General features: G+C 72.9%; 36 protein-coding genes, 1 tRNA gene and 1 riboswitch. Of the genes, 21 read left to right on the plus strand and 16 right to left on the minus strand.

What is annotated here, in order from left to right:
• Positions 1-173: 173 nt before the first annotated feature.
• The 3 genes from B7P34_RS19465 to B7P34_RS19475 all read left to right on the plus strand — a co-directional run bounded on the left by B7P34_RS19465 (position 174) and on the right by B7P34_RS19475 (position 3,591).
• Complete coding sequence (locus tag B7P34_RS19465; RefSeq protein ID WP_106678187.1) at positions 174-1,721, plus strand: serine/threonine-protein kinase; 1,548 nt, start codon at positions 174-176, stop codon at positions 1,719-1,721.
• Positions 1,722-1,876: 155 nt separating this feature from the next.
• On the plus strand, positions 1,877-2,497 hold the full coding sequence (locus B7P34_RS19470; protein ID WP_106678138.1) for a SurA N-terminal domain-containing protein: 621 nt from the start codon (positions 1,877-1,879) through the stop codon (positions 2,495-2,497).
• Positions 2,498-2,619: 122 nt separating this feature from the next.
• Entirely contained in the window at positions 2,620-3,591 is a 972-nt protein-coding gene (locus B7P34_RS19475) for a nucleoside triphosphate pyrophosphohydrolase (protein ID WP_106678140.1), read from the plus strand.
• Between the two features lie 99 nt (positions 3,592-3,690).
• Here B7P34_RS19475 and B7P34_RS19480 read toward each other — a convergent pair whose 3' ends face one another.
• Entirely contained in the window at positions 3,691-4,452 is a 762-nt protein-coding gene (locus B7P34_RS19480; protein ID WP_106678142.1) for a hypothetical protein, read from the minus strand.
• Between the two features lie 162 nt (positions 4,453-4,614).
• On the opposite strand from B7P34_RS19480, the gene B7P34_RS19485 reads away from it, so the two are divergent.
• The 10 genes from B7P34_RS19485 (at position 4,615) to B7P34_RS19530 (ending at position 16,046) form a co-directional block, all read left to right on the plus strand.
• Positions 4,615-5,058 (plus strand): DUF6479 family protein, encoded by a 444-nt coding sequence (locus B7P34_RS19485; RefSeq protein WP_106678144.1) that lies wholly within the window; start codon positions 4,615-4,617, stop codon positions 5,056-5,058.
• A 98-nt stretch (positions 5,059-5,156) separates the two neighbouring features.
• Positions 5,157-6,533, plus strand: a complete 1,377-nt coding sequence (locus B7P34_RS39420; RefSeq protein ID WP_286157492.1) for a cytochrome P450 family protein — start codon at positions 5,157-5,159, stop codon at positions 6,531-6,533.
• Between the two features lie 191 nt (positions 6,534-6,724).
• Positions 6,725-7,882: a transglycosylase family protein gene (locus B7P34_RS39425; RefSeq protein WP_106678146.1), complete on the plus strand. Its 1,158-nt coding sequence runs from the start codon at positions 6,725-6,727 to the stop codon at positions 7,880-7,882.
• Positions 7,883-8,142: 260 nt separating this feature from the next.
• A riboswitch (cyclic di-AMP (ydaO/yuaA leader) is annotated at positions 8,143-8,337 on the plus strand.
• A 3-nt stretch (positions 8,338-8,340) separates the two neighbouring features.
• The gene (locus B7P34_RS19500; protein ID WP_106678148.1) at positions 8,341-9,087 is read left to right on the plus strand and encodes a transglycosylase family protein; all 747 of its coding nucleotides are present in this window, start codon (positions 8,341-8,343) and stop codon (positions 9,085-9,087) included.
• A 220-nt stretch (positions 9,088-9,307) separates the two neighbouring features.
• On the plus strand, positions 9,308-10,588 hold the full coding sequence (gene eno / locus B7P34_RS19505; protein ID WP_106678150.1) for a phosphopyruvate hydratase: 1,281 nt from the start codon (positions 9,308-9,310) through the stop codon (positions 10,586-10,588).
• 156 nt (positions 10,589-10,744) lie between these two features.
• Positions 10,745-11,209: an FtsB family cell division protein gene (locus tag B7P34_RS19510; RefSeq protein WP_030365176.1), complete on the plus strand. Its 465-nt coding sequence runs from the start codon at positions 10,745-10,747 to the stop codon at positions 11,207-11,209.
• Between the two features lie 73 nt (positions 11,210-11,282).
• Entirely contained in the window at positions 11,283-11,825 is a 543-nt protein-coding gene (locus B7P34_RS19515) for a DUF501 domain-containing protein (protein WP_106678152.1), read from the plus strand.
• Entirely contained in the window at positions 11,822-12,763 is a 942-nt protein-coding gene (locus tag B7P34_RS19520) for a Ppx/GppA phosphatase family protein (RefSeq protein WP_106678154.1), read from the plus strand. The genes B7P34_RS19515 and B7P34_RS19520 overlap by 4 nt, the downstream gene beginning before the upstream one ends.
• Positions 12,764-13,143: 380 nt before the next feature.
• Positions 13,144-14,535, plus strand: coding sequence for an NAD(P)/FAD-dependent oxidoreductase (locus B7P34_RS19525; protein ID WP_106678156.1), 1,392 nt, complete (start codon positions 13,144-13,146; stop codon positions 14,533-14,535).
• 194 nt (positions 14,536-14,729) lie between these two features.
• On the plus strand, positions 14,730-16,046 hold the full coding sequence (locus B7P34_RS19530; protein ID WP_106678158.1) for an SAM-dependent methyltransferase: 1,317 nt from the start codon (positions 14,730-14,732) through the stop codon (positions 16,044-16,046).
• 61 nt (positions 16,047-16,107) lie between these two features.
• Here B7P34_RS19530 and B7P34_RS19535 read toward each other — a convergent pair whose 3' ends face one another.
• Complete coding sequence (locus tag B7P34_RS19535; protein WP_106678160.1) at positions 16,108-18,627, minus strand: ABC transporter permease; 2,520 nt, start codon at positions 18,625-18,627, stop codon at positions 16,108-16,110.
• Between the two features lie 71 nt (positions 18,628-18,698).
• Entirely contained in the window at positions 18,699-19,481 is a 783-nt protein-coding gene (locus B7P34_RS19540) for an ABC transporter ATP-binding protein (RefSeq protein WP_106678162.1), read from the minus strand.
• Between the two features lie 459 nt (positions 19,482-19,940).
• Between B7P34_RS19540 and B7P34_RS19545 the strand changes: the two genes are divergently transcribed.
• Positions 19,941-20,023: transfer RNA gene (locus tag B7P34_RS19545), tRNA-Leu, on the plus strand.
• Positions 20,024-20,201: 178 nt separating this feature from the next.
• Positions 20,202-21,071: a Bax inhibitor-1/YccA family protein gene (locus B7P34_RS19550; protein ID WP_106678164.1), complete on the plus strand. Its 870-nt coding sequence runs from the start codon at positions 20,202-20,204 to the stop codon at positions 21,069-21,071.
• Positions 21,072-21,189: 118 nt separating this feature from the next.
• Here the strand turns inward: B7P34_RS19550 and B7P34_RS19555 are convergent, their stop codons facing one another.
• Positions 21,190-21,456, minus strand: coding sequence for a DUF4287 domain-containing protein (locus B7P34_RS19555; RefSeq protein ID WP_223268009.1), 267 nt, complete (start codon positions 21,454-21,456; stop codon positions 21,190-21,192).
• 62 nt (positions 21,457-21,518) lie between these two features.
• On the opposite strand from B7P34_RS19555, the gene B7P34_RS19560 reads away from it, so the two are divergent.
• Positions 21,519-21,839: a hypothetical protein gene (locus B7P34_RS19560; protein WP_106678165.1), complete on the plus strand. Its 321-nt coding sequence runs from the start codon at positions 21,519-21,521 to the stop codon at positions 21,837-21,839.
• A gap of 264 nt (positions 21,840-22,103) precedes the next feature.
• Here the strand turns inward: B7P34_RS19560 and B7P34_RS19565 are convergent, their stop codons facing one another.
• The 3 genes from B7P34_RS19565 to B7P34_RS19575 form a co-directional block, all read right to left on the minus strand.
• The gene (locus B7P34_RS19565; RefSeq protein ID WP_435693973.1) at positions 22,104-23,012 is read right to left on the minus strand and encodes a hypothetical protein; all 909 of its coding nucleotides are present in this window, start codon (positions 23,010-23,012) and stop codon (positions 22,104-22,106) included.
• A gap of 264 nt (positions 23,013-23,276) precedes the next feature.
• The gene (locus B7P34_RS19570; RefSeq protein WP_106678168.1) at positions 23,277-24,497 is read right to left on the minus strand and encodes an acetyl-CoA C-acetyltransferase; all 1,221 of its coding nucleotides are present in this window, start codon (positions 24,495-24,497) and stop codon (positions 23,277-23,279) included.
• 130 nt (positions 24,498-24,627) lie between these two features.
• Complete coding sequence (locus B7P34_RS19575; protein WP_189382902.1) at positions 24,628-25,668, minus strand: SGNH/GDSL hydrolase family protein; 1,041 nt, start codon at positions 25,666-25,668, stop codon at positions 24,628-24,630.
• 232 nt (positions 25,669-25,900) lie between these two features.
• On the opposite strand from B7P34_RS19575, the gene B7P34_RS19580 reads away from it, so the two are divergent.
• On the plus strand, positions 25,901-27,307 hold the full coding sequence (locus B7P34_RS19580; protein ID WP_106678190.1) for a cystathionine beta-synthase: 1,407 nt from the start codon (positions 25,901-25,903) through the stop codon (positions 27,305-27,307).
• Positions 27,308-27,620: 313 nt separating this feature from the next.
• On the opposite strand, the gene B7P34_RS19585 is transcribed toward B7P34_RS19580, so the two are convergent.
• Positions 27,621-28,052: a hypothetical protein gene (locus tag B7P34_RS19585; protein WP_106678169.1), complete on the minus strand. Its 432-nt coding sequence runs from the start codon at positions 28,050-28,052 to the stop codon at positions 27,621-27,623.
• Positions 28,053-28,161: 109 nt separating this feature from the next.
• On the opposite strand from B7P34_RS19585, the gene B7P34_RS19590 reads away from it, so the two are divergent.
• Positions 28,162-29,532, plus strand: a complete 1,371-nt coding sequence (locus tag B7P34_RS19590) for an acyl-CoA synthetase (RefSeq protein ID WP_223268010.1) — start codon at positions 28,162-28,164, stop codon at positions 29,530-29,532.
• A 124-nt stretch (positions 29,533-29,656) separates the two neighbouring features.
• Positions 29,657-30,514, plus strand: coding sequence for a MurR/RpiR family transcriptional regulator (locus B7P34_RS19595; RefSeq protein WP_106678172.1), 858 nt, complete (start codon positions 29,657-29,659; stop codon positions 30,512-30,514).
• A 16-nt stretch (positions 30,515-30,530) separates the two neighbouring features.
• On the opposite strand, the gene B7P34_RS19600 is transcribed toward B7P34_RS19595, so the two are convergent.
• Positions 30,531-31,880 (minus strand): alpha/beta hydrolase family protein, encoded by a 1,350-nt coding sequence (locus B7P34_RS19600; protein WP_106678174.1) that lies wholly within the window; start codon positions 31,878-31,880, stop codon positions 30,531-30,533.
• 220 nt (positions 31,881-32,100) lie between these two features.
• Between B7P34_RS19600 and B7P34_RS19605 the strand changes: the two genes are divergently transcribed.
• Positions 32,101-32,703: a hypothetical protein gene (locus B7P34_RS19605; protein WP_106678175.1), complete on the plus strand. Its 603-nt coding sequence runs from the start codon at positions 32,101-32,103 to the stop codon at positions 32,701-32,703.
• 78 nt (positions 32,704-32,781) lie between these two features.
• Here B7P34_RS19605 and B7P34_RS19610 read toward each other — a convergent pair whose 3' ends face one another.
• Both B7P34_RS19610 and B7P34_RS19615 read right to left on the minus strand, forming a co-directional pair.
• The gene (locus B7P34_RS19610; RefSeq protein ID WP_106678177.1) at positions 32,782-34,128 is read right to left on the minus strand and encodes a diaminopimelate decarboxylase; all 1,347 of its coding nucleotides are present in this window, start codon (positions 34,126-34,128) and stop codon (positions 32,782-32,784) included.
• A gap of 231 nt (positions 34,129-34,359) precedes the next feature.
• Positions 34,360-34,734, minus strand: coding sequence for a MerR family transcriptional regulator (locus B7P34_RS19615; RefSeq protein WP_106678179.1), 375 nt, complete (start codon positions 34,732-34,734; stop codon positions 34,360-34,362).
• Between the two features lie 170 nt (positions 34,735-34,904).
• On the opposite strand from B7P34_RS19615, the gene B7P34_RS19620 reads away from it, so the two are divergent.
• Positions 34,905-35,720, plus strand: a complete 816-nt coding sequence (locus B7P34_RS19620) for an aldo/keto reductase (RefSeq protein WP_223268013.1) — start codon at positions 34,905-34,907, stop codon at positions 35,718-35,720.
• Between the two features lie 28 nt (positions 35,721-35,748).
• Here B7P34_RS19620 and hutI read toward each other — a convergent pair whose 3' ends face one another.
• From hutI to B7P34_RS19645, 5 genes are all read right to left on the minus strand, one after another.
• Complete coding sequence (gene hutI / locus B7P34_RS19625; RefSeq protein ID WP_106678183.1) at positions 35,749-36,918, minus strand: imidazolonepropionase; 1,170 nt, start codon at positions 36,916-36,918, stop codon at positions 35,749-35,751.
• Positions 36,919-36,980: 62 nt separating this feature from the next.
• Positions 36,981-38,327, minus strand: a complete 1,347-nt coding sequence (locus tag B7P34_RS19630) for a formimidoylglutamate deiminase (protein WP_435693974.1) — start codon at positions 38,325-38,327, stop codon at positions 36,981-36,983.
• Complete coding sequence (locus tag B7P34_RS19635; protein ID WP_106678184.1) at positions 38,318-39,517, minus strand: allantoate amidohydrolase; 1,200 nt, start codon at positions 39,515-39,517, stop codon at positions 38,318-38,320. Before B7P34_RS19635 ends, B7P34_RS19630 begins: the two co-directional genes overlap by 10 nt.
• 65 nt (positions 39,518-39,582) lie before the next feature.
• Positions 39,583-41,241 (minus strand): urocanate hydratase, encoded by a 1,659-nt coding sequence (hutU, locus tag B7P34_RS19640; protein ID WP_106678185.1) that lies wholly within the window; start codon positions 41,239-41,241, stop codon positions 39,583-39,585.
• 88 nt (positions 41,242-41,329) lie between these two features.
• Positions 41,330-41,724, minus strand: a 395-nt coding sequence (locus B7P34_RS19645) for a (2Fe-2S)-binding protein (protein ID WP_146166861.1), incomplete at its 5' end; no start/stop codon positions are given.

Raw genomic sequence — 41,724 nt, forward strand, 5'->3', positions numbered from 1 at the left:
TAGCGGGGCGGCCGGCACCGCCGGCCCGCGGAGCACGCGGCGCAGGGCGCGCCCACGCCCCCGCCCCGCCCCCGGCGCATCCACGAAGTCCGCGCCGAGCTCGACGAACTCAGTGATCTGCTCCGCAAGGAGCCCAAGGAGGGGCCGCAGGGCGGCCGTAAGGAGCAGGAGTGGTGAACGGCCGCATCATCGCCGGGCGCTACGAGCTCGCCACCGTCATCGGCCAGGGCGGCATGGGGCAGGTCTGGACCGCCTACGACCGGCGCCTCGACCGGCGCGTGGCCGTGAAGCTGCTGCGCCCCGACCGCATGGCCGGCACCGACAGCGCCGCGGACGAGATGCGCCGCCGCTTCGTGCGCGAGTGCCGGGTGACCGCCCAGGTCGACCACCGCGGCCTCGTCACCGTCCACGACGCCGGCAGCGACGGCGACGACCTCTACCTCGTCATGCAGTACGTCGAGGGCGCCGACCTCGCCGACCACCTCGCCGAGCACGAGCCCTACCCCTGGCCCTGGGCCGTCTCCGTCGCCGCGCAGCTGTGCTCGGTGCTCTCCGCCGTGCACGCCGTGCCGATCGTCCACCGCGACCTCAAGCCGCGGAACGTGATGGTCCGCCCCGACGGCTCCGTCATCGTCCTCGACCTCGGCGTCGCCTCCGTCATGGACGCCGACACCACTCGCCTCACCCGCACCGGTTCCCCCATCGGCAGCCCCGCCTACATGGCCCCCGAGCAGGCCATGGGCGGCGCCGTCGGCCCGTACACCGACCTCTACGCCCTTGGCGTGCTCCTGCACGAACTGCTCAGCGGCAACGTCCCCTTCGCCGGGTCCACCGCGCTCGGCGTCCTGCACCGCCATCTCTACGAGCCCCCCGTGCCGCTGCGGCAGCTGCGCCCCGAGCTGCCCCAGCCCCTCGAAGACCTCGTGCTGCGCCTGCTCGCGAAGGACCCGCTGCACCGGCTCGCCGACGCCCAGGAGGCGTACGAGGCCCTCGCGCCCCTCCTGCCCGCACCGGGCTCCGCCACGGCGAGACCCCTCGGGCCCATGAACCCCACGCGCCCCTTCCTGCTGCCGCACGCCCCCTGGCCCGAGCGGTCCGCCACCGTCCCCGGCGCCCGGCAGCAGGCCGAGGCCTTCGTCCCCGCACCGCCCGCGCCCAGCGGGCCCGATGTCGCCGAAGCCGTCGAGGAGGTCAAGCGCCTGCTCGACCAGGGCGGCATCACCCAGGCCGTCGACCTGCTCGGCTCGATCCTGCCCGCCGCCGCGGCCGAGCACGGCGAGCACTCCACCGTCGTCCGGACCCTGCGCAAGCAGTACGCGGCCACCCTCATGGACGACGGCCAGTACCGGCGCGCACTGCCCGAGCTGCGCCGGCTCGCCGACGACTACGCCGCCGAGAGCACTCCGCGCGCGGCCCGCCAGCGGCTGCGCTGCCAGTACGACGCCGCGCAGTGCCTGGAGCAGCTCGGCGAGGCGGTGGCGGCGCTCGACGAATACCGCGCGCTCCTCCCGCACTTCGAGAGCCACCCCGACGACCCGGCCACCCCGCTCGACATCCGCCGCCGCATAGGCCACCTGCTGCTCTCCCTCGGAGACCGGCAGGCGGCCCACGACACGCTCGTCAGCCTCCTGCACGACGCCGAGCGGCTGCACGGCCCGCACCACCCGCTCCCCGCGGAGATCCGTCACACGCTGCAGTGGCTGGGACAGGTCAGGGCCTGAGCTTCCGCGGCCCGGGCCCGGGCTTCCACGGCGTCACCCGCACATCCCGGCGCCCCGCGAATCGTTGGTCGAATCGGTGGCCCGGGCCACCCGGACTCCCTACCATCGATCAACGCAGGTCGATCACCGTCGCACGACCGCCGCCGGGAGGCTTCATGATCCGCCGAAGGACCGCGCTCTCCGTCACCGCCGCCGCGCTGCTCGCCGCGGCCCCGCTCCTCACCGCCTGCGGGCAGACCGCCCATCCGGGGGCCGCGGCCGTCGTGGGCGACGACCGGATCACCGTCTCCCAGCTGCAGCAGCAGGTCGCGGACGTCCGCGACGCGCAGCGCTCCTCCCCGCAGGGGGAGCAGCTCACGGCGAACAGCGCCCGCCTCGGCCAGGACACCCTGGTCCGCCTCATCCAGTACCGGATCGTGGAACAGGCCGGAAAGGACAACGGCGTCAAGGTCACGCGGCGCGAGCTGCAGCGCCAGCGGGCCGACGTCGAGGCGGCCAACGGAGGGGCCGCCGCGGTGCGCGCCCGGTTCCTCGCCCTCGGCATCGCGCCCGACCAGATCGACCGGGCCCTCTCCGTGGACCTCGTCCGCGCCAAGCTGGACGGCAAGTTCGGTACCGCTCGCACCAACGAGATCCTGATGCATACCTCCGACTCCCTCCACGTCGACGTGAACCCGCGCTACGGCGTGTGGGACGGCAAGCGCGGCACCGCCCAGACCGCGCTGGAGCCGTGGCTGCGGTCCGCGGCGACCGCTGCGGCCGATCGCCCGGCATAAACGGTGCGCCCGGCATGAGCAGATGCCTCGGCATGAGCAGTGCCCTCGGTGTAAGAGGTGGCCGGCCGTGAGCCCTGCGCCCGGCGCGGCCCTCCGCGGCCCGGTCGCCTAGGCTCGGCGGTGTGAACGACTCCGCCGACTCCGCACCTGGCCGCATCGTCCTGCTCACCACCAGCCACCGGGTCGCCCCGGGGCTGCTGTCCTGGCCCGCGTGGCAGGCGCTCCGCGCCGCCGACCGCGTGCTGTGCGCCGACGCCGGCCACCCGCAGCTGCCGTATCTGCGGGAGGCCGGCATCGAGGTCGAGCACGGCTCGGCCACGGCCCGCGAGCTCGTCGACTTCTGCGCGAGCGGGCGGCGCAGCGCCGTCGTCATCACCTCCGCCGAGGGCGAGTCCGGCCTCACCGACGGGCTCGCCCGGCTCGCCGGCTCCGGCCGCGAGACGATGCCGGCGCTGGAGCTGCTGCCCGGTTCGTACGACCTGCCCGGTGCCCGGCTGCTGGACCTGGTGCAGGTCATGGACCGGATCCGCGTCGCCTGCCCGTGGAGCGGGATCCGTACGCACGAGGACCTCGCGAAGTACGCGCTGGAGGAGACGTACGAGCTCCTGGAGGCGATCGAGACGGGGGACCGGGAGGCGCTGCGGGAGGAGCTGGGCGACGTCCTGCTGCAGGTCGTCTTCCACGCGCGGATCGCACAGGACGACCCGGACGAGGCGTTCTCCGTCGACGACGTCGCCGGCGCGATCGTCGACAAGCTCATCCACCGGCACCCGCACGTCTTCGGCGAGGAGTCCGCGGAGACCCCGGAGGACGTCCGGGCCCACTGGATGCGGACGAAGGCGGAGGAGAAGGGGCGCGAGTCGGTGACCGAGGGCGTCCCGCTCGGCCAGCCGGCGCTCGCCCTCACGGCGAAGCTGGCCTCCCGGGTGCGGTCGCAGGGCCTCGACGTCCCCGTCCCCGCGGGCGACGGCATCGGCTACGAACTGCTCGCCCTGGCCGTACGGGCCGAGGCGTCGGGCGTGGAGCCGGAGACGGCGCTGCGGGCGGCCGCGCGCACGTACCGCGACGCGATCCGCTCCGCGGAGGGCTTTTAGGGGGTACGTACGGCTACGGCGGTTCGGCACCGCCGGGCGCCCCCGTTGTGGCCGGGCGCCGCCGCGGCGGGGATTCTTGCGGGGCGCCCGGGGGTGTTGCTACGCCGTCTTCGCTGCCGCCGCCGTCAGCTTTTCCGCCGCCTTGGTCAGGGCCTTGGCGAACGCGGCCTTGCCGCGGTCCCCGTGGGCGGGGTAGTTGTTCAGGACCGTCGTGATCGCGCCATGGCTGCGGACCGTGGCGAGGTCGAAGTCCATCTGCATGTCGCCGGTGACGACGGTGACGTCGTACGAGACCGACTCGTCACCGTACTTCTGCTGCTGCCCGGCGGGCTTCTTCACCTTCACCGTGGACTTCTTGCCGCTCGCCTTGGCGTCGAAGGACGCGCACTTCTCGACCGCCGTCCGCAGCCCGGCCATGGCCTTCTCGGCCACCGCGCGCTCGTAGCCGCTGACGTCCTGGGCGACGGTCGTCTGGTCGCCCTTCTTGGTGAAGACCACCTGGGCGTTCGCCTTGTGGTCCTCCTCCAGCCGGCCCGTGTTGAGGACGGCCGTGATCGGGGCGCACTCCGGTCTGGAGCCGTTGAGGATCTCGTCCTCCCCGCCCTGCGACTTGTCCAGGCCCGTGTTCGGCTCCAGCTTCCAGCCGGCCGGCAGGTCCGTCAGGGCGACGAGCGCCTGCTGGGCCTGGTCGGCGGTGATGGTGGCGGGGGCGGAGGGCGCGCCCTTGTCCTTCTTGTTTCCGGAGTCCGCCGCCTTGCCCGGGCCGGAAGCGGAATCAGAGCCGCCGTCGCAGGCGGCGAGCAGCAGCGACGAGGCGGCGATCAGAGCCGCGAGAGCGACCCGGCGGGGGCGAGCGTCCACAGGAGCTTCCTTTGCGTAGAAATATTTGCGTAGAAATAAGGGAGTGATCAAAAAGACCGAATCGAACGCAAGTATGCACAGGCCGGAGTCGCCCTCCCGCTCGGGCACCCGTTCGGCCTACGGACCGTCTTGTCCGGGCGGCGGGCGGGTACCCGGAATGTCATGCGCACCCAGTACGTACACCTCGCCGACCTCGCCGCCCCGCACTGGGCCGGCGGGATCATCCAGTTCGTCGTCGGCCTCTTCGTCGTCGCCCTGCTGATCATGGCCGTGGTCAAGGGCTTCAAGAAGCGCGACGAGGAACCGCCCCCGCCCTCCCAGCCCCAGCGCCGGCAGGGCGCCTGGCAGACCCGGCAGGAGCACGACACCGGGCCCACCTCGCCCGACCACGGGCCGGGGCACAACGACGACGAGGAGAACAAGGTCGGGTACGTCACCGAGCACCGCGAGGCGGACGAGCTGCATCCCGAGGCGAACGGCGAGCGCGTCCTGCCCCACGAGATCCACAACCCCGGGAGCCACCCCGAGGAGCTCTCCGAGGAGAGGAAGAAGTGGAACCCGGGCGGCAGCGGCGGCTTCGGCAGCGGCGGCCCCGGTCACCACTAGTCCCCGTCCCCAGCCCTGCTAGCCCCCGTCCCCAGCCCTCCGCGCCCTGTCCCCGTCGCCACTGAGCCGACCCACCTCACCCCTAGTAGCGTCAAGGGGTGCACGACGCGAACGACACGAACACCCCGCCCGCCCCCGCCCCCTCCCTCTTCACCTGGGAGTTCGCCTCCGACCCCTACCCCGCGTACGCCTGGCTGCGCGAGCACGCCCCCGTGCACCGCACCGCCCTGCCCAGCGGCGTGGAGGCCTGGCTGGTCACCCGGTACGCCGACGCCCGCCAGGCGCTCGCCGACCAGCGCCTGTCGAAGAACCCCGTGCACCACTCCGAGTCGGCCCACGGCAAGGGCAAGGTCGGCATCCCGGGCGAGCGCAGCGCCAACCTGATGACGCACCTGCTCAATATCGACCCGCCGGACCACACCCGGCTGCGCCGCCTCGTCTCCAAGGCGTTCACTCCGCGCCGCGTCGCCGAGTTCGCGCCCCGGGTGCAGGAGCTGACCGACCGGCTCATCGACGGGTTCGCGGACAGAGGGGAAGCGGACCTCATCCACGAGTTCGCGTTCCCGCTCCCCATCTACGCCATCTGCGACATGCTCGGCGTCCCGCCCGAGGACCAGGACGACTTCCGGGACTGGGCCGGGATGATGATCCGCCACGGCGGCGGCCCCCGCGGCGGAGTGGCCCGCTCCGTGAAGAAGATGCGGACGTACCTCGCGGAACTGATCCACCGGAAGCGGGGGGCCCTGCGGGACAGAGGGGACGAAGACCTGATCTCCGGACTCATCAGGGCAAGCGACCACGGCGAGCACCTCACCGAGAACGAGGCCGCGGCGATGGCCTTCATCCTCCTCTTCGCCGGTTTCGAAACAACTGTGAACCTGATCGGTAACGGAACCTACGCGCTCCTGCGCCATCCCGAGCAGCGTGAGCGCCTCCAGCGGGCGCTCGCCGAGGGCGACGAGACCCTGCTCGCCACCGGCGTCGAGGAACTGCTGCGCTACGACGGCCCGGTGGAGCTCGCGACCTGGCGGTTCGCCACGCGGGACCTGACGATCGGCGGGCAGCGCATCGCCGAGGGCGACCCCGTCCTGGTCGTCCTCGCGGCCGCCGACCGCGACCCCGAGCGGTTCGCCGACCCCGACACGCTCGACCTCTCCCGGCGCGACAACCAGCACCTCGGCTACGGCCACGGCATCCACTACTGCCTCGGCGCGCCCCTCGCGCGCCTGGAGGGCCAGGCCGCCCTCGCGACGCTCCTGCGGCGCCTTCCCGACCTGCGGCTGAACGCCGAACCGGAGGACCTGCGGTGGCGTGGCGGGCTCATCATGCGCGGCCTGCGCACCCTCCCCGTGGCCTTCACCCCGGAGAGCCGTCCAGAAGGCCCTGCCGAGAGCCGTTCCGAGAGCTCTCCGGGGGCCCGTTCCGAGGGCCGTTCCGAGAGCTCTCCCGGGAGCCGCCCCGACCCCCGTCCCTAGGCCCCGCCCAGGGCATTCCGGGCACAAGCCCCGGCCCGTACCACCCCGCAAACCACCCGAAATCCGGGTCCGCCTGACCTCTCGTCATCCCGCGTGACCTCGGCGTGACCTCCGCTACACCGGCTTGTGACTGCGGTGGGGCGTCGCTATCTTCAACGACCATTCCGACGCCACACGAGAGGCAACCGCCCATGAGACCCGGAACCGGCCGACATCGCCGCCCCCGTCAGATACCCGCCATCGTGGTCGCCGCGGGGGTGACCGCCTCTGGAATCGCCATGCCGCTGCTCGCGGCGACCGGCGCGACCGCCGCCGACGCCGGCACCTGGGACCGGGTGGCCCAGTGCGAGAGCGGAGGCCTGTGGAGTGCCGACACCGGCAACGGGACCTACGGGGGACTGCAGCTGACCCAGGACCTCTGGGAGCGCTACGGCGGCCGGGAGTACGCCCCCCGGCCCGACCTCGCCAGCCGTGCGCAGCAGATCGCCGTCGCCGATCAGATCCTCGAAAGCCGTGGCCACAGCACCTGGTCGAGCTGCGCCGCGAGCTCGGGCCTCACCTCGGGCGGGGCCAAGGCCGACGTCAACCCGGGCGGCACGCACGCCCCCGCGAGCGACTCGACGCCATCACGCGCCCCGGAGCGCACCACTTCGCACTCCACGCCGTCGGAGCCGGACCGGTCCGCCGGGTCCGAGAAGCCGTCCGCGTCCCCCTCGGGCTCCGGGAAGCCCTCGACGGAGCCTTCCGCTCAGCCGTCGTCCGGCAAGCCCTCGCCGGACCAGTCGTCCGGCACTCCCTCCGGCACTCCCTCGGGCAAGCCGTCCGGCAGCCCGTCCCCCGACGCCTCGTCGCCCAAGCCGGGAGAGACGAAGCCGGGAGACGGCAAGGACGGTGACGGCAAGGACGGCGACGGCAAGCAGGGTGACGGCAAGTCCGGCGACGCCGGAGAGGGCCGCCACCGCAAGCCCTCCTCGTCCCCCACGGAATCCCCCACCGACGACCCGACCTCGATCCCCACGTCCCCCGTGACGCCGTCCCCGGGCGCCTCGGACGGTTCCGGTTCCGCGGCGGGCCAGGCGTCCGACGGCGTCGAAGCCGGTACGGGCAAGCACCGTGCCGACCCGTCACGTTCGGACGACACTCGTTCATCGCGCGGCGGCAGCGGTGGCCGTACCGGCAGTCCCACGGCCACCGACTACACCGTGCGCCCCGGTGACAACCTGTCAGTCATTGCCGAACAGCATGCGGTCAACGGTGGTTGGCAGTCGCTCTACCACCGCAATGAGAAAGTGGTCGGAACCGATCCCGACCTGATCCGTCCTGGTCAGAAGCTCGAGGTCGGTAAATAGACCGGCAGTTCGCGGCGAATGTCCGTTCCAGTCGAAAGTGAGACATGGGTCTCTTTGCCAGTTGGCGGAATGTCACCTTCCCCAACTTGGCAAACCCCCTCCTACCTGCGGAAACGCAATGTTCCCGTGGGTAACCAGGGGTGGCTGTGGCTGGAAAGAGGGGTTTGAACCCGTGCCGCGACTGTGTTTACCGTCGTGACCGCTCGCCACCGCGAGCACCACGGCCGTCACGCCGAATCCTGCCGACGGCCGCTGGAGTCGTCGCGCAAGCGCCGTAGGCAGGAGCGGGGGAACCAAGGTAGGCGCCGGAAACGGCTCCACGGCCGCACGAAGGCCGCGGGACCGGGACCGGCTAGGGGTGAAGCCGAGTGTGCTCGCAGAACTCGCACACGAGGCCGGGCGAACTCACAGCCCGAACCCGACAGCTCACCTCGTAGGCGTCGGTGAGGAAACGACTCATGTCCAAGGGCAAGCACCGTCGTCCGTCCAAGGCCGTCCGTATCGTCACGCTCGCCGGTGTCGCCGGCGCCGCAGTGGCCGCCCCGCTGATGGTCGCCACCTCCGCCAACGCCGCCTCCGTTCAGACGTGGGACAAGGTCGCCGAGTGCGAGTCCACCGGCAACTGGGCGGCCAACACCGGCAACGGCTACTTCGGCGGTCTGCAGTTCTCGCAGTCCTCCTGGAACGCCGCCGGCGGCCAGAAGTACGCCGACCGTGCCGACCACGCCTCCAAGAGCGCGCAGATCGCCGTGGCCGAGAAGCTGCTCGCCATGCAGGGCCCGGGCGCCTGGACCTGCGCGGTGCCGGGTATGACCGTCGGCGGCTCCAAGGCCGGCGCCGACGCCTCCGACTCCGGCACGACCTCCAAGTCCTCCCGTGCCGGCGGCTCCGTCTCGGGCAAGTCCCACGCGGACCGCAGCGAGCGCCAGGCCACGCCGAAGAAGTCCACGCCGAAGCACACCGCTCCGCAGACCGCCGAGCGGGACGAGGCCCCGGCCGCGAAGCACACCGCGCCGAGCCACACCGCTCCGCAGTCCTACAAGGTCGGTGACGGCGAGTACGAGGTCAAGGAGGGCGACACCCTCTCCAAGATCGCTGACGCCAAGAACGTCAAGGGCGGCTGGCAGAAGCTGTACGACCGCAACAAGGACATCGTCCAGGACGCGGACGTGATCTACGTCGGCCAGAAGCTGCACCTCAGCTGAGCGAGCTGACAGGGGCGGCCCACGCGAGTGGGCCGCCCCTCTTTGCTGTTTTACGGGAAATTCCTCAAGTGTGCGGCAAACTCGGCATTTGAGCTGTTGTGCTGATTTTGCGGTTTTTTCGGGTTTCCCGGCCCGGAAACACGGTCCAACGGCGAGGTGAGCCTCCGGCGCCCGTTAGGCTCGTGCTGCAGAACCTCAGACACACACGAAGGAGACCCTCGTGCCGTCCATCGACGTCGTCGTAGCTCGCGAGATCCTCGACTCGCGAGGCAACCCCACGGTCGAGGTCGAGGTCGGCCTCGACGACGGCTCCACGGGCCGTGCCGCCGTGCCGTCCGGCGCCTCCACCGGCGCCTTCGAGGCCATCGAGCTCCGCGACGGTGACAAGAACCGTTACCTCGGCAAGGGTGTCGAGAAGGCCGTCCTGGCCGTCATCGAGCAGATCGGCCCGGAGCTCGTCGGCTACGACGCCACCGAGCAGCGCCTGATCGACCAGGCCATGTTCGACCTGGACGCCACCGACAACAAGGGCTCGCTCGGCGCCAACGCCATCCTGGGCGTCTCCCTCGCCGTCGCGCACGCCGCCTCCGAGGCCTCCGACCTGCCGCTCTTCCGCTACCTGGGCGGCCCGAACGCGCACCTGCTGCCCGTTCCGATGATGAACATCCTGAACGGCGGCTCGCACGCCGACTCCAACGTGGACATCCAGGAGTTCATGATCGCGCCGATCGGCGCGGAGTCCTTCTCCGAGGCCCTGCGCTGGGGCACCGAGGTCTACCACACCCTCAAGTCGGTCCTGAAGGCCAAGGGCCTGTCCACCGGCCTGGGCGACGAGGGCGGCTTCGCCCCGAACCTCGGCTCCAACCGCGAGGCCCTCGACCTCATCCTCGAGGCCATCAAGCAGGCCGGCTACACCCCCGGCCAGGACATCGCGCTCGCGCTCGACGTCGCCGCCTCCGAGTTCTACAAGGACGGCGCCTACACCTTCGAGGGCAAGTCCCGCACCGCCGCCGAGATGACCGAGTACTACGCCGAGCTCGTCGACGCGTACCCGCTGGTCTCCATCGAGGACCCGCTGTTCGAGGACGACTGGGACGGCTGGAAGACCATCACCGAGAAGCTCGGCGACAAGGTCCAGCTCGTCGGTGACGACCTGTTCGTCACCAACCCGGAGCGCCTCGGCCGCGGCATCGAGGAGGGCGCCGCCAACGCCCTGCTGGTCAAGGTCAACCAGATCGGCTCGCTGACCGAGACCCTCGACGCCGTCGAGCTGGCCCAGCGCAACGGCTTCAAGTGCATGATGTCGCACCGCTCCGGCGAGACCGAGGACGTCACCATCGCCGACCTGGCCGTCGCCACAAACTGCGGCCAGATCAAGACCGGTGCCCCGGCCCGCTCCGAGCGCGTCGCCAAGTACAACCAGCTCCTGCGCATCGAGGAGATCCTGGACGACGCCGCGGTCTACGCCGGCCGCAGCGCCTTCCCGCGCTTCAAGGGCTGACACCCGGGGGCCGGGAACCCCGGGGGCCGCGGCTCCCGGGGCTGACACGGCCTCAGAACCGCAGCCTCACCACGTCCCCGGCCACGGTCCCGTACCGTGGCCGGGGACGTACGTTCGTAGCGGGGCTGCGGGCGACCAGGACTTCGGGGAGGCGAAGTGGCGGCGGACCGTTCCACCGCGACCAGGCTCAGGGCGCTCGGCTCGGTGCTCGTCCAGGGCCCCACGGCCCGCGTCTACCGCGCCCGGGGCCCCCGCCGCAGCCGGCTGACCGGCCGCGCGGCGCTGCTGGCGCTCGTCGTGTGCTCGCTGGTCGTCGCCCTCGCCTACCCGATGCGCCAGTGGGTCACCCAGCGCTCCGACATCGCCGACCAGCGCCGCCAGTCCGAGCGCGCCCGCGAGCAGGTGCAGCGGCTGGAGGACGAGAAGGCGCGGCTGGAGGACCCGGCGTACGTCGAGCAGCAGGCGCGCGAGCACCTGCACTACCTGCGCCCCGGGGAGACGGGCTACAGCGTGGTCGACGGCAGCGGCACCGCCCGGCGGCCGCGCGACCAGGGCGCCGCCGACCGTCCCTGGTACAGCAATCTGTGGGACGGTGTGGACGCCGCGGACACCCCGCGCTGAACGCCACGCGCCCCCTTCACGAACTTCCGCCAACACTGGCCGACAACCGAGCGAAGACGACACGAGCGAGCACATGGACACCCCTCCGCCCCAGACCGAGCCCACCGAGCCCACCGCCGCCGACATCGAGGCGTTCAAGGAGCAGCTGGGCCGCCCGCCGCGCGGGCTGCGCGCCATCGCCCACCGCTGCCCCTGCGGCCAGCCCGACGTGGTCGAGACCGCCCCCCGGCTGCCGGACGGCACGCCGTTCCCGACGACGTACTACCTGACCTGCCCGCGCGCCGCCTCCGCGATCGGCACGCTGGAGGGCTCGGGCCTGATGAAGGAGATGCAGGACCGGCTCGCGACCGACCCGGAGCTCGCCGCCGCCTACCGCGCCGCGCACGAGGACTACCTCCGCCGCCGCGACGCGATCGAGGTCCTGGAGGGCTTCCCGAGCGCGGGCGGCATGCCCGACCGCGTCAAGTGCCTGCACGTGCTGGTGGGTCACTCGCTGGTCGCGGGCCCGGGCGTGAACCCGTTCGGCGACGAGGCGCTGGCGCTGCTGCCGGAGTGGTGGGCCAAGGGCCCGTGCGTGACCCCGTGCGCCGCCCCGGACGGGGGTGCCGAGCAGTGACCCGCGTCGCCGCCGTGGACTGCGGCACCAACTCCATCCGCCTGCTCGTCGCCGACCTCGACCCGGCGACCGGTGCGTTCACCGAGCTCGACCGCCGGATGACGATCGTCCGCCTGGGCCAGGGCGTGGACCGCACGGGCCGGCTGGCGGACGAGGCCCTGGAGCGGACGTTCGCGGCCTGCCGGGAGTTCGCGGAGGTCATCCGCGAGCTGAAGGCGGAGCGGGTGCGCTTCGTCGCCACCTCCGCCTCCCGCGACGCCGAGAACCGCGCGGACTTCGTGCGCGGTGTGGTGGAGATCCTGGGCGTGGAGCCCGAGGTCATCAGCGGTGACCAGGAGGCCGAGTTCTCCTTCACCGGCGCCACCAAGGAGCTCTCCGGCCGGGACGACCTGGCCAGGCCGTTCCTCGTCGTGGACATCGGCGGCGGCTCCACCGAGTTCGTCGTCGGTGAGGAGCACGTGCGGGCTGCGCGCAGCGTCGACGTCGGCTGCGTCCGCATGACGGAGCGCCACCTCGTCGCGGACGGCGCCGTCGTGGACCCGCCGACGCCGGAGCGCATCGCCGCGATACGCGAGGACGTCGAGGCCGCGCTGGACCTCGCCGAGGAGACCGTCCCGCTGGAGGAGGCCCGTACGCTCGTCGGCCTCGCCGGCTCGGTGACCACGGTCGCAGCGGTCGCGCTGGGCCTGACCGAGTACGACTGGACGCGCATCCACCACGCGCGGATCTCCCTGGAGCAGGTCCGGGAGATCACCGGGAAGCTGCTCGCCTCGACGCACGAGGAGCGCGCGGCGATCCCCGTGATCCACCCGGGCCGGGTCGACGTCATCTGCGCCGGAGCCCTCGTCCTGCAGGCGGTCATGGAGCGCGTGGGCGCCCATGAGGTCGTCGTGAGCGAACACGACATTCTGGACGGAATCGCCTGGTCCATCGCCTGAGAAGGCGTCCCCCGGCGGCCCCTTCGGGGGCCCCCGGGAGAAAGTTCGTGAAATCCTTCACATGAAAAAAGGGAGCGTTGGCGGCGCGAAGGGGCCCGTTGGGCCCTTCCGGGGGCTCCGGGGGTCCTCACGACGGGATGCCGTCCGGTTTCGGGCGGGTTAAAGGAGCGTTTATGTGAGCGCCGTGGCGGCAGTGGTCTAGTCAACCTGACGCCCACAAGGCCAGTTCAACGGGGGTTCACAACGCATCCGGAGCTGAAGTGGTTCCCTTACGGCCGTATGGCATGGGTCACGGCGGCGGCGGAGTGTAGCAGATACCCTCAGGCCCCTTGTGAAGGGGCTCACGAGCATGCCCGCGGAGAGTGCTGGATACTCGAATCATGAGCACCACGGAGCGTCCACGGATCCTCGTAGTAGGCGGTGGGTACGTCGGCCTGTACGCGGCGCGCCGCATCCTCAAGAAGATGCGGTACGGCGAGGCGACCGTCACGGTCGTCGACCCGCGTTCGTACATGACCTACCAGCCCTTCCTGCCCGAAGCAGCTGCCGGCAGCATCTCCCCCCGCCACGTCGTGGTGCCGCTGCGACGCGTGCTCCCCAAGGCGGAGGTCCTCACCGGCCGCGTCACCACCATCGACCAGGACCGCAAGGTCGCCACCGTCGCGCCGCTCGTCGGCGAGGCGTACGAGCTGCCCTTCGACTACCTGATCGTCACGCTCGGCGCCGTCTCCCGCACCTTCCCGATCCCCGGCCTGGCCGAGAACGGCATCGGCATGAAGGGCGTCGAGGAGGCCATCGGCCTGCGCAACCACGTCCTGGAGCAGCTGGACAAGGCCGACTCCACGACCGACGAGGAGATCCGCCGCAAGGCGCTGACCTTCGTCTTCATCGGCGGTGGCTTCGCGGGCGCGGAGACCATCGGCGAGGTCGAGGACATGGCGCGCGACGCCGCCAAGTACTACCCGAACGTCAAGCGCGAGGACATGCGGTTCGTCCTCGTCGACGCCGCCGACAAGATCCTCCCCGAGGTCGGCCCCAAGCTCGGCGCGTACGGCAAGGCGCACCTGGAGAGCCGCGGCATCGAGATCCACCTCTCGACGTCCATGGACTCCTGCATCGACGGCCACGTCGTGCTGAAGAACGGCCTCGAGGTCGACTCCAACACGATCGTGTGGACCGCGGGCGTCAAGCCCAACCCGGCGCTGGCCCGCTTCGGCCTGCCGCTCGGCCCGCGCGGCCACGTCGACACCCTGCCGACCCTCCAGGTCAACGGCACCGACTACATCTGGGCCGCGGGCGACAACGCCCAGGTTCCGGACCTCGTCGGCCGCGCCGCGGGCAACGAGAACGCCTGGTGCCCGCCGAACGCCCAGCACGCGCTGCGCCAGGCCAAGGTCCTCGGCGACAACGTCATCTCGGCGATGCGCGGCTTCGGTGCCGCCCAGACCGAGTACAAGCACGCCAACAAGGGTGCGGTGGCGGGCCTCGGCCTCCACAAGGGCGTGGCGATGATCGTCATGGGCAAGATGAAGATCAAGCTCAAGGGCCGTCTCGCCTGGTACATGCACCGCGGCTACCACGGTCTGGCCATGCCGACCTGGAACCGGAAGATCCGCGTCTTTGCGGACTGGACCCTCGGCATGTTCCTCAAGCGCGAGGTCGTCTCCCTGCGTGCCATGGAGAACCCCCGCGAGGAGTTCTACGAGGCCGCGAAGCCGGCCCCGCAGCCGAAGTCCGACTCCGTCCCGTCGGAGAAGGCGAAGGCCTCCTAGCAGCGCCCGCGGCCCGGCCGCGGTCAATCAGTCGGCAACGGCGTCCACCAATCCGTGGGGTGGACGCCGTTGTCGTGTGTCCGGCCACCGACAGTTGATCTAATCTGACTGAACGGGACTACCGTGCCGACTCTTGGTGTTTAGGTGTCAGTTGAACGTTTCTCCTGACCTTGCATCATGGAGGTGTGTGCGACATGGCCGACGCCGCTCGACGGCTCACCGCGCTCGCGGAAGAGGTTCTGGGAGCTCCGCTCCCGCTCCGGATCCGCGCCTGGGACCGCAGCGAGTACGGCCCCCCGGGCACGCCCGTCCTGGTGATCCGCCGTCGCCGCGCCCTGCGCCGGCTGCTGTGGAAGCCGGGCGAGCTGGGCCTCGCCCGGGCCTGGGTCGCGGGCGACATCGACGTCGAGGGCGATCTCTACGAGGCGCTCGACCTCCTGGCCGGCTCCCTCTGGGAGCGCGGCGAGGGCACGCCCCGCTCCGGCCTCGCCGCCCTCCTGGCGGCCGTGCGCGACCCGCGCCTGCGCGCCGCCGGCGGTGAGCTGATCAAGCTCGCCGGCCCCGGCCTGCCGCCCCGGCCGCCCCGCGAGGAGGCCCGCAGGGCCGGCGGCCCGCTGCACACCCTGCGCCGCGACAAGCAGTCCATCAGCCACCACTACGACGTCGGCAACACCTTCTACGAGCGGGTCCTCGGCCCCTCGATGGTGTACTCCTGCGCGTACTGGGGGACCGACGAGGACGGCGCGACCACCCTTGAGGAGGCCCAGCGCGCCAAGCTCGACCTCGTCTGCCGCAAGCTCGCCCTCGAACCCGGGCAGCGCCTCCTCGACGTCGGCTGCGGCTGGGGCTCGATGGTGCTGCACGCGGCCCGCGAGTACGGGGTGAGCGCCGTCGGCATCACCCTCTCCGAGGAACAGGCCGCCTACGCCCGCAAGCGCATCGCCGAGGCCGGCCTGACGGAGCGCATCGAGATCCGGGTCCAGGACTACCGCGAGATCTCCGACGGCCCCTTCGACGCCATCTCCTCCATCGGCATGGCCGAGCACGTCGGCTCCGCCCGCTACGCCGAGTACGCCGCCGACGTCCACGCCCTCCTGAAGCCGGGCGGCCGGCTGCTCAACCACCAGATCGCCCGCCGTCCCCTGAAGGACGAGGAGGCGTACGAGGTCGACGAGTTCATCGACCGCTACGTCTTCCCCGACGGCGAGCTCGCCCCCGTCGGCCGCACCGTCGCCCAGCTGGAGGAGGCCGGGTTCGAGGTGCGCGACGTGGAATCGCTGCGCGAGCACTACGCCCTGACGCTCCGCCAGTGGGTCGCCAACCTCCAGCAGCACTGGGCGGAGGCCGTGGACCTCACCTCGCCGGGCCGCGCCCGGGTCTGGCGGCTCTACATGGCCGCCTCGGCGCTGTCCTTCGAGCGGAACCGGATCGGCGTCAACCAGGTGCTGGCCGTCCGTACGCCGGAGTCGGGAGCGGCGGGGATGCCGCTGCGGGCGCGCGACTGGCGCTGAACGCGGCGCAGGGCCCGGTCCGTGCGGACCGGGCCCTGCGCGTCGGCGGGCGGGTGCCCGGCTACTCCGCCTTGATGGCGGACAGCATGTTCAGCTTCGCCGCCCGGCGGGCCGGCCACAGCGCGGCCAGCACGCCGACCACCGCGGCCAGCAGCAGGAACAGGCCCATCCGGCCCCAGGGGAGCACGAGCTCGTAGGTGTTCAGGGCCTTGGCTATGAGGTCGCCCGCGGCCCAGCCGAAGAAGACGCCCAGGCCGATGCCCATCACCCCGCCGAAGAGCGAGATGACCAGCGACTCCAGGCGGACCATCCGCTTGATGCCCTTGCGGTCCAGGCCGATGGCGCGCAGCATGCCGATCTCCTGCTGACGCTCGAAGACGCTCATGGCCAGGGTGTTGATGACGCCGAGGACGGCGACGACGACGGCCATGGCCAGCAGGCCGTAGAGGACGTTCAGCAGCAGGTTGATGCCCTTGGCGATGCCGTTGGAGATGTCCTTCTTGGTCTGGATCTGGACGGCGGGGTTGTCGCCGAGGGTCTTGCGGAGGGACTCCTTGACGGATTCGCCGGCACCGTTCTTGGTCTTGACCATGACCTGGCGGTCGCTGATCTCGCTCTGGTGCGGGGCGATGGTCTTGGTGTCGACCATGATGCCGCGCATCAGGTCGTTGCCCTTGTAGACGCCGGAGACGGTCAGCGTGCCCTTCTTGCCGTCCTCGAAGGTGACGGGGACGGACGAGCCGAGCTTCCAGTGGTACGACCGGGCGGTCGCGTCGTCGATGACGACCTTGTCGCCCGACAGCCCGGCGAACGAGCCGGACGTGAAGTCGAGCTTGGTGAGCTTCCCGATGGTGGCGCCGTTGACGCCCGTGAGGTTCTGGAACTCGCCGTCGATGCGGGACGGGGACATGCGCAGCGGGCTGGTGGCCGTCACGTCCGGGTGCGCGGCCAGCTTCTTCTCCACGTCGGGGGAGAGCGAGGTCATGCTGGCCATGGAGACGACGTAGTCGGCCTTCATGGAGGACGTGGCCATCTTGTCGATGGCCTGCTGGACGCTGCCGGCGATCACGGTCAGGCCGGTGATCAGGGTGAGCCCGATCATCAGCGCGGAGGCGGTCGCGGCGGTGCGGCGCGGGTTGCGGACCGCGTTCTGCCGGGCGAGCTTGCCGGGCATCCCGAACAGGCGCAGCACGGGCGCGGCGGCGGCGATCAGCGGCCGGGACAGCAGCGGGGTCAGCACGAAGACGCCGATCAGGACCACGCCGGCGCCCAGGCCCATCATCTGGCTGCCCGAGGCGGTCAGCACGATGGCCGCACCGATCGCGGTGAGGGTGGCGCCGAGGGAGTTGCGCACGACCAGGGAGCGCGTGGTGGGCACGGCGTGGACGCTGTTCATCGCGGCGACCGGCGGGATCTTCGCGGCGCGGCGGCCGGGCAGCCAGGCGGACAGCATGGTCACGAGGATGCCGACGGCGAGGGAGACCACGATCGTCGAGGGCTCGACGACCAGCGGGCCGTCGGGCAGCGGCGCGCCGTTGCCCTTGAGCAGCGAGCGCAGGCCGACGCCGATGCCGATGCCCGTGACGAGGCCGGCGACGCCGGCGACGGTGCCGATGAGGAACGCCTCGATGAGCACGGAGCGGGTGACCTGGCGGCGGCTCGCGCCGACCGCGCGCATCAGCGCCAGCTCCTTGGTGCGCTGGGCGACCAGCATGGTGAAGGTGTTGGCGATGATGAAGATGCCGACGAAGAGCGCGATGCCGGCGAAGGTCAGCAGGATGGTCCGCTGGGCGTCCTGGTCCTGCGCGATCATGCGGGCCTGCTCGTCGGCGAGCTGCTTGCCGGTGGTGGCCTCGGCGTCGGCGGGCAGGACCTTCTCGACGGCGGACTTCAGGGCGGCCTGGGAGGTGCCGGCCGCGGCCTTCACGTGGATCTCGCTGAACTCGCCGGGCTTGCCGTAGAGCTTCTGCGCGGTGGCGGTGTCGAAGAGGGCGAGGCTGCCGCCCGCGGAGACGTTGCCGTCGTCGGTGGTGAAGACGCCGGCGAGCTTCTGCTGGAGCACCGGGCCGTCGACGGAGACGCGGACGGTGTCGCCCACCTTGTAGCCGCCGCGCTCGGCGGTCTTGGCGTCGAGGGCGATCTCGCCGGGGCCGTGGGGCGCGCGGCCGCTCTTGAGCGGGTAGCGGGCGTCCTTGCCGCCGGTGCCGGCGTAGTAGTTGGCGCCGGTGGAGTTGAAGCCCTCGCCTATGAGCTCGCCGTGCTTGTCGGCGATGGCGGCGAAGCCGCTGACGGTGCCGGTGGCGCCGGCCGCGCCGGGCACCGCGGCGGCCTGGTCCAGCAGGCGCTGGCTGAGCTTGGGGGCGTCGCCGGGGTTGCCCTTGTCGCCGTCCTGCCGGTGCGGCTGGATGGCGACGTCGACGCCGGTGAAGCCCTTCTCGGAGCTCTTCTGCTGGGCGGCGGAGATGGTCGAGGTGAAGACCAGGGTGCCGGAGACGAAGGCCACGCCGAGCATCACGGCGAGGACGGTCATCAGCAGCCGGGCCTTGTGCGCGAGGACGTTGCGCAAGGCGGTACGGAACATGGGTCTGTGTGTCCTGGGGGAGTGGGCCCGTGCCGGGCCGTCGTCGGAAGCGGGGGACGGCGTGGCCGTCCTCAGCTGGTGCGGCCCTTGGCGTCGAAGCGCTTCATGCGGTCGAGGACCGCGTCCGCGGTGGGCTCGCGCAGCTCGTCGACGATGCGGCCGTCGGCGAGGAAGACCACGCGGTCCGCGTAGGACGCGGCCACGGGGTCGTGGGTGACCATGACGACGGTCTGGCCGAGCTCGCGCACCGAGTTCCGCAGGAAGCCCAGGACCTCCGCGCCGGAGCGCGAGTCGAGGTTTCCGGTGGGCTCGTCCGCGAACATGATCTCGGGCTTGCCGGCCAGGGCGCGGGCGACCGCCACGCGCTGCTGCTGACCGCCGGAGAGCTGGTTGGGGCGGTGCTTGAGGCGCCCGGAGAGGCCGACGGTGTCCACGACCATGTCCAGCCACTGCCGGTCGGGCTTCCGGCCGGCGATGTCCATCGGCAGGGTGATGTTCTCCAGGGCGGTCAGCGTCGGGAGGAGGTTGAACGCCTGGAAGATGAAGCCGATCTTGTCGCGCCGCAGCCGCGTGAGCTTCTTGTCGTTCAGCGTGGTCAGCTCGGTGTCGCCGATCGTGGCGGAGCCGCCGGAGACCGTGTCCAGGCCGGCCATGCAGTGCATGAGCGTGGACTTGCCGGAGCCCGAGGGGCCCATGATCGCGGTGAACTCGGCCTGCCGGAACTCGACGGAGACCGCGTCCAGGGCGACCACCTGGGTCTCGCCCTGTCCGTAGACCTTGGTGAGGCCCGTGGCGCGGGCTGCCACTGCCGTGGGGCGGGCGGCGGTCTGGACGCCGTAGGGGGAGGTGGTCACGGTGGGAGGCTCCTGTCGGGACGACGGCTCGGGGGGACCACTCCATCGTCGGCGCCGATCGGACGCGCGGGATCAGACCCAGCTCCCGTTCCGGGGGCAGACCTCGGTCGGACCCCGGCGGCCGCTCCTCATCCTTGGGTATGACACCGTGGGCGCGGCCGGAGGGCGGGGCGCACGGGGGCGGTGGGGGCGGCCGGGCCCGGGCGGAAGGCGGCGAGATTGCGACAATTCCCTGCCCCGCCGGACCCTCTCCGGTGAACGGGGGGTATCGGCCCGTGGCATGTGCCTTTGGCGTCGTTCCTGCGCTGATGCACCCTCAGTTGCCAATAAAATAAGACAACCTCGGGTCATCGTTCCGCTGTTTGGGGGGCGCTCCCCGGCTAGGCTCGTCCTGCTCTCCTCTTACCAGGGAGGCTCGCGCGCCTTTCCTGCCTGTACGCCTGTACGCCCGAGAGCGCTGCCCGGATGGTGGAATGCAGACACGGCGAGCTTAAACCTCGCTGGCCCTTCGGGCCGTGCCGGTTCAAGTCTGGCTCCGGGCACTCACCTGCTCCGTGTCCCGCACTCTCCGTAGGGAACCGAGTGCCACCCGTTTGCGTTCTCCCCGTAGCGGCGGGGGAGTGCGCCGGAAAAGATCCTTCCCAAGCACGAGCGCATTCTTTTGCCTACCTATTACCCTGGGGCGCAAGGCCGCGCAGGGCGGCCATGGATGGAGTGAGGATGAGGAGCAGCAACCCGGTCTTCTCGCGGCGGTTCCGCGGCAACAACGGCTACGCGGGTTTCAACGCGGCGCCGCAGGCCGGGACCGCGGCCCAGGGCAACCCCTACGCGAGCAACCCGTACGCGCAGCCCACGAACCCGTACGCCACCAACCCTTACGCGCAGGGCGGCCCGGATCTCCAGCAGGGGTATCCGCAGGCGCCCGCCGCCACGGGCCGCATGACCATGGACGACGTGGTCATGCGCACCGGCATGTCGCTCGGCCTGGTGATCCTCGGTGCGGCCGTCGGCTGGGGGATGAACCTCCCGGTCGGGCTCGGCTTCGGCGCGGGCCTCGTCGCGGCGGTGCTGGTCTTCGCGCAGTCCATGTTCCTGCGCAAGCCCGTGCCCGCCGTGATCCTGGCGTACGCCGCGCTGGAGGGCCTCTTCCTCGGCGTGGTCAGCAAGGCCTACAACCACTACGCCCAGGGCGCCCCGGTGCAGGCCGTGCTCGGCACGATCCTCGTCTCGGTCGGCGTGCTCATCGCCTACAAGACCCGCCTGATCCGCGTCGACCGCCGCTTCGTCCGCTTCGTGACGGCCGCCCTGATCGGCTTCGTCCTGCTGATGATGGTGAACCTGCTGTTCGCCGTGTTCGGCGGCGGTGACGGCCTCGGCCTGCGCACGGGCTGGCTGGGCGTCCTCGTGGGCGTCGCCGGCGTGCTGATCGGCGCGGCGGTCCTCGCGATCGACTTCAAGCAGGTCGAGGACGGCATCCAGTACGGTGCGCCCCGCGAGGAGTCGTGGCTGGCGGCCTTCGGCCTCACGGTCTCGCTGGTGTGGATCTACGTCCAGATGCTGCAGCTGGTCGGCATCCTCAACGAGGACTGACGCCGCCGGGGCGGCCTGACGACCGCATCCTGACGACCGCATGAGGAAGGGCCCGGGAAGATCTTCCCGGGCCCTTCGCCATACGCGTGCGCAGGGGGTGTGCGGGGGGCGCTGCCCGTTACAGCAGCTTCCGAGCCGCCCGTCGGAGGTCGTACTCGTGGACGATCGCCTTGGCGTGGCCATATGCGAGGTCGTGCTCTCCACGCAGCCAGCTGACCTTCTCCTCGAAGCGGAAGAGGGAAGGTCCTTCTTCGACCGTGCGCAGCCAGTCGGCGACTTCACGGCCGGTGCAGTGGGGGATTCGGGAGAGCAGGTTCCGGTGGGTCTCGTCGGAGAAGACGTGGGACATCGGCGCCTCCGGACGCGTCGAATGATGGTCCTTCATGTCACCGTGCCCGAGTGTGCAGACGTTGGCAACAGTCCGGCAACGGCGCATAGGCTCGCGCTGTGGATGATGTGACGTCTCTTCTGGCCGCCGTGGACGCTTTCGCCGACCGGCTGCGTGCTCTGCCGCAGTCCCGTCTGAGCAGGGGAGCGGCCGCGGAGGCGCTGACCCTGGCCCGGGAACTGGCGGCGCGGGCGCAGCGGATCGAGGAACCCGGGGCCGGGGCGCCCAGGGAAATGCCCGAGGCCGGGATGTTCGCGGTCGCCGACCAAGTGGCGGTGGCCGGTCACGATTTGGCCGAAGCGCTGGTCGCCTCCGGCGGGGAGGGCGCGGGGGAGGCGGTGGCGCTGGTGGAGGCGGCGGCGCGGAGGTGTGGTTTGTAGGGGTCGTACGGGCCGGGGTGGCTTCGGCACCGCCGGGTTCCGCCGTGGTGGCGGAGCGCCGTCGCGGCGGATTCGAAGGGGCAAGCCCCTTCACCGGCGGCGGTCAGGCCAAGGATGCTCCGCATCCTTGAATCCGCCGCCTCGGCGATCAGCCACGACGGCGCTGTCCGGCGGTGCCGGACCGGCGCCGGGCCGTACGCCGCCTCAGGCCGTACCCCGCCTCAGGCCGTACGCCGTCAGCCGCGCCGGCCAGGCGTCATCGCGTCACAGCGACGCGATGACCCGGTCCGCCAGCACGTAGATCTTCTCGTCCCCGCAGCCGAAGGTCAGCGCGTACGCGCCGGAGACGCCGGAGCCGCCCAGCAGGACCGGCTCCTCGCCGGCCCGCAGGGCGTCCGCGAGGCGCTCGGCGGTCTCGCGGTGGCCGGGGGTCATGCAGACGGTGGTGCCGTCGGCGAAGACGTAGACGTCGAGCGTGCCGAGCGGGCCGGGGCGCACGTCGGTCAGCGCGACGCGGGCCTGCGCGAGCTCGGCGAGCCGCTCGACGGTGGACTCGTGGTCGCCGGTGCGCGGCGGCACGGGCGAGAAGTCGGGGTGGGAGGGGTGGCGGCGGCGCGCGGCGGCCAGCTCGGGGGAGTCCGCGGCCTCGGCCTCGGCCGCGGCGGCCTCGGAGTACTCGGCGAGCTCCGCGAGGCCGGCGAGGCCGGCGAGCTCGGTCAGCTCCGTGAGTTCGGTCAGTTCGGCCGTCGGCTCCAGGCCCACGAGGTCGGCCTGGCGCGGCAGGTAGAGGCCGCCGTACGGGCCCTCGGCGAGGTCGTCGCCGAGGCCGGCCAGACCGCCCAGCAGGGAGGGGGAGTCGCCGGCTCCGCCGAGGTCGCGGGCCTCCTGGGCGGCCCAGAACGCACGGGCCTCGGCGAGCTCCCGCTCGCGCTCCTCGGCGAGGGCGTCGGCGACGGCCGCCCGTATCTCCGCGAGCTCCGCACCGGGGGCGGTGCGGGCGGCGGGCACGGCGGCCTGGGCGGTGCGCTCGGCGCCGGCGGCCGTGGCGGCCGCGAGCTGGTCGCTCAGGGCGGAGATCTGGCGGCGCAGGCCGCGAGTGGCGTGCAGGGCGGCGGCGCCCGCGGCCGTCGCGGTGGCCGCGGCCAGCAGCAGGGCAAGGGACATGGCGCTCACTGACGTACTCCCGGTTGCTATGGATCCCCCAGATTCCTACCTCAGCTTGAGGCCCTCTTTCTGGTGACCCCAGTGCAAAACGTCATGAAACGGGCGGGACCTACGTCCCGGACGTTGTCCCTTCAACATCTCTGACCTGCGGAAACGAATCGCCCCCGGGACGTTGGTCACATCCTGGGGGCGATTCGGTCACGGTTGCGCAAGACGCTCGGGAAGCCGTTCGCCGACGGCGCGGTTGCTCGACCGGTTAAGGCTGCTGCGGGCTCAGCTCAGCCGCTCGATGACCATCGCCATGCCCTGGCCGCCGCCCACGCACATCGTCTCCAGGCCGAACTGCTTGTCGTGCCACTGCAGCGAGTTGATGAGCGTGCCGGTGATGCGGGCGCCCGTCATGCCGAAGGGGTGGCCGACGGCGATGGCGCCGCCGTTGACGTTCAGACGGTCGATGTCGATGCCGAGCTCCTGGTAGGCCGGGATGACCTGGGCCGCGAACGCCTCGTTGATCTCGACGAGGTCGATGTCGCCGATGCTCATGCCGGCCCGCGCCAGCGCCTGCCGGCTCGCCTCGACCGGGCCGAAGCCCATGATCTCGGGGGAGAGGGCGGAGACGCCGGTGGAGACGATCCGGGCCAGCGGGGTCAGGCCCAGCTCGCGCGCCTTCGTGTCCGACATGATGACCAGCGCCGCGGCGCCGTCGTTGAGCGGGCAGCAGTTGCCCGGGGTGACCCGGCCGTCCGCGCGGAACGAGGGCTTCAGGCCCGCCACGCCCTCCATGGTCACGCCCGCGCGCGGGCCGTCGTCCTTGCTGACGACCGTGCCGTCCGGGGTGGTGACCGGGGTGATCTCGCGCTCCCAGAAGCCGGCCTTGATGGCCTCCTCGGCGAGGTTCTGCGAGCGGACGCCGAACTCGTCCATCTCCTCGCGCGAGATGCCCTTCAGGCGGGCCAGGTTCTCGGCGGTCTGGCCCATCGCGATGTACGCGTCCGGGACCAGGCCGTCCTCGCGCGGGTCGTGCCACTCGTCGCTGCCCTGCTCGGCGCGGGCGGCGGTACGGGCCTCGGCGTCGGCGAAGAACGGGTTGCGGCTGCCGGGCATGCCGTCCGAGGAGCCGTTGACGGTGCGGGAGACCGTCTCCACGCCCGCGGAGATGAAGATGTCGCCCTCGCCGGCCTTGATGGCGTGCATCGCCATCCGGGACGTCTGCAGGGACGAGGAGCAGTAGCGGGTGATCGTGCAGCCCGGCAGGTGGTCCATGCCCATCTGCACGGCCACGATCCGGCCGAGGTTGTGGCCCTGCTCGCCGCCGGGCAGGCCGCAGCCGAGCATCAGGTCGTCGATCTCGCGCGGGTCGAGCCCGGGGACCTTGTCGAGCGCGGCCTTGATGATCGTCGCGGTCAGGTCGTCGGCGCGCATCCCCTTCAGCGAGCCCTTGAAGGCGCGACCGATGGGGGAACGGGCGGTTGAGACGATCACGGCTTCGGGCATCACGGCTCCAGGGCGTGTGAAAGCAGGACTGGGTGGAAGTTACCCGCCCGTAGGGTGTTGGGTCACCGCTTGGTCACTGTGAGAGCGCTCACGGGCCGCGGGCTGTTCCCGGACGGCCCGGAGCGCGTCCCTACGGCGCGCCGCGCCCCATGCGCGACCACACGTGGTGCGGCGTCGGGTCCGTGTGGGCCGGGAGGCGGCGGCGCTTGCGGTGCTTGAGGAGCGCCCAGCGGCCGCGCGCCGCCGTGACCTCCGTGCCCGCCTCGGCCGCGGCCTCCGCCGCCGCCCGGGCCACCGGCAGGATGCCCTCGCGCCGGGCCGCGTCCGGCCGCTCCTCATCCTCCGGCCAGAGGCCCAGTGCCGCGCACAGCGTCGGCAGGACGGCCATCGCGGCCGTCGCGTAGCCCTCCGCGGAGGGGTGGAAGTTGTCCGGACCGAACAGCTCCCGCGGGTTCGCCGCGAACTCCGGGCCGAGCAGGTCGCCCAGCGACACCGTGCGCCCGCCCGCCTCGATCACCGCTATCGTCTGCGCCGCGGCGAGCTGCCGGCTCAGCCGCCGGGCCACCCACCGCAGCGGCTGGTAGACGGGCTCGATCGTGCCGAGGTCGGGGCACGTGCCCACCACGACCTCGCTGCCCGCCTCCCGCAGCCGCCGCACCGCGTCCGACAGCAGCCGTACGGAGCGCGCCGCCGGCATCCCGTGCGTGACGTCGTTCGCACCGATCATGATCACGCAGACGTCGGGCACCCGCTCCGCCTCGTCGAGCAGGAGCGTGACCTGCCGGTCCAGGTCGTGCGAGCGCGCCCCGGACAGGGCGACGTTCCGCAGCTCCACGGGCCGCTCGGCGACCGCCGCGAGCCCGGAGGCGAGCAGCGCCCCCGGCGTCTGGCGGGGCCGGTGCACGCCCTGGCCGGCGGCCGTGGAGTCGCCGAGCAGGCCGAGCAGCAGCGGCTCGCGGCCGAGGCGGTGCACGAACGCCGAGCCGTAGCGGCCGTCCGCGTGGGGCGGGGCGCCGTTGAAGCCGCCGACCACGCGGCGGGCCAGCCGCACCTCGGTGAGCAGGACGCCCGCCGCCGTGGCCCCGATCAGGCCGATCCCGCCGCCTCCGTAGGCCGCGGCCGCGGCGATCCGCCGTGCGACCCTCGCCCTCGACGTGGTGATGGGTGACATGGGCCGGACCTCCTCCGCAGCGACGGTCACCGGGCTTCGCAGCACGGCCGCCGGGCCGTGTACGCGGTTTTACAAACACTTCATAAAAACACCGCACCCTTGGCAGGGCACGCTATGAGCAGGTTGCCCCGAGCGCCCGCTTCTGCAACGCGCCGTTGGAGCGGCCGGATGCGTTCTAGGCTGGCCGTATGGGTACGCGAGACCGCTAGTGCCCCCGACCGCGGAGATCACCGTGCAGTATCACGATTCGATGATTGAGCTCGTTGGCAACACCCCGCTCGTGAAGCTCAACAGCGTGACCGAAGGCATCAAGGCCACCGTTCTTGCCAAGGTCGAGTACTTCAACCCGGGCGGTTCCGTGAAGGACCGGATCGCCCTGCGCATGATCGAGGCCGCGGAGAAGTCCGGCGAGCTCAAGCCGGGCGGCACCATCGTGGAGCCGACCTCCGGCAACACGGGTGTCGGCCTTGCGATCGTGGCCCAGCAGAAGGGTTACAAGTGCATCTTCGTCTGCCCGGACAAGGTCTCCACTGACAAGATCAACGTGCTGAGGGCGTACGGCGCCGAGGTCGTGGTCTGCCCGACCGCGGTCGACCCGGAGCACCCGGACTCGTACTACAACGTCTCCGACCGCCTCGTGCGCGAGACGCCCAACGCCTGGAAGCCCGACCAGTACAGCAACCCCAACAACCCCCTGTCGCACTACTACTCCACCGGCCCGGAGCTCTGGGAGCAGACGGAGGGGAAGATCACCCACTTCGTGGCGGGCGTCGGCACCGGCGGCACCATCAGCGGCACCGGGCGCTACCTGAAGGAGGTCAGCGACGGCCGCGTCAAGGTCATCGGCTCCGACCCCGAGGGCTCGGTCTACAGCGGCGGCTCGGGCCGTCCGTACCTGATCGAGGGCGTCGGCGAGGACTTCTGGCCCAGCGCCTACGACGGCACCGTCACGGACGAGATCATCGCGGTCTCCGACAAGGACGCCTTCCAGATGACGCGCCGCCTCGCCAAGGAGGAGGGCCTGCTGGTCGGCGGCTCCTGCGGCATGGCGGTCGTCAGCGCCCTGCGCGCCGCCGAGAACCTCGGCCCGGACGACGTCGTGGTCGTCCTGCTGCCGGACAGCGGCCGCGGCTACCTGAGCAAGATCTTCAACGACGAGTGGATGGCGGACTACGGCTTCCTGGAGGAGGCCGGCGACGCCGCCCGCGTGGGCGACGTGCTGCGCCGCAAGGACGGCGGCCTGCCCTCCCTGGTGCACATGCACCCGGAGGAGACGGTCGGCGAGGCCATCGAGGTGCTCCGCGAGTACGGCGTCTCGCAGATGCCCATCGTCAAGCCGGGCGCGGGGCACCCCGATGTGATGGCCGCCGAGGTCATCGGCTCGGTCGTGGAGCGCGAGCTGCTGGACGCCCTGTTCACCCAGCGCGCCTCCCTCTCCGACCCGCTGGAGAAGCACATGTCCGCGCCGCTGCCGCAGGTCGGCTCCGGCGAGCCCGTCGCCGACCTGATGGCCGTCCTGGGCGAGGCGGACGCGGCGATCGTGATCGTCGAGGGCAAGCCCAGCGGCGTGGTGAGCCGTCAGGACCTGCTGGCCTTCCTCGCGGAGGGCTCCGGCAAGGCGGCCAACGGCGCCAAGTAGCGCCGCCGGGGCGCGCCTTGCGCGCCCCGCACGTACCGCCGTGTGAACGGGGCGCGGACGGACGGGCCGTCAAAGGCGCGTAAGCGTCACGCGCCCGCAGCACCGGCTTAACAAGGGTCCTGCATAGTGGAGGTGCCGGCAGGGGGCAGCCCCGGAGCCGGCACCGAAGCGGCGGCAGGACTTCCGGAGCGGCTCCCGGACTCCGCGGCCGCCCGGACGCGGCTCACCGGCCCTGACCCGGCCCGTGTCCTCGTGGGGGACCGCCGTCGTCCCGACCCCGGCCTCGGCCGGGGTGCGGCGGCCCCCACGTGCTTCACTCCCAGCCGGAGGCGCCGTCCTCCCGCTTCTGCCGTCCGCGCTGCCAGGGGAACACCCCGGCCGCGTTCACGGCGTTGACGCCCACGATCCCCGCCCAGCTCACGAGCAGCCCGGGCAGGTGGGCGTTCACCACGGCGATCGCGGACAGCGGGACGGCCAGCACCAGGGACGCCACGGCGAAGCCGAAGCGCTCCCCGAAGCTTCCCGCGCCCGGTCCGCCGGTGCGCGGCCGGTCCCCGCGGGCGACGGCCATCTGCGTCTCCGCCGCCTGCCGGCGCACCCGCCGGTCGATCGCGGCCTCCAGTTTCCGGTCGACCTTCTCCAGGAAGGCGTCGACCAGTTCGGCCTCGTACTCCGGGCCCAGTTCCTTCCGGGTCTCCAGAGTCGCGGCGAGATCCTTCTTCAGCTCATGGTCGCGGGCCATCATGCTCAGGACGATACGGTCGGCAGGGCCCCGCGTCGCTGGGGCCAGCACCCGTATCCGCCGTAGGGGCAGCCCCGTCGCCGTGCCGGGGCGCCGCTGGAAGGAGCAGTCCGTGCCCGGACCGACCGAAGCTCTGCTCACCCACCTCGTTCCCGGAACGGGCGGGGACCGGCCGGACGCCCTGCGCGTCGCGGGGCGGGACTGCTCCCGCGAGCAACTGCTGGGCGCCGCCGCCGCCGTGGCGCACCGCATCGCGGGCGCCCCGGCCGTCGCCGTCCACGCCGACGCCTCCCTGGAGACCGTGGCGGCCGTCGTGGGCGGGCTGCTCGCCGGGGTGCCGGTGGTGCCGCTGCCGCCGGACGCGGGGCCCGCCGAGCGCGGCCACATCCTGCGCGACTCCGGCGCCGCCCTGGTGCTCGGCGGCGCCGACGGGCTGCCCGTGGACGTGACCGAGCGGGGCGACTGGTCCGGCGCCGAGCCCGCGGCGGACAGCACCGCCCTGATCCTCTACACGTCCGGCACGACCGGCGCCCCCAAGGGCGCGCTGATCCCGCGCGGCGCGGTCGCCGCGGGCCTCGACGGGCTCGCCGAGGCGTGGCAGTGGACCGCCGAGGACACCCTCGTGCACGGCCTGCCGCTGTTCCACGTCCACGGCCTCGTCCTGGGCGTCCTGGGGGCGCTGCGCACGGGCTGCCGGCTCGTGCACACCGGGCGGCCGGCGCCGGAGGCGTACGCGGCGGCCGGCGGCAGCCTGTACTTCGGGGTGCCGACGGTGTGGTCCCGGGTGGTGCGCGAGCCGTCCGCGGCCCGGGAGCTGGCCAAGGCCCGGCTGCTGGTGTCGGGCAGCGCGGCCCTGCCCGCGCCCGTCTTCCGCGACCTGGAGGCCCTCACCGGGCAGCGGCCCGTCGAGCGCTACGGCATGACCGAGACGCTGATCACCGTCTCCGCGCGGGCCGGCGGCGAGCGCCGCCCGGGTGCCGTGGGCACCCCGCTGCCGGGCGTCCGCACGCGCCTCGTGGCGGCCGAGAGCGGCATCGGCGAGCTGGAGGTCTCCGGGCCGACGCTCTTCAGCGGCTACCTCGGCCGCCCGGAGGCCACGGCGGCCGCGCACACGGCCGACGGCTGGTTCCGCACGGGCGACATCGCCGCGATCGAGGAGGACGGCACGCACCGCATCGTGGGCCGCGCCTCCACCGACCTGATCAAGTCCGGCGGCTACCGCGTCGGGGCGGGGGAGGTGGAGAACGCCCTCCTCGACCATCCGGCCGTCCGGGAGGCCGCCGTCGTCGGTGTCCCGGACGACGACCTCGGGCAGCAGATCGTGGCCTACGTGGTGGCCGACGGCGCGACGGAGCAGCAGCTGATCGACTTCGTGGCGGGGCACCTGTCCGTCCACAAGCGGCCTCGACGGGTCCGCTTCCTTGACGCCCTGCCGCGCAACGCCATGGGCAAGCCGCAGAAGAAACTGCTGCCCCCGCTGTAACGGCTGCCTCCGCTCTCACGGCGAATTGGCTTCAGCGGGCGCCGCCGCCCTGCATAATTCCATGCAGGGCGGCGCTGAGTGAATGACACTGCCGCAGCGACCGTCGACGACCATGGAGGGTCCGATGAGCGACACCGGCGGCGAACCGGAAGCCACGGCACGGCTGCAGAAGCTCTTCGAAGGGCACCGGCTGACGCCCACCCAGCGCCGCATCGCCCACTGCATGGTGCGCCGCGCCGCCGACGCGCCCTTCCTCTCCAGCGTCGAGCTCGCCGAGCTCGCGGGCGTCAGCCAGCCCTCCGTCACCCGCTTCGCGGTCGCCCTCGGCTTCGACGGCTACCCGGCGCTCCGCCGGCACCTGCGCGACGTCGTCCCCGCGGCGGACGCCCCGGCCGAGGGCGAGAGCGCGTACAACGAGTACCAGCAGGCCGTCCAGGTCGAGATCGACAACCTCCGCCACCTCTCCTCGGTCCTCGCCGACCCCGCCCCCGTCACCCGCGCCGGCCGGCTCCTCGCCGCCTCCCGGCCGCTGCTCGTGCTCGGCCTGCGCGCCGCCACCGCCCAGGCCGCCGGCTTCGCCTACTTCGCCCGCAAGGTCCACCCCGACGTCCGCCTCCTGGACGAGGGCGGCACGCTCCTCGCCGACCGCATAGACGCGGCCGTACGGGCCGGAGCGAGCACCCTCCTGTGCTTCGCCCTGCCCCGCCACCCGCGCGAGGTCGTGGAGGCCCTGGAGTACGCGCAGGGGCAGGGCCTGACCGTCGTCACGGTCGCCGACTCCACCTTCGCCCCGGTGGCCCGCCACAGTGACCTCCTGCTCCCCGCCGCCGTCGGCACGGGCCTGGCCTTCGACACGGCCTGCGCGCCGATGCTGCTGGGGCGGATGCTGCTGGAGGCCATGTGCGACGCCCTGCCGGACGCGCAGGCGCGCCTGGAGGAGTTCGACGCGAAGGCGGCCGCGCGGGGCCTGTTCGTGGACTGAATCCCCCCGCGGCGGCTTAAGAGCCGGCTTTGAGGTGGCGGTCGAAGAACGCCACCACGTACGCGCGCGTGGCGGCCACCGCCCGCTCCGGGCGGAGCGTGCCGACGTCCTGCCGCAGCGCGTCCTCCGTCAGGACGCCCTGCCGGACGAGCGCGGGCAGCAGGGACGGCGCGTCGGTGAACGTGCCGTGCCGGGCCCCGGCCAGGGTCGTCCGGCGCTGATCGCCGCGGGAGTGCTCCAGGAAGGACGTCCACGAGGCGGTGTTGTCGTCCGCGCCCGGCCCGTCGGACCCGAGCAGCAGGAACGGCCGGTCCACGCCCTCGCGCGCCACGGTGCTCAGCTTGCTGCCCGTGCTGTCGGGGAGCGGGAAGTCCATCTGCCCGTCCATGTTGATCCCCGCCTTGAGGCGGCGGTCGTCGTGCAGCGCCTGCGCCGCCGTGAAGCCGCCCGCGGACTGCCCGGCCATGCCCACGCGCCGCAGGTCCAGGGCGTCCCCCAGGCCGCGCGGCAGGCCCCGCCGCCACTGCGCCGAGCCGAGGGTGTCGAGGACGAACCGGGTGTCGTCCACCCGGGCCTTCATCGCCCTGCGCAGTGCGGCGTCGACGTCGGCCACGGGCGCGCCCGCGAGCTCCGGCAGCGCCGACTCCGCCAGGCGGCCGCCGGGCAGCAGCACCTCCGAGGAGTCGTACGTGTGGTCGAGGGTGACGACCACGTAGCCGCGCGAGGCCAGCTCCTCCACCAGGGTCGTGTTCCACGTCCGCGGGTCGCCCAGACCGGACGAGTACAGCACCACCGGCAGGGCGCGGGCGGCGCGTGCCACGGGGACGTCCACGCGCGCGTGCGTGCGTGTGGACGTCCAGTCGGCGGCGTCCGGGCGGACGCCGTAGTTGAAGCTGCCCGCCCCGCGGGCCGAGCCGAAGTGGGCTGCTGAGGCGGCGTCCATGTGGGGCGCGACGGGCGGGGCGGTGCCGCGGTCCGCGGGGTAGAACAGGCTGACCATGACCTCGCGGCTGCCCCGCTCCGGCTTCCACGGGTCCGTCCGGGAGGTGTCCACCAGGTGGCGGGTGACCGTGCCGACGGCGTACGGGCCGGTGGGCGCGGGCAGTACGGGCCGGGTGTTCTTGGCGTCCGTGGCCGTGGGTGCGGCTGCGGAGGCTTGGGCAGCCGCGTCTGTGGCTGCGGAGGCCTGCGTAGCCGCGTCTGCGGCGCCCCGGGCCTCCGTGGCCGCTGCGGTGGCCGGGGCGGCCGCCGCACGGGCCTCAGGCGCCGGCACGAGCGCGCTCAGCACCCCCGTCAGGACCAGCGCCCCCGCGGCCGCGACGGCCCGCCGCCCGAGCCTGCCGTCCCCTCGCTCCTGAACCCGCATCTCCGGCCTCCCCCGCTCGTCTCTCACCGACGGGACGACCATAGGGACCACACAAGTGCGCACACGTCATACGGCGGAGCCAAGTCCCGGCTGATACCGGGGTATGACCCCTGTGGGGTACACCCCGCGGGATTCTCAGCTCGCACTCAGATTCGTTGGCTAGCCTGCCGCGTGAGAGTCGGGAACGAGGGGATTTCGACAGGGAAAGGCGGGATTCGACGTGGGGCGCGGTTCGTATGCGCTGGCGCGGGTGGCGGTGATCGTCAGGGCGCCGGCGGGCTGGCTGGCGTGGGCGGGCCTGCTGAGCGCGGGCACCGGCGTCCTGGTGCCCGGGCTCACCGGGCGGAGGATCGGCGTGCTCGCCGGGGCGGCGCTGTTCCTGATCGTCGCCGGCGCGGTCTTCGCGGTCCGCCGCGGGCGCTACGCGGCGCTGGCGCGCGGTGCGTCGCGGGCGGGCCGGTCGGTCTTCCTCCAGGACCGCGCCGTGACCCTGCGGAACTGGCGGCGCGCCCGCCGCTGGTGGCTGCTCATCGCCTTCCTCGCCGCCCTGGGCTCGTCCTTCGCGGTGCCGGCCGCGGCCGGCATGGCCCTCGCCGGCGCGGCCGCCGGCCTGTGGGCGAAGGCTCTGTGGCTGGGCGGCCTGGAGCGCCGCGCCGGGTCGCTGCTGTGGGTCCGTACGGAGTGGGCGCAGGCGTCCCCCGCCGCCAAGCCCGTGCGCGGCTATCTGTCCACCGGGCTCGCCGCGGGCGACGCCGCGCCGGGCGGCGGCCGGCGCCGCTCGGGCCGGGTGCCGGCCGGTGCGGCGGTCAGCGAAGCGCGCTGAAGCCCGGTGTCAGGGCAGCGCATGAGGCGCCGGCAGAGCGGCGCATGAGGCGCGGCCGGCCATGGGTGTGAGGCGCGGTCAGCGCAGGGCGGTGAGCTCCGCCGCGTAGGCGCCGCCGCTCTCGGCGACGAGCTCGCTGAGGCTCTGCGGGGCCCGCACGGTCGCGAACCGCACGCCGTCACTCTCCTCTTCTGCGTGCGCGTACCCGTAAACCCCCGGGCGGGGCAGAGTGTTGTACGCGAAGTGGTTCGAGAAGTAGTACGCGCCGGTGTCGAGGAGCGCCACGTGGTCGCCCGCCTCCAGCAGCGGCAGCGGCCTGCCCGCCGCGACGACGTCACCGGCGAAGCAGCACGGGCCCGCGATGTCCTGCTCCACCGGCGGCCCGGTCTTCGGCCGCCCCCGCGCGTCGAAGACCGCGACCCGCAGCGGCCAGGACGCGGGCGCGAACACCGTGCGGGTGGCCACCTGGGCGCCCGCGTGCGTCACGGCGATCCGCCGCCCGCCCGCGGTCTTCGTGTACTCCACGCGCGCCAGCACCAGGCCGCTCTTCGCCAGCAGGGACCGGCCGAACTCCGTGACCAGCCCGTAGCGCCCGTCGAACAGGCCGGGGGCGGCGTCCGCGAGCAGGCGGGCGTAGGCGCGGAAGGTCGGGGTCACGTCGTCCGACGCGAAGTTCACGGGCAGCCCGCCGCCGATGTCCAGCGTGGTCACCTGCCGGCGCCCCACCGTCCGGTTGATCTCCTCCGCGAGCTCGTACGCGGCCCGTACGCCCGCCGCCATCAGCTCCAGGGGGCAGCCCTGGGAGCCCACGTGGGCGTGCAGCCGGGTGAGCCACGGGCGCTCGGCGAAGGCGCGCACGAGCCAGGCGCGCGCCCCGCCGTCCCGGAGCGCCACCCCGAACTTCGACGTGTCCGTGGCGGTGCTCAGCGCGTCGATGCTGCCGCCGCCCACCTGGGGGTTGACGCGGATGCCGAGCGGGGAGCGGGGCGGCCCCCCGGCGTCCCTCAGCAGCTCGTCCAGGCGGGCGAGCTCCTCGCGGCTGTCGGCGTTGACCGCGACGCCCAGGGCGAGGGCCTCGCGCAGCTCCATGACGGTCTTCACGGGGGAGTCCAGCACGATCCGCCCGGGCGCCAGCCCCGCCGCCCGCGCCAGGGCGAGCTCCCCGGGGCTCGCCACTTCGGCGCCCAGCCCTTCCGCGGCGAGCAGGCGCAGCACGGGCACCAGGGAGGCGGCTTTCACGGCGAACGCGTGCAGCGTCGTGTCGCGCGGCGCCCCGGCCTCCTCGAAGGCCTCCCGCAGCGCCGCCGCGGCCGTACGGATCCCCCGCACGTCGAGCAGCCCGGCCACGGGCGCCCACGCGGGCAGCAGCCCTTGCCGGACCGCGGCCCGCACCACGGTGCCGAGGGACACGGCACTGGACGACATGGAGCTACTCCACCACACGGGGCCGCGAAAATCGCATGCGCTGCGGGCGGTTTCCGCACACGATGGGCCTGAGGGGCGGTGCGGGGTGCGAACCGGACCGGCCCGGATGCGGGACGAGCCGGCGCGCGGGGCGCCCTCCGGGGCGGCCACCGTTCGCGGAGGCGGCCGGCGCGCCCGCGCCGCACGACGCCTTCGACCGGCTCATCGGTGCCGGTCGATGGGCGTGCGGACTCACGCGGCGGGTGCGGGCACGGCCGCGGCGCCTTCCGTCGCGGTGAGCAGCCCGGCCAGCGCCGCCCGCGTCTCCTGCAGCTCCCCGATGCGCGCGTCGAGCCCCTGCAGCTGCTCGCGCAGGTGCAGGGCGACGCACGGGTCGAAGCCGGCCTCGCCCGCGCCCCGCACGCACGGCAGCACGTCCCGGATGACGCGCGTGGGCAGGCCCGCCGCCAGCAGGACGCGGATGCGGCGGACCGTCTCCGGGGCGTCCTGCCCGTAGCGCCGGTGGCCGCTGGGCAGGCGGTGGGAGTCCAGCAGGCCCTGCTCCTCGTAGTAGCGCAGCAGCCGCACGCTCACTCCGGTCTCGCGCGCCAGATCACCGATCTTCATATGAGCTGCCTCACACGGGGTTGAACCTCACACGGATGTGAGAATTTAGCGTTGCGGTCATGACGAACACCGCGGCAGCCCCCGCTTCTTCCCCCGTTTCCTCCCCGGCCTTCCCGCCCGTCCACAGCATCGGCGGCGACCTGCCCGTCACCCGCATCGCCTACGGCGCGATGCGGCTGGCCGAGACCCCGGCCGGGCTCACCGACCCGATGCAGGCGCCCATCTGGCGCGCCCCCGAGGACCGCGGCAGCGCCGTCGCCCTGCTGCGGCGCGCGGTCGAGCTCGGCGTCGACCTCATCGACACCGCCGACGCCTACTCGCTCGGCGAGAGCGAGGAGCTCATCGCGGAGGCCCTCCACCCGTACGACGGCGTCACGGTCGCCACCAAGGTCGGCGTCGTACGGCCCGCCCCCGGCGAGTGGGTGACGCACGGTCACCCCGCCTACCTGCGCCAGCAGGCCGAACTGGCGCTGCGGCGGCTGCGCGTGGAGCGCCTGGACCTGCTCCAGCTGCACCGCATCGACCCCGCCTACCCGCTCGCCGACCAGCTCGGCGCGCTCCGGCAGCTGCAGGACGAGGGCAAGGTGCGGCACATCGGCCTGTCCGAGGTGACCGTCGGCGAACTGCGGGCGGCGCAGGAGATCGTCCCCGTCGCCTCCGTGCAGAACGTGTACAACCTCTCCGAGCGCGGCCACGACGATGTCGTCGACCACGCCGCCGCGCACGGCATCACCTTCTTCGCCTACTTCCCGGTCGCCGTGGGCGCCCACGCCGCCCCGGGCGGGCCGGTCGCGGAAGTGGCGCGCGAGGTCGGCGCGACGCCCGCGCAGACGGCGCTCGCCTGGCTGCTGCACCGCTCGCCCACGCTCGTCCCCCTCCCCGGCACGCGGTCGCTCGCGCACCTGGAGGAGAACACCGGCGCGCTGGGCGTCCGGCTGACGGACGCCCAGTACGAGCGGCTGGACGCGATCGGCCGGCGGGCCTGAGCGCGCCGGCCGGCCGCGGGAGCCCGCCTCAGGCCTCCCGCACGCCCGCGCGCCAGACCGCCGAGACCAGCGGCACGCCCGGGCGGTACGCGAGGTGGACGTGCGACGGGGCGTCCAGGAGCGCGAGGTCGGCGCGGGCGCCCGGGACGATGCGGCCCACGTCCGTACGGCGCAGGGCCGCCGCGCCGCCCGCCGTCGCGGACCAGACGGCCTCGTCCGGCGTCATCCCCATGTCCCGCACGGCCAGGGCGATGCAGAACGGCATGGAGCTGGTGAACGACGAGCCCGGGTTGCAGTCGGTGGACAGCGCGACCGTCGCGCCCGCGTCCAGGAGGCGGCGCGCGTCGGGCCACTGGGCGCGCGTGGAGAACTCCGCGCCGGGCAGGAGCGTCGCGACGGTCGTGCCGCTCGCCAGGGCGTCCACGTCCGCGTCGGTCAGGTGGGTGCAGTGGTCGGCCGAGGCCGCGCCGAGCTCGACGGCCAGCTGGACGCCGGGCCCGTAGGACAGCTGGTTGGCGTGCACGCGCGGGGTCAGGCCCCGGGCGGCGCCGGCCTTGAGGATCGTGCGGGCCTGGTCGCCGTCGAAGGCGCCCCGCTCGCAGAACACGTCGACCCAGCGGGCGTGCGGCGCGCAGGCGTCGAGCATCGGCCCGGTGACCAGGTCCACGTACGCGGCCGGGTCGTCCGCGTAGTCGGGGGAGACGATGTGGGCGCCGAGGTAGGTGACCTCGTCGGTGTGGGCCGCGGCGATGCGCAGCGCGCGGGCCTCGTCCTCGACGGTGAGGCCGTAGCCGGACTTGGTCTCCAGGACCGTGGTGCCCTGACGCAGGGCCTCGCGCACGTAGCGGCGCACGTTGGCGTCCAGCGCCTCGTCGCTCGCGGCGCGCGTGGCGGCGACGGTGGTGCGGATGCCGCCGGCGCTGTAGCCGCGGCCGGACATGCGGGCGTTGAACTCGGCGGTCCGGTCGCCCGCGAAGACCAGGTGGGAGTGGGAGTCGACGAAGCCGGGCAGGGCCGCCCGGCCCTCGGCGTCGACGCGGTTGTCAGTGGCGGGTGCTTTGCTGGACGTGCCGACCCAGACGACGCGGTCGCCGTCGATCACGACCGCCGCGTCCTGGACCGTGCCGAGGGGGCCTTCGCCGAGGGAGGGGTCGTTCGTGACGAGACTGCTGATGTTGGTGATGACCGTCGTCGCCATGGGCGTGCGGCACTCCTGTCGTGGTTGCTGTGGTGTCGGGCCCCGGTCGCCGGTGCCGGGCCCTAGTCGCGCACGGCGGCGATCGCTCGCGCCAGTTCCACCGCCACGTCCGCGACGAGCTGGTGGTTCCCGTCGCGCACGATGTGCCGGCCGCCGACGACGGTGTCCCGCACGTCCGCATTGGTCGCCGCGAACACGGCCGTCTCGGCCGCGAGGGCGGGCGGCGGGCCCGCGGTGCGCACGGAGTCCAGGGCCACGGTCGTGAAGTCGGCGAGCGCGCCGGGGGAGATGCTGCCGGCCCCGTCCCAGCCGAGGGCGGCGTGGCCGTCGGCGCTCGCGGCGCGCAGCAGGGCGGCCGAGCTCCAGTGGCCGCGGGTGCGGCTGCGCAGCCGCTCGTTCAGCTCCATGGCCCGCGCTTCCTCGAACAGGTCGATCACGGCGTGGCTGTCGCTGCCGAGGGAGAGCGGGGAGCCCGCCTCCTGGAGGGCCGGCGCGGGGCCGATGCCGTCGGCCAGGTCGCGCTCGGTGGTCGGGCACATGCACACGCCCGTGCCCGAGTGGCCGAGGAGACGGATGTCGCCCGGGGTGAGGTGCGTGGCGTGCACGGCGGTCGTGCGGGGGCCGAGCACGCCGTGGTGGGCGAGCAGGGCGGTGGGCGTGAAGCCGTGCGCCTCCACACACGCGTCGTTCTCGGCGGTCTGTTCGGACAGGTGCACGTGCAGCGGCGCGTCGCGCTCCTGAGCCCACGCGGCCACGGTCCCGAGCTGCTCCGCGGGCACCGCCCGTACGGAGTGGACGGCCGCGCCGATGCGCGTGTTGTCGTCGCCCTTGAGGGCGGAGACGCGCTCGGCCCAGCGCTCGGCGGTGCCGTCGCTGAAGCGGCGCTGGTGCTTGTCGGGCTCGGCGCCGAAGCCGGAGGAGAGGTAGCAGGTGTCCAGGAGGGTGATGCGGATGCCGGCCTCGGCGGCCGCCGCGATCAGGGCCTCGCCCATGGCGTTGGGGTTGTCGTAGCGGGCGCCGCCGGCGAGGTGGTGCACGTAGTGGAACTCACCGACGGAGGTGATGCCGGCGAGCGCCATCTCGGCGTAGGCCGCACGGGCGAGCGCGAAGTAGTTGTCCGGGGTGAGCCGGTCCGCGACGCGGTACATGACCTCGCGCCAGGTCCAGAAGGTGCCCTCGCCCGCCTGGGTGGCCCCGCGCAGGGCCCGGTGGAAGGCGTGGCTGTGGGCGTTGGCGAGGCCCGGCAGGGTGATGCCCCGCAGGGACACCGCCCCCGGCGGCGGGGCCGGGGTCCCGCGGCGGACGGCCGTGATCCGGCCGTCCGCCGCGGTCTCGATGACCACGCCCGGCTCGACGCCGGTATCGAGAAGGGCGTGCTCCGCCCAGTAGGTCTGTGCCGTCAGCGACACGCCAGGCCCTCCAGTACGTCGGCGAGTGCGGTCACCCCGGCCAGGCAGTCGTCCTCGGAGGCCGTTTCGGCGGGCGAGTGGGAGACGCCTGTCGGGTTGCGTACGAACAGCATGGCGGTGGGGACGGCTCCGGAGAGGATTCCGGCGTCGTGTCCCGCGCCCGTACCGAGGACGGGGACGCTGCCGCCGCCCTCGCCCAGGATGCGGGCGAGCTCGTCGCGCAGGGCGTGCTCGAACTCGATGACGGGCGTGAACGACTCCCGCGTGATCCGCACGTCGATGCCGTCGCGCTCGCCGCGCTCCACGGCCGCCTTCTCGATCTCGGCGACCACGAGGTCGAGGGTCTCCTGGTCGGCGGCCCGGGAGTCCAGCCAGCCGCGCACGAGGGAGGGGATCGCGTTGACGCCGTTCGGCTCGACGCTGACCTTCCCGAAGGTGGCCAGGGCGCCGGCCAGCCGCGCCTTCTTGCGGGCGGCGAGGACGGTGTTGGCGTAGGTCAGCATCGGGTCCCGGCGGTCCTCGATGCGGGTCGTGCCGGCGTGGTTGGCCTCGCCGTGGAAGTCGAACCGCCAGCGGCCGTGCGGCCAGATGGCGGAGGCGATGCCGACGGCGTGGTCCGTGCCGGCCAGGGCCCGGCCCTGCTCGACGTGCAGCTCGACGAAGGCGCCGATGCGGGCGAGGCGCGCGGGGTCCGGGCCGATGGCCTCCGGGTCGTAGCCCGCGCGCTCCATGGCCTGCGCGAGGGAGGTTCCCTCGGCGTCCCGGAGGGCGTGGGCCTTGTCGAGGTCCAGCTGACCGGCGGTCAGGCGCGAGCCCACGCAGGCCAGGCCGAAGCGGGCTCCCTCCTCGTCGCCGAAGTTGACGATCGCGAGGGGGCGGGACGGCCGCGCGCCGCGGCCGCGGAGCTCGTCGAGCGCCGCGAACGACGAGACGACGCCGAGCGGGCCGTCGAAGGCGCCGCCGTCCGGGACGGAGTCCAGGTGCGATCCGGTGACGACGGCGTCCCCGGCGGCGGGGTCACCGAGCCACGCCCACTGGTTGCCGTTGCGGTCGACCTCGTAGGCGAGCCCCCTGGCTTCCGCCTGGGTGCGGAACCAGGCGCGGCAGTCGGCGTCGGCGCCGGTCCAGGCGAGGCGGCGGTAGCCGCCGCTGTCCTTGTCGCGGCCGATGGACGCGAGGTCGCGCCACATCTCGTGGAAGCTCGCCCCACTGGTCGTGGGCGGTCGCCCTGCCGGACGGTTGCCCGCAGCCGCGGTCACTCGCCCTCCCGCATCGGGACGCGCACGCCGCGCTCGGACGCGACCGACTCCGCGATGTCGTACCCCGCGTCGACGTGCCGGATGACGCCCATCCCCGGGTCGTTCGTCAGGACGCGGCGGATCTTCTCGCCGGCCAGCGCCGTGCCGTCGGCCACCGTCACCTGGCCCGCGTGGATGGAGCGGCCCATGCCGACGCCGCCGCCGTGGTGGATGGAGACCCAGGACGCGCCCGAGGCCACGTTGACCATGGCGTTGAGCAGCGGCCAGTCGGCGATCGCGTCGGAGCCGTCCAGCATGGCCTCCGTCTCGCGGTACGGCGAGGCCACGGACCCGCAGTCGAGGTGGTCGCGCCCGATGACGACCGGCGCGGACAGCTCGCCGCTCGCCACCATGTCGTTGAAGCGCTCGCCCGCGCGGTCCCGCTCGCCGTAGCCGAGCCAGCAGATGCGCGCCGGGAGGCCCTGGAAGTGGACGCGCTCGCCGGCCATCTTGATCCAGCGGGCCAGGGACTCGTTCTCGGGGAAGAGGTCGAGGATCGCGCGGTCGGTGGCCGCGATGTCCTTCGGGTCGCCGGAGAGGGCCGCCCAGCGGAAGGGGCCCTTGCCCTCGCAGAAGAGGGGCCGGATGTAGGCGGGCACGAAGCCGGGGAAGTCGAAGGCGCGGGTGTAGCCCGCGAGCTGCGCCTCGCCGCGGATGGAGTTGCCGTAGTCGAAGACCTCGGCGCCGGCGTCCTGGAAGCCGACCATGGCCTCGACGTGCTTGGCCATCGACTCGCGGGCGCGCGTCGTGAAGTCCGCGGGCTTCTCGGCCGCGTACGTGGCCATCTCGTCGAAGGAGACGCCGACGGGCAGGTAGGCGAGCGGGTCGTGGGCGGAGGTCTGGTCCGTCACGATGTCGATGGGCGCGTTCATCGCGAGCAGCTGCGGGACGAGCTCGGCGGCGTTGCCGAGGACGCCGATGGACAGCGGGCGGCGGGCGTCGCGCGCCTCGACGGCCAGCTGGAGGGCGTGGTCGAGGGAGTCGGCCTTGACGTCCAGGTAGCGGTGCTCGATGCGGCGCTCGATGGCGCGCGGGTCGCAGTCGATGCAGATCGCGACGCCGTCGTTCATGGTGACGGCGAGCGGCTGGGCGCCGCCCATGCCGCCGAGGCCGGCGGTCAGGGTGATCGTCCCGGCGAGGGTGCCGTTGAACTTCTTGGCGGCGACGGCGGCGAAGGTCTCGTACGTGCCCTGCAGGATGCCCTGCGTGCCGATGTAGATCCACGAGCCGGCGGTCATCTGGCCGTACATGGTGAGGCCGAGGTGCTCCAGGCGGCGGAACTCCTCCCAGTTGGCCCAGTCGCCGACGAGGTTGGAGTTGGCGAGGAGGACGCGCGGCGCCCACTCGTGGGTCTGCATGACGCCGACCGGCCGGCCGGACTGGACGAGCATCGTCTCGTCCTGCTTGAGCGTCTGCAGCGTGCGGACCATGGCGTCGAACGAGCGCCAGTCGCGGGCGGCCTTGCCCGTGCCGCCGTAGACGACGAGCTTGTCGGGGTGCTCGGCCACCTCGGGGTCGAGGTTGTTCTGCAGCATGCGCAGGGCGGCTTCCTGCTGCCACCCCTGCGTGCTCAGCTGCGTGCCTCGCGGCGCTCGTACGGGTCGCGGTCCGGACATGGGGCCCTGCCTCCCTGGCGGCTGCTCTCGCTGCTCTGCCCTGCTCTGAATAGAACACTGCACATCTTGGGTGGCTGAATAGCTCTAGTCAACGGGTGTCGGGCGAAACCGGTGGGTCGGCCGTCACATCCCCGGCCCCGTCCGGCGGCCCCGCGAGATCCCCGAGCCGCACCGGATGGGCCAGCGGCCGCCGGTCCATCGCGTGCGGATCGGCGACGGGGGAGCCCAGGAACGCGGCGGCGAGCTCGGCCGTGTTCCGCCCGCACACCCGCCCCTGGCAGGCGCCCAGCCCGGCGCGGCACGCGAGCTTCAGCGCCCGCATCCCGTCCGCGCCGCGCGCCATGACGGCGTCCCGCAGCTCCCCGTACGACACCTCCTCGCACCGGCACACCAGCGTGTCCTCGCGCAGCCAGCCGCGCCAGCCGCCCGGCACGGGGTGCGCCCGCGCGAGCGCCTGCCCGAACCGCTGCCCGGAGCGGACCC

It is taken from the genome of Streptosporangium nondiastaticum (assembly GCF_003011965.1).
In the GTDB taxonomy this organism is placed as follows: Bacteria; Actinomycetota; Actinomycetes; order Streptomycetales; family Streptomycetaceae; genus Streptomyces; species Streptomyces nondiastaticus.

Excerpts from the sequence above, each read along its gene's own strand:
- B7P34_RS19535 (WP_106678160.1), bottom strand. The coding sequence starts at position 18,627 with ATGTTCCGTACCGCCTTGCGCAACGTCCTCGCGCACAAGGCCCGGCTG.
- B7P34_RS19615 (WP_106678179.1), bottom strand. The coding sequence starts at position 34,734 with ATGAAGATCGGTGATCTGGCGCGCGAGACCGGAGTGAGCGTGCGGCTG.
- B7P34_RS19595 (WP_106678172.1), top strand. The coding sequence starts at position 29,657 with ATGAGCGACACCGGCGGCGAACCGGAAGCCACGGCACGGCTGCAGAAG.
- B7P34_RS19600 (WP_106678174.1), bottom strand. The coding sequence starts at position 31,880 with ATGCGGGTTCAGGAGCGAGGGGACGGCAGGCTCGGGCGGCGGGCCGTC.
- B7P34_RS19635 (WP_106678184.1), bottom strand. The coding sequence starts at position 39,517 with ATGTGGCGCGACCTCGCGTCCATCGGCCGCGACAAGGACAGCGGCGGC.
- B7P34_RS19555 (WP_223268009.1), bottom strand. The coding sequence starts at position 21,456 with ATGAAGGACCATCATTCGACGCGTCCGGAGGCGCCGATGTCCCACGTC.
- B7P34_RS19530 (WP_106678158.1), top strand. The coding sequence starts at position 14,730 with ATGGCCGACGCCGCTCGACGGCTCACCGCGCTCGCGGAAGAGGTTCTG.
- B7P34_RS19570 (WP_106678168.1), bottom strand. The coding sequence starts at position 24,497 with ATGCCCGAAGCCGTGATCGTCTCAACCGCCCGTTCCCCCATCGGTCGC.
- B7P34_RS19515 (WP_106678152.1), top strand. The coding sequence starts at position 11,283 with ATGGACACCCCTCCGCCCCAGACCGAGCCCACCGAGCCCACCGCCGCC.
- B7P34_RS19610 (WP_106678177.1), bottom strand. The coding sequence starts at position 34,128 with ATGTCGTCCAGTGCCGTGTCCCTCGGCACCGTGGTGCGGGCCGCGGTC.
- B7P34_RS19585 (WP_106678169.1), bottom strand. The coding sequence starts at position 28,052 with ATGATGGCCCGCGACCATGAGCTGAAGAAGGATCTCGCCGCGACTCTG.
- B7P34_RS39425 (WP_106678146.1), top strand. The coding sequence starts at position 6,725 with ATGAGACCCGGAACCGGCCGACATCGCCGCCCCCGTCAGATACCCGCC.
- B7P34_RS19500 (WP_106678148.1), top strand. The coding sequence starts at position 8,341 with ATGTCCAAGGGCAAGCACCGTCGTCCGTCCAAGGCCGTCCGTATCGTC.
- hutU (WP_106678185.1), bottom strand. The coding sequence starts at position 41,241 with ATGTCCGGACCGCGACCCGTACGAGCGCCGCGAGGCACGCAGCTGAGC.
- B7P34_RS19525 (WP_106678156.1), top strand. The coding sequence starts at position 13,144 with ATGAGCACCACGGAGCGTCCACGGATCCTCGTAGTAGGCGGTGGGTAC.
- B7P34_RS19620 (WP_223268013.1), top strand. The coding sequence starts at position 34,905 with ATGCGGCTGGCCGAGACCCCGGCCGGGCTCACCGACCCGATGCAGGCG.
- hutI (WP_106678183.1), bottom strand. The coding sequence starts at position 36,918 with ATGGCGACGACGGTCATCACCAACATCAGCAGTCTCGTCACGAACGAC.
- B7P34_RS19550 (WP_106678164.1), top strand. The coding sequence starts at position 20,202 with ATGAGGAGCAGCAACCCGGTCTTCTCGCGGCGGTTCCGCGGCAACAAC.
- B7P34_RS19485 (WP_106678144.1), top strand. The coding sequence starts at position 4,615 with ATGCGCACCCAGTACGTACACCTCGCCGACCTCGCCGCCCCGCACTGG.
- B7P34_RS19575 (WP_189382902.1), bottom strand. The coding sequence starts at position 25,668 with ATGTCACCCATCACCACGTCGAGGGCGAGGGTCGCACGGCGGATCGCC.
- B7P34_RS19470 (WP_106678138.1), top strand. The coding sequence starts at position 1,877 with ATGATCCGCCGAAGGACCGCGCTCTCCGTCACCGCCGCCGCGCTGCTC.